We start from the raw sequence: 57,671 nt of genomic DNA on the forward strand, positions 1-57,671 counted from the left end.
GCAGGAAAGCGCTGCGGCTCGATCCCGCAATGCACCACCTTGATGCGCCCGCGATCATCGAACCGCGCCCACCGCCACAGCTGGCTGCGCCCGAAGCTTGATACCGCGACGGTAAAGGCAGCCCGCGCGATCTTGGAGCCGAGCGAGAGGGCGCGCGGGGCATCAAATTCCTCGGGGCCATGCACGGTGAAGGACCAGCGCGGCCCGCCGAGCGCATGACACAGGCAGGCGACTGTGGCCGAATTGGTGCCGAAATGCGCGTGGACATGGCGAATTTCCAGCTCGCGGCAGCGGCGGGCCAGCCAGGCCGCTTCGGCCAGATAGATCAGATGCTTGTTCGTGGTGCGCGCCCGCCGCCCCATCTGCAGCGCCAGACGCAGCGCGCGCAGCGCCCGCAGCGGATGGGTAAGATACCAGAGCATCGCGTGCAGGATCAGCACCACCCGGCCCCGTTCCAGCACATGTTCGGTGCGCTCATCCTCGGCCTTGTCCTCGGGGTCGCGCAGGCTGCGCCGATCCGACCGCATGGCAAAGCGATGCACGGAAAATCCGATCCGCTCCAACGCGTGGATCTCGCGCCGGATGAAGGTATGCGACGCACGGGGATAGGTGTTGACGAGATAAGCGATTTTCACGGGCGGGTCCGGCGCGGGTTCAGGGAATGGTAGCTTGTCCACAGCCCTGACGGAAGCTTGTGGCGAGAGAATGGCGCGATTGACCCTTTGCCATGGCGGCCCTACGGTCGCGCGGATGAAGGATGGTCGCTCTCCGGTATTTGCGCGGGTTTTGCGCGGGTCTGCCCTGACGGCGGGGTCTTATGCCATTTCGCAGGCGCTGCGTCTGGTGTCGAACCTGATCCTCACGCGGCTTCTGTTCCCCGAGGCCTTTGGTCTGATGGCGTTGGTGTCGGTCTTTCTGGTCGGGCTGGCGATGTTTTCCGATGTCGGGCTCGGCCCTGCCATCGTGCGCAGCCCGCGCGGCGACGACCGTGACTTTCTGGATACCGCCTGGACGGTGCAGGTGCTGCGGGGGGCGCTTCTCTGGGCGCTGACCTGTGCGCTGGCCTGGCCGGTGGCGCAGGTCTATGACGCACCCGACCTTGCCCTTCTGCTGCCTGCGGCGGGGATGACGCTGTTCATCGCGGGGTTCAACCCCACGCGGATCGAGACGGCGAACCGCCATCTGATGCTGGGACGGCTGACGGCGCTGGACCTTGCGGCGCAGATCATCGGGATTGTCGCAATCGTCATCCTGTCCTTCGCGCTGCGGTCGGTCTGGGCACTGGTGATCGGGGCGATCATCGGGGCGTTGGCCAAGCTGGTGCTGACCGATCTGGGCCTGCCCGGGGCGCGCAACCGGCTGCGCTGGGATACGGCGGCGGGGGGCGAGCTGATCCATTTCGGCAAATGGATTTTCCTGTCCACGGCCTGCAACTTTCTGCTGTCGCAGGGCGACAAGGCGATTCTGGGCGCCTATCTGCGGCTGGATGAGCTTGGCATTTACAATGTCGGCTATTTTCTGGCGTCTTTCCCGGTGCTGCTGGGCGGTTCGGTCGTGGGGCGGGTCTTGATGCCCATCTACCGCGACCATCCGCCCGCCGCCGACCAGGCCAACTTTGCCCGCCTGCGCAAGTTGCGGGTGGCGATGACGGGTGGGATGCTGGCGATGCTGGCAGTCATGGGGGGGCTGGGGCATCCGCTGGTGGGGCTGCTCTATGACCCGCGCTATGCCCATGCGGGGGCGATTGTCGTGGCCATTGCCTGCGTGCAGATCCCGGTGGTGCTGGGCATGACCTATGATCAATCGGCGCTGGCCGCCGGGGATTCGCGCAATTTCTTTGTCGTCATGGCCCTGCGCGCGGGCGCGCTGAGCGGGGCCTTCTGGGTCGGGGCCGCGCTGGACGGGCTGCGCGGCGCGCTGATCGGGCAGTTTATCGCGGCCACCGTGATGCATCTGCCGATCATCTGGCTTGCCCGGCGTCACGGCGCCTGGGATCCGCGGCATGATCTGGCCTTTGGTGCCCTGGGGGCCATGCTGATCGCCGGCATCCTGTGGTGGAATGCGGCAATTTTGGGGCAAATCTGACGGGTAAAAACCGTGCATCTGCGCAGTATTTGCCCCTTTTTGGCCATGTTCGCAGCCTAGCGTTCATCCTGCAGATGTGACGCCCCAAGGAGGAGGCAAGGCAACATGGCGATCGGCGTGGTGTTTTCTGGCGTTCTGTCGGGTTTGGCCGGGGTGATCTGGTCGGCTTGGGCGGGTCATGCGCTATGGGTGACGCTGTTGGCCTATCCCGTTGTCGGTATCCTCGGCGCTTTGGTCTTCCTGCTTTGCGCCCTGACGCTGATGTCTTTGCCGCCCGTGCGGATGGCGCTGCGCACCCAGCCGACGCGTGCATCGCAAATCCACTAAGCACAGCCCCCATTTCCCATTGGTTTGGAAACAGTCGTCGCAGGTCGACGGGGCTGTTTCTTTCGCTCTTGCGGCATGCCGTCCGACCTAGGACTGACCTCTGGCGGGGGTCCGGGCACCGAATCACCTGAAATGATTGAAATGCAGTCACTTGGTGTTTGCATCTTTGGGTTGTGCCCTGTGTGAATGTGGCATCATTTTGGCGAAGATGCGGCAAAATTTCCCCGCTCTTTCTGCATCGCATACATCCAAAGGTCGCGGTTTGCTGTCGCCAAGGGAATGGTCGTCACGATAAAATGGATATGAGGACAGCCAAACCCCGAGTGTGAGTCATGTTCAGCACGTCCATCCGCCCGCAGCCGGTTGCAAACCGGGTTCCATGCTCCGGTCAGGTCGTGTCGCAGGTTTTGGTGTTTCCGATTGTTTTTGGGTGACTGACAATGGCTGCACCGCATTTGCATATCCACTGTGCCACCTCGGTTCTTGCCGATGCGGCGGATCTGGCGCCGCGCACGGCGGCCAATGCACAGGCGCGCCCTGCGAAGGGCGGGCTTTACCGTCGGATGTTCAAGCGCGCCTTTGACGTATCCGCGGTGATCCTGTCTGCGCCCATCGTTGTACCGATCGTCGCGGCCCTTGCGGTGGCGGTATCGCGCGACGGGGGCAAGGCGTTCTATACGCAGCAGCGTGTCGGGCAGAAGGGCCGTATTTTCCGCATGTGGAAACTGCGGTCGATGGTGCCAGATGCCGATGCCCGGATGCTGCAATATCTTGCGGAGAATCCGACCGCACGGGCGGAATGGGATGTAACGCAGAAGCTGCGAAATGATCCGCGGGTGACGCCTTTGGGTCGGTTCCTGCGCAAAAGCTCGCTCGATGAACTGCCGCAACTCTGGAATGTGCTGATCGGCGACATGAGCCTTGTCGGCCCCCGGCCGATGATGCCGAACCAGCAGGCGCATTATCCCGGCGTGGCATATTATGCCGTGCGGCCGGGGATCACCGGCTACTGGCAAACGGCCGGGCGAAACCGCACCACCTTTGCGGCGCGCGCCGATTATGATGCGGCTTACGAACAGGACCTGTCGCTTGCCACCGACCTGAAGCTTTTGGCGCAGACGGTCGGGGTGGTTTTCAACGGCACCGGTTACTGAGAGTGATTTGAGCGTGTCCCCCGCCGTCGGCCAAGCTGACGGCGGGTTATTTCTTTCGGGCGGTCATCCCTGCCGCATCCGCCCGGGAAACAGACGCTGCCAGATGGATTTGCGTGGCGCGACCAGCCCCAGATCAGGGATCGAAATCACCGGACGGATGTCCAGCTCGCGCTGCATCTGCGCGGCACTGCGTAGCACGGGGTGCATCAAATCCAGCGCGAAGGCCAGGCCCAGCCCCGCGATCAGGCTTGCGAGGGCCCCGGCCATCGCAATCTTCTTGCGCCCCCCGCCAGCGGGATATTCCGGCACGATGGCACGTTCCAGCAAGGTGAAATGCTCGCTGTGGTTTTCCTCTTCGAGACGCAGGCTGGTTTCGGCCTCGGCCTTGCGGGCGGTTGCGGCCTCATACTGGCTTTGCAACTGCTGCAATTGCCGGTCATAGGCGCCCAATTGACGCTCCACCTCGGGGGACTGGGCTTCTTGGGCAAGCAGCGCGTCCCGCTGGGCTTCAAGCCCGGCAAGCTGCTGATTCAAGACACCTTCCTGAACGCTCAGGTCTTCGATCCGACGGCGGTCGGTTTCGCGCAGCCGTTCTTTCGCCTGCAGCGCGGCGCGTTCCGCCTGCACCGCCAAGACCTGCTGGGAGACGCGGCGCAGATCGGTTTCCAAGGCGGCTCGGTCGGTCGTGCTGCCCCGTGTCAACGCCCCCACATTGGCATTCTTGTAGGCGGTGACCTCGGTCTCCAACGTGGCGATCTGACTGGCGAGGCGCGTCGCCTCGGCGGTGAAAAAGGTCAGGGAATCCCGCGCCCGGCTGGCCTGTTGCGCCACGGACATGTCCAGCACCCCCTGCGCAAAATCATTGGCCACGCGCGCCGCCTGTTCGGCCGTGCCCAGCCGCGCGGTGATCAGCAAGGCCGAAACCGAAGTGGGCTGGCCAAAGGTCTGCTGGCTGGCCGAGGCAATGCTTTGGAACGTCACGGCACTGCGCAGCGCAAAGAGCTTTTGCTCCACGCTCATTCCGGGGGCATCGGTGAAAAGACCGTGCCGATCCATCACGGCCAAAAGCGCATCGCGCGTGGTCAACCGTTGCTCGATGGTCTGCAACAACCGTGCGATTTCTGTCGTGGCCGCATCTCCGGCGCCGATCACGGGGGTTTCCACTTGGATCACCGCGACGCTTTCATACACCTGCGGTTTGGACAGTGCGACCAACACCGACAGGACAGCGCCGACCACACAGACCAGCGCAATCAGCGGCCAGCGGCGGACGAGCAAGCTCAGGAATTCATCGAACGACTGGATCGGCCCCATGGATCAGCCTTCCGACCGGCGAAACAGCTTGCCATAGCGGTAGCGCCGCAAGCTGCGTTCCTCGGCGCGGTTCAGCACCACGCCCATCAGTTGGGTCCGCCCTTCGAACAGGCGTTCGCAGGCGCGCACGTCCTCGGCCGTGGTCTTGGTGGCATCTGCAACAAGCAGGACGGCATCGACATGCGGCAGGATCGAAATCACATCATCCGAGCCGAGGGCATGCGGCAGGTCCAGCACCACGACCGTGGGGTCCAGATGGTCAACCACGGCCTTCAACGTGGCGGTGGTGCGCGGGTCAAGCAGTGTCTCGGCCGCCCGCGGCACCGGGTCGCTGTTCAGGGCCAGCGCGAAATTCCCGCCGACGCGCCGCAAGTGGGATTCCAGCGGCTGATCCCCGGACAGCACATCGGGCAGTGATCCGGGGGCAAGCCCGAACAGCCGGGCAAGATCCGGGTGGCGCAGTTCCAGATCCACCAGCACGGTCTTCGCCCAGCTGAGCCGCGCGAGCGATAGGGCCAGATTGGCTGCGACCATGCTTTTGCCACAGCCATGTGTGGGTGAGGTCACGGCGATCCGTTTCCAGCCACGTTCCTGCATGGCATGCACCAGCCGCGTCCGCAGAATATCGAATTGCGCGGTGATGGCATGATCCGCCGTATCTGGAAACAGACCGTTTCGCAGCAGATTTTCGCGGTCAAGCGTGACCGCATTCAGCGTCTCCCAGACCCGTTCGGGCCGATGGCGAACCGGGGGCGGATTGAAAATCTCGATGGTGCCGGCGTGGCTTTGTGGCCGCGCTGCCGGAGCGGTGCGTCCGCGGAACAGCGAGATCCCGGTTGCACGCTGCCCCGCCCCTTGGGCCAGTCGATCAGCAAAGTCATCGTCACCCTGCATGAAATCCACCATATCTAGGACGGGAGGGGCGCCACCCTGCAAGATTTTGTAGTGCGTCATCGGCCGGTCCGGGCTCCAACACAGCGACACGGGGGCCGCGGGGGTCACATTGAACACCCGCCTTGCGGCGGAAAATGTTGTCGGAATAACCCAAGGTTCACCCGAAGGTGACGCTGCGCTGGATTCGTCCGGGCCCCCGCCCAGTTACCGACCTTTATCAGAAACGCCTTCAAAATGGAAGAGCGGCCGCCCTTCGGATGCGCGGCGCGATGGCGCGACAACCCTTCGCACCCATCGGCGAATTCCCTGCCTTTTTCTTGCCTTGCGGGACGCTGCCGCGCGCTTAGGATGGCTGCACGTCACCAGGAGTTGGGTGCAATGACGATTGTTGATGCGGTTGTGATCGGGCGCAATGAAGGCGCCCGCCTTGTTGCTTGTCTTGATAGTTTGCGCGGACGCGTCCGCAGATTGATTTACGTAGACAGCGGTTCCACTGACGACAGTCTGATCACCGCTGCAGCCCATGGTGCCGAGGTCGTGGCGCTGGACCCGCGTTTGCCGTTTACGGCGGCGCGGGCACGGAATGCCGGTCTGATTTGGTTGACCGCCGATCCGCCTGATTTCGTGCAGTTGGTCGATGGGGACTGCATTGTCCAGTCCGGCTGGCTGACCAAGGCTGCCCGCTTTCTGGAGGAGCATCCCGATGTCGTCGTGGTCTGCGGGCGGCGGCGTGAACGCTATCCGGAACGTTCGGTCTACAATCGGCTTTGCGATCAGGAATGGAACACGCCGCTTGGTGAGACGCTCGCCTGCGGCGGGGATGCGCTGATGCGATATGCGGCGGTGGCGGCGGTCGGCGGGTTTGATGCCACGCTGATTGCGGGCGAAGAGCCCGAACTTTGCCTGCGTCTGCGCCGGGCCGGGGGGCGGATCTGGCGGCTGGATCTGGAAATGACGCTGCATGATGCCGCGATGCTGCGCTTTGGCCAGTGGTGGCGCCGGGCCCGGCGGGCAGGCTATGCCTTTGCCGAAGGGGCCTATCGCTATGGGCGGGCACCCGAGCGGCACTGGTTGCGTGAAACCCGCCGCGCGTTGGTTTGGGGGTTGGGGGTGCCGATTGTGGCGGCCTTGGGCAGCGTGCTGAGCCCGGCAGCGCTGCTGATCCTGACGGTCTGGCCAGCGCAGGTGTTGCGGCTGACCCCGCGGCTCGGGGTGGAGGCCGCGGTTTTCACTGTGCTCGCCAAACTGCCCGAGGCGCAGGGCGTGATCAGTTTTCATCTGGTCCGGTGGATGGGACGGCAGCCGGAACTGATCGAATACAAATAGGCCCTAGCGCATCCGCAGGGCGCGCAGGGCCTCAAGCGGCAAAAGCTTGAGGCATGCCCAATAGCGCGGGATCAGCCGCTTGGGATTGGTCATCATCCGCCAGGCCCATTCCATGGCAATCTGCTGCACCCAGACCGGCGCGCGTCTTTGCGTGCCGGCCAGAAAATCCAGCCCGGCGCCGATGCTGGCAAAGCCGACCTGCGGCGCCAAGGCGCGGCCCCGCGCCGCCAGCCGTTCCTGTTTGGGCGCGCCAAGGGCAAGCAGGGCAAGGCCGATCCCGGCCTCATCCAGCTGGCGCAGGATATCGGCGGCTTCGGGGCCATCCGGGTCAAAGCCCATCGCCGGGGCCAGGGTCAGCGGAATTTGCAGCCCTGGAACTTCGGCCTGCAATGTGACCGCGGCGCTGGAAAGGGCTGCGGCCGTCGATCCGACCAGCGCCACCGGCACGCCCGCCTGCGCGGCAAGCCTTGCAAGTGGCAGCACCATGTCCGACCCGGCCACGCGCTGAACCGGCCGGCGCGCCATGCGCGACAACCAGACGATCGGGTTCCCGTCGGCCACGACCAGATCCTGCGCGGCATAGGCCCGTCGAAAGCTTGCGTCGCCGCGCAGCTTCACCAGATGATCAAGGTTGATGGTTGCAAGGGCGAAACCCTGCCGCTGCGCTAGCCTGTCGCGCACCGTCGCAAGCAAAGCGGCAGCGTGGGGCTGGCTGACGGTCAGGGTGACGTCCGGATAAACAAACTGCATGTCGATACCTGTTACTTCCTTTCGCTTTAGCATGGCTGCCGGTGTTTTTCAGTATGCAGGAGCAGGAAAAACACTTTGTTTCCCGGCTTGCCACGGTCCCGCATGGGGTGATGATGGACAGCGGGGGGCGCGCTCGCGTAGCCAAGGGGGATGACCGACCCACGATCCCCTTCGGGCCATCCGCACCGGCAGGCCATCGACCTCGCGCGCTTTTTGGCGGCGTTCGGGATTGTCGTGGCACATGCGACCGTTTCTCCGCGGGATTGGGTGGGGCATCTGGCCCTTGCGCTGTTCCTGATCCTGACGGCTTTTCTGGCGGTGCAGTCCGTGGCGCGGGCTGGCGGGCGCTATGGCTGGCTGCGGCGGGCGCGTCGGTTGTTCCTGCCGTGGGTGTTCTGGTCGGTGCTCTATCGTCTGCTGGATCTGGCGATTTCGGATGATCCTGACCGGTTCATCCCCCTGCGTGAGCCCTTTTCCCTGCTGGTCGGCCCGGCGGTTCATTTGTGGTTCTTGCCCTTTGTCATTCTGGCCATGATCCTGGTGCAGCCCGTCGCCCTTTGGGTGACCGACGCGCAGAGGTTGGCCCGGGCGCTTGGTCTGCTTTTGCTGGGGGGAGTTGGTCTGTTCTGGGTGCATGGCGCGTTCATCCTGCCTGAGCCGTTTCCCCAATGGGCCTTCGCACTGCCGCTTTATGCCTATGGCCTGTTGCTGGCCCCTGCCCATCGGCTGGGCCGGGTCGGATGGCTTTTGGGGGGGATGGCGGTGCTTTCGGGGCTGATGTGGTGGGTCGATCCGCAGCCCTGGCCGCTGACGGCGCTGGGTGCGGCGCTGTTGTTCGAACTGTTCTGGCGCCTGCCGCTGCGCCACCCGATCCTGCCGTGGCTGGGCAGCGTGGCCTTCGGCATCTATCTGATGCATCCGTTCTTCATGCTCTTTGCCTACAAGGCCTTCGGTGAGGATGTCGGCTGGCCGCTCAAGACGGCAGTGGCCTTCGGTCTGTCCTGGGCGGCGACCTTGGGCATACAGCGGCTGCCCGTGCTGCGGACCATGGTTTGACGGGCACCCCAATGCTAGACTGCGTCCCACCCGCTACAGGAGGTCGCCCCTGATCACGCCGAACCCCATTGCCTGGCTTGCACTGCTTGGCTGGCCGTTTGTCGTGCTGGTGCTCTATCGGCGCCTGCCGCCGGATCGGGCGCTGATCTGGACGATTCTGGGCGCCTATCTGGCCCTGCCTCCTGTGATTGCGCTGAATTTCCCGGTGATCCCGGACCTGAGCAAGGAAAGCCTGCCGAACCTGATGGCCTTGTCCATGGCCCTGTTCGTGCTGAAGGATCGCATCAGCCTGCTGCCCGACAGTCTGGTCGGGCGGGTGCTGATCGCCATTTTCGTGCTGTCGCCTTTTGCCACGGTGCTGACCAATGCCGAACCCGTGGCCAAGGGACCGGCGCTGATTCAGGGAATGCGGCTTTACGACAGTGTCGCCGCCGTCGCCAATCAGGCGATTGCGGTGCTGCCCTTCTTTCTGGCGCGGCGCTACCTTGCCACGCCCGAGGCGATGCGGGCCATTCTGGTGGCGCTGGTCGGGGCCGGGCTGGTCTATTCGATCCCGATGCTGATCGAAATGCGCCTCTCGCCGCAGATGAACGTCTGGATCTATGGCTATTTCCAGCATGATTTCTTTCAGACCATCCGCGCGGGCGGCTATCGGCCGGTGGTCTTTCTGCCCCACGGGCTTTGGGTGGCGTTCTTCGCCCTCATGGCGGCGCTGAGCGCGCTGATCCTCTTGCGCGCAAGTCCGGTAGAGCGGCGGGCGCGCATGGCGTTGGCGACGCTCTGGCTCATGCTGCTTCTGGTCTTGTGCAAAAGCATGGGGGTTCTGGTCTATGCGGCGGGTCTGGTGCCGCTGCTGATGCTGGCCCCCCGCCGGGTGCAGGTCCTGCTGGCGGCGGCCGCGGCGGCGCTGGTGCTGTCCTATCCCTTGTTGCGGGGGGCGCATCTGCTGCCCATGTCGGAGATCACCGCCTTTGCCGAACGGTTTTCGCCGGAACGTGCGGGCTCGTTCCAGTTCCGCGTGGATAATGAGGAAAACCTGCTTGCGAGGGCCGAGCTGAAACCCTGGTTCGGTTGGGGCGGATATGGACGCAACCTGATCTATGATCCGATCACCGGGGCGGGGCAGTCCATCGCAGATGGGGCCTGGATCATTACGCTGGGGATCTATGGCTGGTTGGGCTATCTGGCGCAATTCGGTCTGCTGGTGCTGCCGCTGCTGCTGCTGGCGCGGGAAACCCTGCGCCAGAAGGTCGAGGTGTCGCCTTGGGTCGCCGGGGTCAGCCTGATCCTTGCGGCCAATCTGGTCGATCTTCTGCCCAATGCGACAATCATTCCCTTCACCTGGCTGATGGCCGGGGCCATTTTGGGGCGGGCCGAGGCGCTGGCCCGTAGCCGCCGCACCGCCCCGGTTGAAGCGCGTCGCGCTGCGCGGGCGCGACCCTCGAAAACGGTGATCTGATGCGCGTCGATCTGGGCATCTTCGCGCATGATGAAGGGGCGACCATCGGCCGGATGGTGGCCGGGGTTCTGGCGCAGGACAGGGGCGGGCTTGATCTGCGGGTGTTGGTGCTGGCCAATGGTTGCACCGATGACACCGCCGCCCGCGCCCGCGCCGCCGGGGCCGAGGTGGCGGATCTGCCCGAGGGCGGGAAAAGCCGCACCTGGAACCGCTTCGTCCATGATCTCTCGCGCTCTGATGCCGAGGTGCTGATCTTTGCCGATGCAGATATTGAGCTGCCCACGCCCGACACGCTTTTGCAGCTGGTGGCGCTGTTGCAGGCGCGCCCGGGGCTGCATGTCGCAAATTCTCGCCCGGTGAAAGATATTGTTGCGCGCCCCGAGGGGCTTGGCCTGCAAGATCGGCTGATCGCCATGGCCGGGGGCACGCTGGATGATTGGCGCACGGCGATCTGTGGGCAGCTTTACGCCATGCCAGCCGCGCGGGCGAGGGCGCATCACCTTCCCATCGGTCTGCCGGTTGAGGACGGGTTTCTGCGCGCCATGGTCCTGACCGATGGTCTGACCGCGCCCGAGGATCTGTCGCGTCTGGACGGGGCTGGGGCCTGGCATGTCTATGCCTCTGAACGCAGCATCGGCGCGCTGATCCGGCATCAGGTGCGGATCGTTATCGGATCGGCCATCAATAGCGCCATTTTCGAAACAATCGTTGCCCTGCCGCCGGATCAGCGGGTGGGGGTGCTGCGGTCCGCGGCCGAGCAGGAGGGGTGGTTGCCCCACCTGCTGCACCGCCGTTTGCCGCGCTGGCCGCAGGGCTGGGTGCCGGTGCATTTCCTGCTGAAGCGCAGCCAGAATCTGTTGCGCGACCGCCGCAGATTGTGGGCGCCAAAGGGGCTGATCCTGCTTGTCGCGGGGTTTGGCTTTGATCTGATTGTTTACCTGCGCGCACAAATCCAGATGGCAAGAGGCACCGGTGCCGGGTATTGGTAGGCCAAAAGTGATGAAAACCCCATCCGTTTAGCATGAAATGCGGCGGAATCGTGGCATTGTCCGAAGCTGGGGGATGATCGGTTCCGCCGGTCGCCTCGGGTATCGCCGCGCCGCAGCTTGCGCTAGATTATAGCTTGGGTGGGGCCAAATTTTTTGGCATTTCGGCGGCAAGGCGCATGGGGCTGCGCCCTGCATCCGGCATGTGGTGAGACGTGATGACCGGTGCGGATTTCACCCCCGACGGGGTGGCAGAGACAGATATTGCGATTGTCGGCATGGCAGCCCATCTGCCCGGCGCGCCGTCGATTGTTGAATATTGGGAAAACCTGCGAAACGGGATCGAAAGCATCCGCCACCTGTCGGAAGCCGAGCTGCTGGCCAATGGCGAAAGCCCCGCCCGCCTGCGCCAGCGCAACTATGTGCCCGCCGCCGCCATTCTGGACCAGTTCGAACATTTCGATGCCGAGTTCTTTGGCTTCAGCCCGAAAGAGGCCGCGATCCTTGATCCGCAGCACCGCCATTTTCTTGAGGTCGCATGGGAGGCGCTTGAAAACGCAGGCCATGTGCCGGACCGGTTCAAAGGCTCCATCGGGGTTTATGCGGGCTGCGGGATGGGCAGCTATTTCTATTTCAACCTGTGTTCCAACCGCGATCTGGTGGATGGCACGGGGATGTTCCTGCTGCGCCATACCGGGAACGACAAGGATTTCCTCTCGACCCGGGTCAGCCATGTCTTTGACCTTCGGGGGCCGTCGATCAATATCCAGACCGCCTGTTCCACCAGCCTTGTGGCGGTGCATTATGCGACGCAGGCCCTGCTGAACGGCGAATGTGACATGGCGCTGGCCGGGGGCGTGACCATCGAATTGCCCCATGGCCGCGGCTACCTGTTCCAGGAGGGTGAGATCCTTTCCCCCGACGGGCATTGCCACGCCTTCGACCATCGCGCGCAAGGGACGGTCTTCGGGTCGGGGGCGGGCTGTGTGGTGCTGCGCCGTGCGGTCGATGCACTGCGCGACGGGGATCACATCTGGGCGATCCTCAAGGGCAGCGCGGTCAACAATGACGGGGCGGCCAAGGCCGGCTATCTGGCGCCCTCGGTCGAGGGGCAGGCCGCCTGCATCGCTGAGGCGCAGGCCATCGCCCGGATTTCCGCCGATACGGTGGATTATGTCGAATGTCATGGCACTGGCACCTATCTGGGCGACCCGATTGAGGTGGCGGCCCTGACGCAGGGCTTTGCCCAATCGGCCCAGACGGTCGGCACCTGCCGCATAGGCAGCGTGAAGACCAATATCGGCCATCTGGATACCGCGGCGGGGGTGGCGAGCCTCATCAAGGTCGCCCTTGCCCTGCATCATCGGCAGATCCCGCCGACCCTCGGGTATGAGGCCCCAAACCCCGCGATTGATTTCGAAACCTCGCCCTTCCGGGTGAATGACCGGCTGACCGACTGGCCCGCGGGCGCCCATCCGCGTCGGGCGGGGGTCAACAGTCTGGGCGTGGGCGGCACCAATGCCCATGCCGTGGTGCAAGAGGCCCCGGCCCGCGCGCCGTCCGACGACAGCATGTGGCCCTTCCAGCCCATCGTCGTGTCTGCCCGGTCCAAGGCTGCGCTGGATGCGGCCTGCGGGCGGCTTGCAGCACATCTGCGCGCGCATCCCGAACAGCCGCTGGCCGATGTCGCCTTCACCCTGAAAGAGGGGCGGCGCGCCTTTGAAAAGCGCCGGGTGCTGGTGGCGGAAAGCCATGCCCAGGCTGCTGACCTGCTGGAAGGCAAAGACCCCCGCCGTATCTTCAGCCATGACCATCTGGGTGACGACCCCGAGGTCGTGTTCATGTTCCCCGGTGGCGGCGCGCAATATGCCGGCATGGCCCGCGACCTTTATGAAACCGAGCCTGAATTCCGCGATTGGATGGACCGTGGCCTTGCCGTGCTGCAACCGCGGCTGGATTACGATCTCCGCGCGCTCTGGCTGCCTGAGGTCGATGCGATGGCCGCGGCGAATGAGCGGCTCAAGCGCCCCTCGGTCCAGCTGCCGCTGATCATGATCACCGAATATGCGCTGGCCAAGCTTTACGAAAGCTGGGGCGTCAGCCCTGCCGCGCTGATCGGGCACAGCATGGGGGAGAACACCGCCGCCTGTCTGGCGGGGGTGATGTCGTTTGAGGATTGCATCGGCCTTGTCCACCTGCGCGGGCAGCTGTTCGACACCGTGCCGCCGGGGGGGATGCTCTCGGTCCCGATGGAGGAGGCCGAGCTGCGCCCGCTGCTGACCGGCGATCTGGATATGGCCAGCGTGAATGCGCCGGGCCTTTGCGTGATTTCCGGCCCGGATGCGGCGCTGGCCGATCTGGCGGCACGGCTGGCCGCCGCGGGTGTCGAAACCCAGCGCATCGCCATCGACATCGCCGCACATAGTCGCATGCTGGACCCGATCCTTTCGCGGTTTGAGGCTTATCTGCGGTCCATCCCGCTGCAGGCGCCGCGCCTGCCGGTGATTTCCAACCGCACGGGCCTGCCGCTGACAGCGGAACAGGCGACCAGCCCGGAATACTGGGTGCAGCATCTGCGGAATACGGTTCTGTTCCAGCCCGGCATGGCGCATCTCATGTCCACCCCCGGGCGGGTCTATATGGAGATGGGGCCGGGCCGGGCGCTGTCGTCGCTGGCGCAGGCGAATGGTGTGGCGGCAGGGCAGGTGATCCCGGCGTTGCGGCATCCGGAACAGGCGATCCCCGATGACCAATGGCATATGGCCAGCCTGCTGCGTCTTTGGGCCTGCGGCGTGGCGGTGGATTGGGAGCCGATCTGGGGGGGCGCCCGCCGCTGCAAGTTGCCGCTGCCGGGCTATGCCTTCCAGCGTAAACCCTATTTCATCGCTCCCGCGCAGCCCGCGCTGGTCGAGGCTGATCCCCTTCCGATGAAGCTGCCCGATCCGGCCGATTGGGGCTGGACCCCGGCCTGGCGCGCCAAGGCGGTGGTTGAAGAGGATGAGGCCGCGCCCCGGACCTGGCTCGTCTTTGTCGATGATACCGGGCTGGGGGATCGTGTGCTGGCGCGGTTGCAGGCGGCGGGGCATCAGGTGGTGCCGGTGCGCCCCGGTGATGCCTTTGCCCGCGATGGCAAGGGGGGCTATGTCCTCAACCCCGAACGGGGGCGCGACGGCTATGAGGCGCTGCTGCGCGACCTTTCGGCCCATGGTCGTGTGCCGGATCGCATCGCGCATCTGTGGTTGGTTACCGCCGAGGAACGCTTCCGCCCGGGATCAAGCTTCCTGCACCGCAATTTGGAACAGGGCTTTCAGGCGCTGCTGTCGCTGGCGCAGGCGATTGCGGGCGAAGACCTGCCCCGCCCGCTGCACCTGACCGTGCTGACGACAGGCGCCGCGCAGCACAAGGACGAAGGGCTTCCCTATCCGGAAAAGGCGACCATCGCCGGGCCGGTGCGGGTGATCCCGCGCGAATTGCCGGGTGTGACCTGCGCCACGCTGGATGTGGTATTGCCTGCCACGGCGCGGGGGTGGCGCGCGCGTCCCGATCCTGCCGCGCTGGACCATCTGGCCGATCAGGTAGCCGAGGATCTGCTGGGCGCGCCCGGCAATCACATGGCACTGCTGCGGGGAGAGCGGCGCTATGAACGCGGGCTGAAAAAACTGGCCCTGCCGCTCGCCGCCCTCGATCTGCCGCAGGGGGCGGCGGTGATGATCACCGGTGGGTTCGGCGGTATCGGTCTGACGCTGGCGGAACGTCTGGCGGCGGAGTGCAAGGCGCGCATCCTGCTGGTGGCCCGGCGCGATCTGCCACCGCGTGAGGCCTGGGCTGCGCATCTGGCCCGCTTCGGTCAGGCCGAGGCGGTGTCGCGCCGGATTCTTGCCGTGCAGCGGCTGGAAAGCCTCGGCGCGCAGGTCATGGTCGCGCAGGCCGATGTCTGCAACGCCGAAGAGATGCGCGCCGCCGTGGCCTCGGCCACAGCGGCCTTCGGGCCGCTGCGCGTGGTGATCCATGCCGCCGGGGTGGTGGATGATGGCCCGCTGCTGACCAAGACGCCCGCCGCGGTGGAACAGGTGATGGCGCCCAAGCTTTTGGGGACACAGGTTCTCGACCAGCTTTTCCCCGATGGCAGCCTTGACCTGCTGGTCCTTTTTGCCTCGTCCTCGACCGTGACAGGCCCGGCGGGGCAGGTCGATTATGTGGCGGCGAATGAATATCTGAACGCCTATGCCCAATCCCGTCAGGGTGGAAAAACCCGCGTTCTGGCGCTGAACTGGGGCATCTGGGCCGATGTCGGCATGGCGGCCGAGGCGATGGCCGACCGCAGCCCCGGCACCCCCGACCCGGCGCCCGTGCAGCACCGCCCGCTGCTGGACGCCGTCTGGCAGGATCGGAGCGGCACCCGCATCTTCACCACCGAACTGACGACGGACCGTTGGATCCTTGATGGCCACCGCACCCGCGCCGGGCAGGCGCTGATCCCCGGCACCGGCTATCTGGAACTGGCCGCCGAAGCGGCCGCCGAGGCAGGCCTGCCCGCGTTTGAGCTGCGCGATCTGACCTTCCTACGTGCGCTTGAGGTGCCGGATGGCGCCCGCCGCAGCCTGCGCCTGAAGCTTGATCCCACCAATGAGGGCTATGGGTTCGAGGTCCGGTCGAGCCATGACTGGAAGGGGCGTATCGGGTTTGCCCTGAACGCGCAGGCGCGGCTCTTGCCGCTGCGCGCGGCACCGGGGCAGATCGACCCTGCTGCCATCGCCGCGCGCTGTGGTGCTGTCACGGAAGACCCGCGCGGTCTGCGGTCACCGCAGGAGGATCACCTTACCTTTGGCCCACGCTGGCGGGTGCTGCACCGCATGGCGCTGGGCGCCGGGGAGGGGCTGGCCACGCTGACCCTGCCGCTGGCCGCTCAGGTGGACCTGAAAGAGGGGTGGCTGATGCACCCCGCGCTGATGGATCTGGCGACGGGCTGGGCCATGGGGCTGATCGCGGGCTATCGGCCCGATCACCTTTGGGTGCCGGTGTCCTATGGCCGGGTGCGGGTCTGGGGGCCGATCCCGGCGCGCATCCTCAGCTGGGTCCGCAATGCTGCCCCCAATGCGGCGGCGGGGCCGGTGGCGGTTTTCGACGTGACGCTGGCGGATGACACGGGCCGCGTTCTGGCCGAGATTTCGGGCTTTACCATCCGCAAGCTGGAAGGTGGCCTTGCCCCCGCCCCGCTGGCTGAACGCGATCTCGAATTCGACACCCCCGACCCGGCCAAGCCCCCTTCGCCGCAAGAGGAACGGCTGCTTCACAACCTGTCGCAGGGGATCTCTGCTGCTGAAGGGGCGGATGCCTTTGCCCGCGCGCTTGCGGCGGGTGGGGCGCAGATCGTTGTCTCCTCGCTTGATCTGCCGACTTTGGTGCGACAGGCCGAGCGGGTTGAAGCCCCGCGGGCCGAGGGCCAAAGCTTTGCCCGCCCGGATCTTGAGAGCGATTATGTCGAACCCCGCACGCTGGTCGAACGCACGCTGGTCGGGTTTTGGCAGGATCTGCTGGGCGTCGGGCAGGTGGGGGTCGAGGATGATTTCTTCGCCCTCGGCGGCCATTCGCTGATTGCCGTGCGGCTCTTTGCCATGGTGAAAAAGGCCTTCCGGGTGGATTTCCCGATTTCCATCCTGTTCGAGGCGCCCACCATCGCCGCCTGCGCCCAGCTGATCGAAAATCGCATTGGCCCGCAAGAGGCGGAAGAAGACCGCCCCGAACCCGCCATGCGACGGCAGTTCACCCATCTGGTGCCGATGCACGAAGGCAGTGGCGGCGCGGGGACGCCGTTCTTCCTGGTGGCGGGGATGTTCGGCAATGTGCTGAACCTGCGGCATCTGGCGCAGATCCTGGGCCGGGATCGGCCCTTCTACGGCTTGCAGGCGCGGGGGCTGTTTGGCGATGCCCCGCCCCACACCACCCTGCCCGAGGCCGCGCGCGACTACATCGCCGAGCTGCGTCAGGTGCAGCCGCATGGCCCCTATCTGCTCGGCGGTTTTTCGGGCGGTGGCCTGACCGCCTGGGAAATGGCGCGCCAGCTGGAAGAAGCGGGCGAGGTTGTGGCGGCTCTGGTCCTGCTGGACACGCCGCTGCCGATGCGCCCGGCGCTGTCGCGCGTCGACAAGGCCCTGATCAAGCTTGCGGAACTGCGTGAAAAGGGGCCGCGCTATCTGATCGACTGGGCCAAGGCCCGCTATGCCTGGGAACGCGAAAAACGCCGCCCCAAGGCGCCGACCGACGCGCTGCACCAGTTCCACAATGCCGAGATCGAAGCCGCCTTCCGCGCGGCCCTGCCGGTTTATGATCTGCAACCGCGGCAGGGCGTCACGGCGCTTTATCGCCCGCCGCTGGATCGCAAATGGCAGGTTTCGGGTGGCAACTGGGTCAGCACGGCCAAGGAATATGTCTTTGCCGACAATGACCTGACACGCTTTGCCCCGCGCCTTACGGTGCATGAGGTTCCGGGCGACCATGACAGCATGGTCCTTGATCCGCATGTGCGGGTGCTTGCGGCGCGTCTGCGTGAGCTCTTTGCCGCGGCCGAACCCCGTGTGGCGGATCTGCAAGAGGCGGCCGAGTGATGCCCACGGTCCTGACGGTGATCCTCAACTGGCGCACCCCCGACATGACCCTGCAAGCCGCCGAGGCAGCCCTGCGGGCGATGGAGGGGGTCGAAGGCGCGATCACCATCGTCGACAATGATTCCGGCGACGGGTCCTATGAGACGATGCTGGCCGAGGTTGCCGCGCGCGGCTGGGACAGGGGCGCCGTGCCGGTGCGGGTGCTGCAATCGGGGTGGAACGGTGGCTTTGGCGCCGGGAATAACTACGGTATCCGCGCGGGGCTGCCGGGCGGGCAGCGGCCCGATTTTGTCTATATCCTGAATTCCGACGCCTTCCCCGCGCCCGATGCCATCCGCGCGCTGCGGGATCACCTGATCGCCCATCCTGCAACCGGCTTCGCGGGCAGTTTCATCCATGGCGATGACGGGGCGCCGCATCAGACGGCCTTCACCTTCCCCTCGGTCTGGTCCGAGCTTGAGGGCGCGGCCCGGCTTGGCCCGATCTCGCGCCTGTTGCGGCGGCATGTCGTGGCGCGCCCGGTGCCTGCGGCAACCTGCCGGGTCGATTGGCTGGCCGGGGCAAGCCTGATGATGCGGCAGGATGTGCTGGACCGGATCGGCCTGTTTGACGAAACCTTCTTTCTGTATTTCGAGGAAACCGACCTCTGCCTGCGCGCGGCGCGGGCGGGGTGGCCCACCGATTACGTCCCCGCCTCGCGCGTGATGCATATCGGCTCGGTTTCGACCGGGATGGGGCGCTGGACGCGCATCCCGAAATTCTGGCTGGACAGCCGCCGCCACTATTTCACCAAGAACCATGGCCGCATTGGCGCGCATCTGGCGACGCTGGCGCATGTGTCGGGGGGCGCGCTGTGGCGGCTGCGGCTTTTGGTGCAACGGAAAGAGCGGGGCGATCCGCCGCATTTCCTGCGTGATCTGATCCGGCATCATCTGCGGGGGGCTGGTGCCTGCAAGACCAAGGCCCGCCCTGCGGAATAGCGGTATGGCCGCCATCGGGCGGAAGGAGTGTGTGATGACCCCGTTTTCCTGTTTCCTGATCGGGAATGAAACCCTGACCCGCGAATGCGGTGACATGCTGCTGGCCCGTGGCCATCAGATTGCTGCGCTGGTAACCCGCGCGGCAGAGCTGCGGGCCTGGGGGCAGGGGCGGGGGCTGGTGGTCATTGATCAGCGCCCGGGGTGGGAGGCGGATCTGCCGGGACCGGCCGATTGGCTGCTCTCGGTGGCGAACCTGTCGCTGGTGCCGCCTGCGGCGCTGGCACAGGCCACGCGGGGCGGGGTCAATTTTCACGATGGCCCCCTGCCGCGCCATGCCGGGCTGAATGCCCCGGTCTGGGCGCTGCTGGAAGGCGAAGTGGAGCATGGCATCACCTGGCATTTGATCACCCCCGGCGTGGATGAAGGCGACATTCTGCTGCAACGCCGCTTTGCCATTCTGCCCGGTGATACGGCGCTGACGCTGAACACGCGCTGCTTTGAAACCGCGCTGGACAGCTTCCCCGACCTGCTGACCGCGCTGGAAAGCGGCGTGCCCGCACGGCAGGCGCAGGATTTCACGGCCCGCAGCCTGCATCTCCGGGCGGATCGGCCCGCCGGAGCCGGGCGGCTCGATTTCACGCAGGCGGCTGCGGATCTGGAGCGTCTGGTTCGTGCGCTGGATCATGGCACCTATTGGAACCCGCTGACCACCGCCAAGATCTGGGATGGCGCGCGGCATATCGTGGTGGGTGGGGCCGAGGTGGTGGCAGGCAGCGGCGTGCCGGGTCAGATCCTTGCCGCAACCGCCGAGGAAGTGACCGTGGCCTGCGGGCAGGGCGCGCTGCGTCTGACGCGGCTGACCTGCCAAAAGGGCTTTCCGGTGGATGCGACGCGCCTGCCCAACCCGCTGCCCAACCCCACGCCTGCCGAGGCGCTGGCCCTGACCGCGGCGCTGGCCGGTGTGGCCCCGACCGAGGGCGCCATGCGCAAAGCGCTGCTCGCGCTGAACCCTGCCGAGGTTCCGGGCGCCAGCGCCGCCACGGTGCCGGCCTTCTGGCAACAGGTGCCGGTCGCTTTGCCGTCGCTGGCGCTGGCTGCGTTGGCGGCGGTGCGGCTGTCGGGCAAGCCCGAGGCCGATCTGGCCTATGGCGCCGCCCATGCGACCGAGGGCATCCTGTCGGATTGGGTGCCGCTGACGGTGGAGGCCCAAGGACCCCTGCCCGAGGCGCTGGCCCGGACCGAGGCCGCGCTGCAGCGGGCCGAGGCCGCGCCGGCCTTTGCGCTTGATCTGCTGGCGCGGGATCGACGTCTGTTCGGGCTGCAACCGCCCGCCTTTGGCCTTGGTCTAGCGCCAGTGCCGGGCACGGTGGTCACGCTGACGCCGACTGCGCTGCACTTTGATGCAAGTCGTCTTACTGCCGATCAGGCGCAGGCGCTGGCGGCGCGGCTGATGGCCTTTGTCGCCGCCGCAACCGGCGATGCGCCGGTTGAAACCCTGCCCATCCTGACCGAGGCAGAGCGGATCGCGGCGCTGGAAGCGCCCAATCGCACCGCCAAAGCCTATGACGCCACGCTTTGCGTGCATCAGGCCTTTGAGGCGCAGGTCGCCCGCACGCCCGAGGCCACGGCCGTGGTGTTCGAGGGCCAGTCGCTGACCTATGCCCAGCTGAACGCCCGCGCCAATCAGGTGGCCCATGTGTTGATCGGCCTAGGGGTGCAGCCCGGAACGCTGGTGGGGCTGCATATGCGCCGCTCGCTCGACCTTCTGGTGGGGGCCCTGGCCATTCAGAAGGCCGGGGGCGCCTATGTGCCGATGGACCCGGCCTATCCTGCCGACCGCACCGCGCTTTATCTGGAAGACAGCGCCTGCCCGGTGGTGGTGACCGACAGCAGGCTTGCCGCGCAGCTGCCGCCGCATGGCGCGGCGGTGATCTGCCTTGATACCGACCCTCGCCTTGCGGGCGCCGGGGTTGAAAACCCGCAATCCGGCGTCAGTTCCGCGGATCTGGCCTATATGATCTATACCTCGGGCTCGACCGGGCGGCCCAAGGGCGTGATGGTCGAACATCGCAACGTGGCCAATTTCTTTGCGGGCATGGATGACCGTATCGACCATGCCGAAGGTGCGGTCTGGCTGGCGGTCACCTCGCTCTCCTTCGACATTTCGGTGCTGGAGCTGTTCTGGACGCTGGCCCGCGGCTTCAAGCTGGTGCTGACCAGCGACGAAAACCGGGCGCTGGTGTCGAACGGGCGCATCACCTCGGCCAAGGGGATGGAGTTCTCGCTTTACTACTGGGGCAATGATGACGGGGCGGGGCCGAAGAAATACGAATTGCTGCTGGAAGGTGCCAAATTCGCCGACCGTCACGGGTTCTGCGCGGTCTGGACGCCGGAACGTCACTTCCACGCCTTTGGCGGCCCCTATCCGAACCCCGGCGTGACCGGGGCGGCCGTCGCGGCGGTGACGAAACGCATTGGGGTGCGGGCCGGGTCGGTCGTGCTGCCGCTGCATCACCCGGCGCGCGTGGCCGAAGATTGGGCGGTGATCGACAACCTGACCAACGGGCGCGCGGGCCTTGCGGTGGCCAGCGGCTGGCAGCCCGATGATTTCGTGTTGCGCCCCGAGAATACCCCGCCCGACAACCGCGCCGCCATGTTCGCCGGGATTGATCAGGTCCGCCGTCTGTGGCGGGGCGAGAGGGTCGATTTCCCGACCCGGACCGGCAGCTTCGGTGTGGTGACACAGCCGCGCCCTGTTTCGCCGGAGCTCGAGGTCTGGATCACCACGGCGGGCAACCCGGCCACCTGGCGCGAGGCGGGCGAGATTGGCGCCCATGTCCTGACCCACCTTCTGGGTCAGAGCATTGAGGAGGTCGCTGAAAAGATCCGCATCTATCATGCGGCGCTGCGCGGTGCGGGGCATGATCCGGCGCGCTTCAAGGTGACGCTGATGCTGCACACCTATGTCTGCCGCGACCGCGAACAGGCCCGGCGCGTGGCCGAAGGGCCGATGAAGGCCTATCTCGGCGCGGCGGTGGGGTTGGTCAAGCAATACGCCTGGGCCTTCCCCGCCTTCAAGAAGCCGCAAGGCATTGAAAAGCCGGAAGACATCGACCTGCGGACGCTGTCGGGGGAAGAAAGCGACGCGATCCTCGACTTCGCCTTCCAGCGGTATTTTGAGGATTCGGGCCTGTTTGGCACGGTGGATGATGCGCTGGCGCGGGTCGAAACGCTCAAACGCATCGGTGTGACCGAGGTCGCCTGCCTGATCGATTATGGCATCGCCCCCGAGGTGGTGATGGAAGGGCTTTATCCCCTGGCCGAGGTGCTGCGTCGCGCCAATGCCGGGGCTGGCCCGGCCGAAGATGATTTCTCGATCGCCGCGCAGATCATCCGCCATGGGGTGACGCATCTGCAATGCACCCCCTCGATGGCGCGGATGATCCTGATGAATGACGAGGCGCAGATGGCGCTGGGGGAGGTGAAGACCCTGCTTCTGGGCGGTGAGGCGCTGCCCGGCGCCTTTGTCCGCGAGCTGCGTCGGGTGACGCAGGCGCGCATCCTGAACATGTATGGACCGACGGAAACGACGATCTGGTCCACGGTCGAAGAGGCCGGGGGGGATGAGGGCGTCTGCAATATCGGCACCCCTATCGCCAATACGCAGGTCTATGTGCTGGACGACCAGCAGCAACCCGTGCCGCCCGGTGTGGCGGGCGAGCTGTGGATCGGCGGCGATGGCGTGACGCGCGGCTATTGGCAGCGCCCCGACCTGACGGCCGATCGCTTCCGCCCCGATCCCTTCACCGGGGCAGGGCGCGGGCGGATGTATCGCACCGGCGATCTGGTGCGGCTGCGGGGGGATGGCAAGCTCGATTACCTCGGGCGAAGCGACCATCAGGTCAAGCTGCGCGGCTATCGGATCGAGCTGGGCGAGATTGAAAGCACGCTGGAAACCCTGCCGGGCGTGACGCAGGCGGTGGTCTTGGCGCGCGAGGATCAGCCTGGCGATCTGCGGCTGGTGGCTTACCTGACCGGGCCTGCGCGCGAAGCGACGCTGCGCCCTGCACTGGCCGCGCTGTTGCCCGAACATATGGTGCCTGCGCATTTCGTGACGCTGCCGTCTTTCCCGCTGACACCGAACCGCAAGGTGGACCGCAAGGCCCTGCCACCGCCGCAGGTGCAATCGGTGGAGGAGGTGACACCCGACCCCGCCCCGGCCGAGGGCGATCTGCTGGCCCGGATCGCGGCCGTCTGGCAAAAGGTGCTGGGTGTGCCGAAGGTCGGGCCGCGCGACAATTTCTTTGCGCTGGGGGGCCATTCGCTGTTGGCGGTGCAGGCGCATCGGGAATTGCGCGACGGGTTGGGCCTGACGCGGCTGTCGATCACCGATATCTTCCGCTTCCCGGTCTTGTCGGCGCTGGCGGCCCATCTGGGCGATGCCCCGCGCCCCGCGCCGGCGCCCCCCGCTGCCCCGCGCGCGCCGGTGGTGGTGGCGCCGGTCGCACCGCCGCCGCTCGCCCCGGCGAATGACCGGGCCGATGCGCGGGCCGAGGCGATGGCCCGCCGTCGGGCGTTGAGGGCTGGCCGCGATGGATGATCTGGCCGCCCTTGCCCGCGCTGCGCGGGATCTTCTGCCGCAGGGGCATGGCCTGGGCGTTACCGATCCGCGTGCGGCCCACCCCGCCTTTCCGGGCGAAACGGTCGCGGGGGTGGCCAAGCGGCAATCGGAATTCCGTGCAGGGCGCCATGCCGCGCGGGCGGCGCTGGCCGAACTGGGCCTGCCTGACCGCCCCATCCCCGCCGGGGCGGATCGCGCACCGATCTGGCCGCTGGGTCTGATCGGGTCGATCAGCCATAGCGACCGCCTTTGTCTGGCTGCCGTAGGTCGTGGGCGGGGCATCGGCGTTGATCTGGAACCCGCCGAACCACTGGAGCCGCAGATCCATCGCATGATCCTGTCGCCCGAGGATCGCGGGTCCGAGGGCGCGGTGATCTCGGGCCTGGAGACCCGGCTGATCTTTTCCGCCAAGGAAGCCGCCTATAAGGCGCAATATCCGCTGTCGCGGCAGCTGTTTGATTTTCAGACGCTGGCCGTCACGGTGCAGGGGGATCGCTTCGAAGCGCGCTTCCGCCGTGACATTGCCCCATTTACCCCGCAGTCTGTGCTGCAAGGCCGCTGGGCGCAGGTGGCGGGGCATTTCCTCTGTGTCGTGGCGCTCTGACCTTTTCGAGAGCGGCCGGTCACGGTATACAAAGGCATGCGACAGACCCTGATCGAGATCTATGAGGCCCGCGTGGCCGAAGGCCGCCTGCGGCCCGACCCGGCACAACATGCCGTGCTTCCCCTGCTGGAAAGCTTGCGCGGCTGGCTGGAACAGAACGCCGGGCGCAAGATCGGCCTGTTTGCGGGGCTTTTCGCCAAGCCGGTGGCACCCCCCAAGGGGCTTTACCTCTGGGGGGGCGTGGGGCGCGGCAAATCGATGGTCATGGACCTCTTTGTCGAACATCTGGACATGCCGCAAAAGCGGCGCGTGCATTTCCATGCCTTCATGCAGGAAATCCACAAGGGGATGCACGCCGCCCGGCAGCGGGGTGTGGATGATGCGCTGCGGCCCGTCGCCGATGCCGTGGCCAAGGAAATCCGCCTGCTTGCCTTTGATGAAATGCAGATCACCGACATCACCGATGCGATGATCGTGGGGCGGCTGTTTCAGATGCTGATGGATCAGGGGGTGGTCATCGTCACCACCTCGAACCGCCCGCCCGAGGATCTGTACAAGAACGGCCTCAACCGCGCGCTGTTTCTGCCCTTCATCGATTTCCTGCGCGACAAGCTGATCGTGCATGAGCTGGAAAGCCCGAATGACTATCGCCAGCACCGGCTGCAGGGGGCGCAGGTCTATTTCCATCCGGCGGGCAAGGTGGGGCGGGCGATCAACGACATCTGGGCCGATCTGTCCGGCGGCACCGTGGGCGAGGTTCTGCGCCTGCCGGTGAATGGGCGCGAGGTCGAGCTGCCGCATTTCGCCAATGGCGTGGCCCGCGCGACCTTCTGGGATCTCTGCGCCCGGCCTTTGGGCGCTGCGGATTACCTGGCCATCGCACAGGCGGTCAAAGTCTTGATCCTTGAGGATATTCCGCAACTTTCAGCCTCAAACTACAATGAGGCCAAGCGGTTTGTGACGCTGATTGATGCGCTGTACGAAGGCAAGGTCCGGCTCATCTGTTCGGCGGCCGATGTGCCGGAACGGCTTTACACCGAAGGCACCGGCGCGTTTGAGTTTGAGCGCACAGCCAGCCGCCTTCGGGAAATGCAGGATGCCGCCTGGGGTCAGGACCGGGCCTGACCCGCCGTGCCTCGCCCCCCGGACCGGGGGCCATCGTGTCAGACCCCGACGAAGCCTTTGCTGGCGCCGTCGTATTGTTCCAGCACGCCTTCGCCGATGTTGTTCCACAGCCCGTGCAGCGTCAGGTCTTCGGCCTCGACTGCCGCGCGCACGAAGGGGAAGGTCATCAGGTTCTCAAGGCTGACCATGACCGCCTCTTTCTCCAACGCGGCAGCGCGGTCGGCGTCGGGCAGATGGGCGATGCGCTCATAGCCGGGGCGCAGGATATCCATCCAGCGGCCCACGAAGCTGGTTTTTTCCAGCAGGTGCGGGGCATTGCCGGAACACATGTCGTCGCAGCCCTTGACGCCCCCGCAGTTGGAATGGCCGATCACGATGAGATGTGCGACCTTGAGCGCCGTGACCGCATATTCCACCGCGGCCGAGGTGCCGTGATTGCCGCCATCGGGGCTATAGGGTGGCACGAGTCCTGCAATATTGCGGTGAATGAAGAACTCGCCCTCATCGGCCCCGAAGATCGAGGTGACATGAACCCGGGAATCGCAGCACGAAATGATCATGGCGCGCGGGTGCTGACCCAGCTCTGCCAGTCGCCGATACCAGGCCTTATTGTCATGGTAGGTGGTGGCGCGGAAACCGTTGTAGCGGCTGACCAGATAGTTGGGCAGCGGTCTGGCGTGGTCCATCGAGTCCTCCGTCAGGCAGATTGCGCCCGTGATAGGGTGCAATCGCAGAAAATTCGAGCGGTTTCTTCGCCCGGCGGCAACGAATTCTTCAGCCTGCCGTTTCAGCATGGCGGACGGGTGAATCCAGTGGGTTGGGTGTGACAATGATGAAAAGGGTAACGGTCTTGCGACCGAAGGATCAGCTGCGCCAGAACGCCGAACCGGTCGCGGCGCTTTACCGGGATCTCGGCACCGCGCAGGCGGAACAGATCATCATGCGGGTTCTGGGGGAACTCGCACTGACCATGTCGGGGCTTGCAGCACAGGTCCGCGCACATGAAATGCAGGATCTGGCACGACCGCTGCGGCGTCTGCAGCGCATGTCGGATCAGTTGGGGTTGATCAGCCTCGCGCAGGTTGCGGGGGATTTGCGGCTCTGTCTTGATCGGCGTGACGACACGGCCTTTGCCGCAATCTGGGCGCGGCTGCTGCGGGTGGCGGAACGGTCCCTGGTGATTGATCGCAATTTGCTGGACCAGTCGGTTTGACGCGGCGGGCCTTGCGGGTGGCAGTGAATGGGCTAGGCTCTGCCCATTCCGAAGGAGACCCGTGATGACCCCCAGCTTCGCCGACCCCGCCAGCCCCTCGCGCCCGCTTTATGTTGTGCCGCAAGACGGGCTTGAGGGCTGGTTGGACAGCCTTCCGGTCGAAACCGCCGTTTGGCTGCGCGACAGCGCCTTTGCCGCCGCCCTGGGCGAGGTGGCGCTGCTGCCGGGGGCCGGGGGCACCGTGGAGGGCGCCGTCATCGGCCACGGCACCGCCAAGGCCCGCGCCCGCACGCGGTTCGGCCTGTCCAAGGCGGTTGCGGCCCTGCCGGCGGGTGATTGGCATTTTGTGGGCCTTCCGGCCGAAACGGCGACCGAGGCCGCCTTGGGCTGGCTGCTCGCCCAATACCGATTTGACCGCTACAAACCCGCGGCCAAGGTGCTGCCCGGCCTGAAATGCCCGGATGGCGTGGATGAGGCGCGTGTTCTGGCCATGGCCGCGGGGGAATATCTGACCCGTGATCTGATCAACACCCCCGCGCAAGACCTCGGCCCGGCAGAGTTGGAGGCGGCGTTCCTCTCGCAGGCCGAACGCTTTGGCGCCGCGACGCAGGTCATCTCCGGCCCTGATCTGGAACACGATTTCCCGATGATCCATGCCGTGGGCAAGGGATCGGACCGCGCGCCGCGCCTGTTGTCTCTGCGCTGGGGTAGCCATGGGCCAAGCCTGACACTGGTGGGCAAGGGGGTCTGCTTCGACACGGGCGGGCTGAACCTCAAGCCCTCCTCCGGCATGCAGCTGATGAAAAAGGACATGGGCGGGGCCGCCACGGTGATGGGGCTGGCGCAGATGATCATGGCGCTGAACCTGCCCCTGCGGCTGCGTGTCATCGTGCCGGCGGTGGAAAACAGTGTCTCGGGCCGGTCGATGCGCCCGAAAGACATCCTCCGCTCGCGCAAGGGGCTGACGGTTGAGGTCAATGATACCGATGCCGAGGGGCGGCTTGTGCTGGGCGATGCGCTGGCCTGGGCGGCCGAGGAATGCCCCGAGGTGCTGATCTCCATGGCCACCCTGACGGGGGCGGCGCGCGTGGCGGTGGGGCCCGATCTTGCGCCCTATTATACCGATGATGCCGCCATGGCCCACGCGTTGGAGGCCGGGGCCGCGGCGGGCGCCGATCCGGTCTGGCGCCTGCCCTTCCATGACGCCTATGAACCCGTGATCGAACCGGGAATTGCCGATCTCGACAATGCGCCGGGCTATGGCTTTGCCGGGTCGATCACAGCCGCGCTCTTCCTGCGCCGCTTTGCCGATCATCCGCGCTACATGCATTTCGATATCTATGGCCATACGCCGTCGGATGCCCCTGCCCGTCCCAAGGGGGGCGTGGGGCAGGGCGCCCGGGCGCTGCTTCTGGCCTTGCCCGAGATGCTGGGCCTCTGATGGACCGCCGCCTCACCCCCGCCAATGGCCGCGCCGCCCTGCGTCACCTGCACGGCAAGGTCGAGGCCGCAAGCTTCACCGATGGCGAAGCCGCCCGCGTCGCCGTACCGGTGGCCGATCTGCTGAAAGCCCCCGAAGGCGCCCGCGACCGCCAGCTTCTGTGGGGCGAGGCCGTCACCCTCATCGACCGCCACCAGGGCTGGTGCTTCCTGCAGGCGGCAAAGGACGGGTTCTGCGGCTATCTGCGCGCCGATCAGATCGCAGCCCCACGCCCCGCCACCCATTGGGTCGCAACCCCCGGCACCCACTTGCTGACCGGCCCCAAGGTGCAATGCGCCACCGTCGCACCGCTCTTCATGGGCGCGCAGCTCCAGGTCATCGGCCAGAGCGGCAGCTGGTCGGAAACGCTCGACGGCTTTGTCCCCTCCAGCCACCTGAAGCCGCTGGGCAGCCACCACAGCGACCCGGCCAGCGTGGCGCAAAGCTTCCTGCACAGCCCCTATCTCTGGGGTGGCAACAGCCGCGCTGGCATCGATTGCTCCGGCCTTGCCCAGATCGCTTTTGGCGCCTGCGGTTTCCAGATTCCCGGTGACAGCGACCTTCAGGCGGCCTGCGGCAGCGAAATCCCCGCCGAAGCCCCGCTCCAGCGCAATGATCTGCTGTTCTGGAAGGGCCATGTCGCCATCGCCCTCTCGGCCGACCGCATGATCCACGCCACCGGCGCCGCCATGGCGGTGATCGAAGAGGACATCCCCGCCGCCATTGCCCGCATCCTTGCCGCAGGCGATGGACCGGTGACAGCGCGCCGCCGCCTGCCCTTTCATCTTGGCTGAAATATCCCGGGGGTCCGGGGGCAGAGCCCCCGGCCTGTCCTGACCTGCCCTAGTCGATCGGCCGGATCATCTTGCGCTCGAACACGCGCAGCACGATGTCAAGCTCATGCCCGCGGCGCAGCACCTGCCCGCCTTCGCCCAGAACCGCATAGATGCCCTGCCGTGCCCTCAGCTTGGGGCGCTTTTCGATGCGATAGATCGGCACCTCGGCCGTGCGGCGAAAGATCGAGAACACTGCCACATCCTTCATCGCGGCGATCCCGTAATCGCGCCATTCCCCGGCGGCGACCATCCGGCCATAAACCGACAGGATCAGCCCCAGTTCCTGCCGCTGGAAACTGACCACCTCATCGGGTGAGGGGAAGGGAATGGGGGTCGGTGGCACGATGGTCATAATTCAATGCTGACACCAACCTGCGGCCAAATCAACACCATGCCCGCCACGATGCAGCCGCCCAAAGACCTGCGAAATACCGAATCCGCGGCGCAATTTTGCCACCTTGCCGCAGCATCCTGAAAAGGTAGCGAGTGACCCCGGCGGTGCGGATCTTTGCCCCCACCCAGCCTGTGCTGCTGGGGCGCTCTGCTCGCCGGACGGCCCCCGTCGCAAGACGGGGGCCGGTTCTCTTTGCGGCGTCACAAAAAGCCGGGTGCCAGTTTCACGATGCCCGTCTCCATCCCGCGCCAGTTGCGCTGCACTGCATTCAGCCGTTTGCGCGCAGCCGGATGATCCGGGTCCAGTACCCCCAGATGCACCAGCAGCCCGACAATCGCCGCCTCTGACGCGCGGGTGCTGCCGTCCTCGATCTTCAGCGCGATCCCCAGATCCTGCTCGGGCAGGATGGCGACAAACACGGCCTCCGCCCCGGTCTTGAGCGCGACGCGCCCCTCCATCGCCCGCATCAGCTCGGTGCAGGCGCGGCCCTCGCCGGCGACGAAATCTGGGAATTGCGCCATGGCGCGGGTCAGGCGATGCGCCGCCCTTGCCCGCGCGTCGCCCGTTTCGCGCGCTGCGGCGAACCAGCCCATTGCCCGCGCGAGGCCCGCCACGGTGGTAGCGAAATTCGGGGCAGAACAGCCGTCGATGCCGAAGCCGGGGCTGGTTTCGCCCGTCACCTCCTCAAAGGCCGCGCGGATGGCCCGCTGCAGCGGGTGATCGGGATCGACATATTCGGGACCGGCCTTGATATGGCGGCTATAGGTCAGAAAGCCCGCATGTTTGCCCGAACAATTGTTGTGATACTGGCAGGGGCCTTCTTCGGCCCGGATCAGGCGATCCCGTTCGGCGCGGTCATAGGGTTCATGGCTGCCGCAGCGCAGATCGCTTTCGGCCAACCCCAGGCCCGTCAGCCAGTCGCGCACCGCCCCCACATGCAGCGCCGCGCCCTGATGGCTGGCGCAAGACAGCGCCAGCTGCGCGGGTGTCAGCCCCACGGCATCGGCCGCCCCGCTTTCCACCAGCGGCAGCGCCTGCAGCATCTTGCAGGACGACCGCGGAAAGATCACCCGCCCGGGATCACCCCAGGCGGCCGTGATCTCACCCTGCCCGTTGCAGATCACCGCATGGCCCTGATGCGTGCTTTCCAGCAGCTCTCCACGCCACAACTCCACCATCGGCACAGCATTTGCCATTCCAGACCCCGTCACAGTTGCGCGATTCTCTGCCCACGTGGCTTTCGCGGCTTGCCATTTTCCTGATATGCAGGGATATCGGGTTGAATTCCGTCCTGCCACAGAAAAGCCGGGTCCACCGGCGCCGTGCAGGGCAGACAGAGGCATCTTCAGCTGGAGGCTGACGCATATGACATCCCTTCTCGCACGCACCCTCGGCGGGGCCGCGCTCGCCCTTGTGGCCGCGACCGGAGCGATGGCGCAGGAATCCACCAATCAGGTTGCGGTGATGACCGATTGGTCCGTCTTCACCGAACCCAAGGATGGAACCCCCAAGGAATGCTGGGGCGTGTCCAGCCCGAAGCAGACGGTGAACACCAAGGACGGTCAGCCGGTTTCGGTGCGCCGTGGCGACATCCTGCTGTTCATCACCTTCCGCGCCGGGGCTGGCGGGACGGGTGAGGTCAGCTTCACCGGCGGTTATCCCTTCGCCAGCGGCTCGACCGTGAACGTCAATGTCGATGGCACCTCGTTCGAGCTGTTCACCGAAGGCGAATTTGCCTGGTCGGGCAGCGCCGAGGATGACGCCAAGATCATGGCCGCGCTGAAGAAGGGCTCCACCGCCGTTCTGACTGCCCGTTCGGGCAAGGGCACGCAGACGGCCGACACCTTCTCGCTGCGGGGCTTCACTGCGGCGATGGAAGACGCGGCCAAGCGCTGCAAGTGACCTGACGGTCCGCATGGATCAAAGGCCGCCTTTTCGGGGCGGCCTTTTGCTTTGGGTCAGCCCAGCGTGATGGGCAGGATCAGCGTCGTCCCCTTGCCATCTGGCGGGGCGGCCACCGACCCCCGCGCCTGGGCATGGGCGGCGATTCTGGCATCAAGCCCCGCATCGCCGCTGGATTGGCGGACCGAGACTGCCATCATCCGCCCCGCACCATCGATCTGCACCGATAGCACCAGCTTGGCCTTCGCCCCCGCGCGGGTGCGTTTCACATGGCTGGCCATCTGCCCCTGCACCTTGCGCTTCCATTTCGCCATGGCGCTGGCCTGGGCCGATCCTTGCACCGGGGCCGCCGCCACCCTGGCGGCCGGGGCTTCGGCTTTGCGGGTCGGTTTGCGATCCGGCTTCTTTTCGGCCTTCGGTTTCGGGTCCGGCTTTGGTTTGGGCTTGGGCGCGGGTTCGGGGTCCGGCTTGGGTTTGGGCTTCGGTTCGGACTGGGGCTGGGCGTCCGGTTTCAGGACGGGTTTGACCACAGGCTTGGGTGCGGGTTCAGGATCTGGCGCGGGGGGCTTTGGCTGAACTTCGGGTTCCGGCTCGGGCGGGACCGGGTCGGGCAGGGGGGCGGGCGGTGGCTCGGCCGCCACCATCTCGACCGGGGGCAGGGTTGTCAGGTCGATGACGACGACCCGGCTTTCGGCATCCTTCTGCCCGAATTCGGGGTCGAGCCAGAGCGCGAGCGCCGCGCTTGCCGCAGCCAGCATTGCCACCGTCGCTGCGGCCAGAACCCAGAACAGCGGTTCCAGAGAGCGGCGGCTGCGGCTCAGGTGGTCGGACCAGTCGGTCATGGCGCGGCCTCCAGCCCGACAAGCGCGACCTGCGTGAACCCTGCATCGCGCATCAGGCCCATGACCTCCATCAGCGCGCCATAGGGCACCGCCGCGTCGGCCCGCAGGAACAGCCGCGTATCGGGCTTGCCGCCCGTCGCCTGCTGCAGCCGCGCCGCCAGATCGCCCCGCGCCACCGCATCATTCCCGACCGAGAGCGTCAGATCCGGCTGCAAGGTGACATAGACCGGCGCCTCTGGCCGGTCCGTCGCGGCGCCCCCGGCTTGCGGCAGGTTGACCGGCACATCGACCGTCGACAGCGGCGCGGCCACCATGAAGATGATCAGCAGCACCAGCATTACATCGATAAAGGGGGTGACGTTGATCTCATGCGCTTCGGGCAGATCGTCATCTGCGGCCTCGGCGTGCAATCCTCCGGCCATGGGTCACGCCCCCCTGAGCTTGCGAAAGTCGATGTCGCGCGACAAGAGGCGCAGCACCGCGGCCCCGGCATCCTGCAGATGCATCCGGTAGCCGCCAATGGCGCGCGTGAAATGATTGTAGATCACGACCGCCGGGATCGCCGCGACAAGGCCGATTGCGGTGGCAAACAGCGCCTCGGCAATGCCGGGGGCGACAACGGCAAGATTTGTGGTCTTGGTTTCGGCAATGCCGATGAAGGCGTTCATGATGCCCCAGACCGTGCCGAACAGACCCACGAACGGCGCCACCGCCCCCACCGTCGCCAAAATACCCGTGCCGCGGCGCAGCCGGGCCAGCGCCTGCCCCTCGATCCGCGCCACGAGTGAGGCCGCGCGCTCCTTCACCCCTTCGGCCCCGGCTTGGGGCAGGGCGGCGTCGGACCGGCTGTATTCCTCCAATACCGCGCGGGCCATGAAGGTTGCGGGGTCAGCCCGGCGTGGCAGGCCCTGCGCGGCGGCGGCCAGCGTTTCGGCCCCGCGCAACGCCCGGCCCGCGCGGCGCACCCGCCATCGCGCCAGCGCAAGTTCGACCGTTTTGAACAGCCAGACCGTCCAGGTCAGGAAAGAGGCGACGAGCAGCGTGATCATCACCGATTTCACCACCCAATCGGCCTTGCGATACATGCCCAGCGGCGAAAGGTCATGCGCCTCGGGCAAGGGTGCGGCCTGCACCACCGGGTCCGGGGGGGCAGGAGCCACAGGCGCGGTGATTGCAGGCGTCTGGGCCGGTGCGGGCGGTGCGGGTTGCGCCAATGCGCTGCCGCAGATCATCACCGCGGCTAGGACGAGGAGGAAGGGGGTCCGCATGGCGATCCTCTATTTCCGACAGTTTTACTTTGATTCACGGGATGTATACTGAAATTGTCGGAAATGCACAGCCCCAAAATCCTTCACGGCGAATTTCCCTTTCCCCCTTTGGCAAATCCCTTGTTTTGCTGTATGGACCCCCTTCACCCGAAGGAATCCGTGCCATGACCGCCCCCAACGCCCCGATCACCCAGGACGTGCTGACCATTCCGCGCAAGCTGCCGGAAGGCGGCAAGACGAACCTCGTCGGCCTGACGCGCGACCAGCTGCGCGAGGCGCTGATGGCGGCTGGAACGGCGGAAAAGCAGGCCAAGATGCGGGTGGGGCAGATCTGGCAATGGATCTACCATTGGGGCGTGCGCGACTTTGCCCAGATGACCAATCTGGCCAAGGATTACCGCGCCCTTCTGGCCGAAAACTTCGTGATCGAAGTGCCTGAAATCGTGTCGAAACAAGTGTCGATGGATGGCACCCGCAAATATCTGCTGCGCATCGCGGGCGGGCATGAGGTCGAGGCCGTCTATATCCCGGAAGAGACGCGCGGCACGCTTTGCATCAGCTCGCAGGTGGGCTGCACGCTGACCTGTTCCTTCTGCCATACCGGCACGCAAAAGCTTGTCCGCAACCTCACCGCGGGCGAGATCGTGGGGCAGGTGATGGTCGCGCGCGACGATCTGGACGAATGGCCGGTGCCGGGCGCCCCCAAGGATGAAACCCGGCTGGTCTCCAACGTCGTGCTGATGGGCATGGGCGAGCCGCTCTATAACTTCGACAATGTCCGCGACGCCATGAAGGTGGTGATGGACGGCGAAGGCATCAGCCTGTCGCGCCGCCGCATCACCCTGTCCACCAGCGGCGTGGTCCCTGAAATCGCCCGCTGCGCCGAGGAAATCGGCTGTCTCATGGCGGTGTCGTTCCATGCCACCACCGATGAGGTCCGCGACCGTCTGGTGCCGGTGAACAAGAAGTGGAACATCGAAACGCTGCTGAACGCGCTGCGCGAATACCCGCGCCTGTCGAACAGCGAACGCATCACCTTTGAATATGTGATGCTGAAGGATGTGAACGACAGCGATGCCGACGCGCGCCGTCTGGTCAAGCTGATCGCGGGCATCCCGGCCAAAATCAACCTGATCCCCTTCAATGAATGGCCCGGTGCGCCTTATGTGCGGTCGGACTGGGAGCGGATCGAGGCCTTTGCCGACATCATCTACAAGGCGGGCTATGCCTCGCCCATCCGCACCCCGCGCGGCGAGGATATCATGGCTGCCTGCGGTCAGCTGAAATCTGCCACCGAACGTGCCCGCAAGTCGCGCGCCGAGATTGAGGCGGAAGCCGGGCTCTGATCCGCTTTGCACGGGGCGCTGCGGCTGTTACCCAGCGGGGATGACCGCAGTTCCCGTTCTGACCAATGACATCGCCCGGCGGATCTTTCTGGACCGCCACGCCCTGGCCGAGCCGCCGACCGGCCCGGCCAAGGGCGCTGATCTGGCCGCGCTGATCGACCGCATCGGCTTTGTCCAGGTGGACAGCATCAACACCGTCGCGCGGGCGCATCACATGATCCTGTGGTCGCGGCGGCAAAGCTATCAGCCGCAGGATCTGGCCCGGCTGCTGGAACATGACCGCGCCCTGTTCGAACATTGGACGCATGATGCCAGCATCCTGCCCGTCGCGCTGTTTCCGTATTGGCAGCATCGCTTCGCGCGGGATCGGGCGCGCTTGGTGCAACGCTGGACGGGCTGGCAGCGCGCCGGATTCCACGAAAAATTCGATGAGGTTCTGGCCCGCGTCGCCGATCATGGCCCCGTCACCTCGGCCGAGGTGGGCGAGGGCGAGGCGCGCGGGTCCGGTGGCTGGTGGGATTGGCATCCGTCCAAGGCCGCGCTCGAATACCTTTGGCGGGTGGGCGAGCTGTCCGTTACGCGGCGCGAGGGGTTCCGCAAGGTCTATGACCTGACCGAACGGGTGATCCCCGCGGCCTGGCGCGGCCCTGCCCCCGATGCGGCCGCGACCCTCGATTGGGCCTGCACTACGGCGCTGGACCGGCTGGGCTTTGCCACCACGGGCGAGATTGCTGCCTATTGGAACGCCGTCACCCCCGATGAGGCCCGCGCCTGGGCCGAGGCCGCGCAGGCGCGGGGCGAGGTTTGCCCGGTGATGGTGGAAAATGCCGATGGCAGCCTGCGCCGCCATCTGGCCCGGCCCGGCCTCTGGGAGAACCCGCCGCCTGAACCCCCGGCGCGGCTTCGGGTGCTGTCGCCCTTTGACCCGGCGCTGCGCGACCGCAAGCGGGCCGAGCGCCTGTTCGGCTTTCACTACCGGATCGAGGTCTTCGTGCCCGAACGGCTGCGGACCTATGGCTATTACGTCTTTCCGCTGCTGGAAGGGGCCGCGCTGATCGGGCGGATCGACGCCAAGGCCCATCGGGATCAAAACTGCCTGCGTGTCCGCGCGCTCTGGCCGGAACGGGGCATCCGCTTTGGCCGCCAGCGTCAGGCGCGGCTCGAGGCGGAACTGGCCCGCCTCGCCCGGTTGGCGGGGGTGGACCGGGTCGAATTCGCGCCCGACTGGCTGTGCGACCCGGTCTGATCCGATCAGCAGGGGGTGACGAAAGCGTCGATCGCGGCCACGGCCTCTTCGGCGGTTTCGACATATTGGAACAGGTTCAGGTCGTCGGCGCTGATGGTGCCCGCTTCGGCCAGGGCCTGCCAGTTGATGATCCGGTCCCAGAAATCGCGGCCGAACAGCAGGAACGGCACGCGCTTCATGCGACGGGTCTGGATCAGGGTCAGGCTTTCGAACATCTCATCCAGCGTGCCGAAGCCGCCGGGGAAGATGCAGATTGCCTTGGCCCGCATCAGGAAATGCATCTTGCGGATGGCGAAATAGTGGAAGTTGAAGGACAGGTCGGGCGTCACATAGGCGTTGGGCGCCTGTTCATGCGGCAGCACGATGTTCAGCCCGATGGACTGGCCGCCCGCCTCATGCGCGCCGAGGTTCCCGGCCTCCATCACGCCGGGGCCGCCGCCCGTCACGATGACATTGTCGCGGCCATAGCTTTCCATGCTGCGCTCGGTCATGATCCGGGCAAAGCGGCGGGCCTCTTCGTAGTATTTCGACAGCTCGGCCAGCATCGGGGTCTTGGCGGTTTCGGCGCGGTCCGGCGCGGGGATGCGCGCGCCACCAAAGAGCACGATGGTCGAGCGGATGCCGCGTTCATCTAGAATCATCTGCGGCTTGAGAAGTTCAAGCTGCAGGCGCACCGGGCGCAATTCCTCGCGCATCAGGAAATCGCTGTCGGTGAAGGCCAGCCGATAGGCCGGGGCGCGGGTTTGCGGCGTATCGGGGATCCGGTGGGTGGCGGCCACGTCCTGCACACTGTCGCGGAAGGGATGGCTGCGGCTGTCGTCGTTCATCAGGGTATCCTCTGGCGATTGCGCGGACCGGGTCTCCCGTCTATACCTCCGCGCGATCCGTCGCCACAGGAAAGGACGTGCCATGTCGAACGCCGCACTGGAAGCCGCCATTGAAGCCGCGTGGGAAGCCCGCGATGGCATCACCCCTGCGACAAAGGGCGAAACCCGCGATGCGGTGGAAGCCACGCTGGAAGCGCTTGGCGCCGGCACCCTGCGCGTGGCGGAAAAGCGCGGCAATGACTGGCATGTGAACCAGTGGGCCAAGAAGGCCGTGCTGCTCGGCTTCCGTCTGAAGGACATGGAGCTGCAGTCGGGCGGCCCGCAGGGCAGCAGCTGGTGGGACAAGGTTGACAGCAAATTCGCCGGTTGGGGCGAGGCTGAGTTCAAGGGGGCGGGCTTCCGCGCCGTGCCGAACTGCATCGTCCGCAAATCGGCCTTCATCGCCAAGGGCGTGGTGCTGATGCCCAGCTTCGTGAACCTTGGCGCCTATGTCGATGAAGGCACCATGGTCGACACCTGGGCCACCGTCGGGTCCTGCGCGCAGATCGGCAAGAACGTCCACCTTTCGGGCGGCGTTGGCATCGGCGGCGTGCTGGAGCCCATGCAGGCTGGCCCGACCATCATCGAGGACAACTGCTTCATCGGTGCGCGCTCCGAAGTGGTTGAGGGCTGCATCGTGCGTGAAGGCTCGGTCCTTGGCATGGGCGTGTTCATCGGCAAATCGACCAAGATCGTCGATCGGGAAACCGGCGCCGTGATGTATGGCGAAGTTCCGGCCGGGTCGGTCGTGGTGGCAGGCTCGATGCCGTCGAAGAACGGGATCAACCTTTACTGCGCGGTGATCGTGAAGAAGGTTGACGCCCAGACCCGGTCGAAAACCTCGATCAACGAGCTGCTGCGCGATTGATCAGTCCTCTGGCAGGGCCTGCGGGTAATCCTGCGCGGCCGCGGCCGGTGTGATGCGACCAAGGCGGAGGTCCTCTGTGATGGCCTCCGCCTTTCGCATGTCCGGGGGGCCATATCCGCCCCCGCCCGGCGTGCGGACGCGGATCCGGTCACCGGGGGCCAGCGGAATGTCCTGCGCCTTCGACAGATGCGGCGGCACCCAAACCGCGCCCTCGCGCCAGACCTCGACCCGGTTCGGGGCGCCGGGCCGCCCGCCGAGCGCCCCTGGTGGCCCGGCGCGGCCGTGATCCATCACAAAGCTTGCCCGTGCGGTGCCACGCAGAAGCTCGATTTCATAATCCAGCCCGAAGCCGCCCCGATGCCGCCCCGCCCCGCCCGATCCTTCATGCAGGGCATAGCGGCGATAGAGGACGGGATAGGTCTGTTCCATGATCTCGACCGGGGGGGCTTTGGAAATGCCGATGGTCGAGCAGCCATTGGTCAGACCGTCGTGATCGGCATTGCCGCCGTACCCCCCGCCCGAGATCTGATACATGACATAATCGCGGTTCCGTTCCGGGTCATGCCCGCCCAACGACAGGTTGCCCGAGGTTCCGGCCGGGGCGGCGGTCACACGGTCGGGGATGGCCTGCACAAGCGCGGCAAAGACCGCCTCGGCGATGCGCTGGCTGACCTCGGCCGCGCAGCCCGAAACCGGGCGCGGATATTGGGCATCCAGAAAGGTGCCCTCGATCCCCGTGATCTGCAGCGGATCAAAGGCCCCTGCGCTGATCGGCACATCGGGAAAGATATGTCGCATCGCCAGATAGACCGATGACAGCGTTGTCGCCCGGACAGAATTCATCGGACCCAGACAGGGGGGCGACGAGCCGGCGAAATCGAAGGTCAGGCCCGTTCCGTCACAGGTGACGGTCAGCGCAATGGTCAGCGGCTGGTTCACCACGCCGTCGCTGTCGATCTGCGCCTCGGCCCGGTAGCAGCCCGGCGGGATCAGCGCGATCTGGCTGCGTATCTGCCGGGCGGCAAGGGCGCGGATTTCGGCAATCGCCATGGTGACGGTTTCATCCCCGTAGCGATCCAGCAGGGCGGCCAACCGTTCGGCCCCCACCAGAAGGGCCGCCGCCTGCGCCGTCACATCGCCGATCCGCTGTTCCGACACGCGGATGTTCGAACAGATGATCTGCCAGATTTCGCGGTCCATCGTGCCGCGTTTGAACAACTTGACCGGTGGCAGGCGCAGCCCCTCCTGTTCCGCCGCCGTGGCCGAGGCGCTGAACCCCCCCGGCACCGCCCCGCCGGTGTCAGGCCAATGTCCGGTGTTCGACAACCAGCACCACAGCTTCCCCGCCCGGTAAAACGGCATGGCAAAGCGCACATCCATCAGATGGGTGCCGCCCAGATAGGGGTCGTTGACGATGTAGATGTCGCCCTCTTCAGGGGGGGCGGTTTCCCCGCGTGCGATGCGGTCGACCAGATGGCGGGTCGAAAACTGCATCGTGCCCACAAAGACCGGCAGGCCCCGTGCGCCCTGCGCAATCAGGCTGCCGTCCTGCGCGGCATAGATGCCGTCAGACCGGTCGTCGGCCTCGGCAATGACGGGGGAAAAGGCGGCGCGCGAAAAGGTCAGGTCCATCTCATCGCAGACCTGCTGAAGGCCCGCCTGCAGAACCGCCAGGGTCACGGGGTCAAGCGTCATGCTGCACCTCCGATGGTCAGAACGAGATTGCCGATGGCATCGCCTTGCAGCAGGTCGCCGGGGGGCAGAAGCGTCGTGGTGTCCATCTGTTCGATCACTGCGGGGCCAGCCAGACGGGCGTCCAGCGGCAGGGCCTCTCGTCGGTAGACGGGGGTGATATGCGGGCGCCCCTCGAACCGGACGGCACGCTCTCCGATGCGGGCGGCGGACAGGGGGCCGCGCCCCGCCGGGTCGATCAGTAAGGAAAGGTCCAGTTCGGGCCGCGTGCCGATCACGGAACAGCCGATATTCACCAGATTGGCCCGGATCGACGGAAGATCGACGCGGAACCGCGCGTGATAGGCGGCCTCGAACCTTTGTTGCAGATCTTCCCGGCTGGGCCGACCGTGGGGCAGCGGTACGCGCAGCAGATGGGTCTGGCCGATGAACTGCATCTCGGCGGTGAATTCGGCGCGCGTCCCGGTCAGGGCGACACGCTCTGCTGCGATCAGGGCCCGGCCGCGCGCCTCTTGTTCGGCCCAAAGTTGGTGCACCTGATCCAGATCGACCTGATCCAGCGGTCGGTTGATGGTGCGGACGAAATCATGCCGAAGGTCGGCGACGGTGCACCCCAGCGCATTGGTGATACCCGGCCGGGCCGGAATCAGCACGCGGGGGATGGCCAGTTCGCGCGCCAGATCTGCGGCATGAAGCGGCCCGGCCCCGCCAAAGGCAAAAAGCGCAAAATCCCGTGGGTCCGCCCCCATCGAGATCGACACCATCCGGATTGCCCCGGCCATATGGGTGTTGGCGATGCGCAGCACCGCCTCGGCGGCGGCCTCGATCGTCAGGCCAAGGGGGGTGGCGATCTGATCCTGCATGGCTTGACGCGCGGCGGCTGCGGCGCGGCCGAAACGGTCGGCAGGCAATCGGCCGAGGATCAGGTTGGCGTCCGAAATGGTCACTCGCTGCCCGCCGCGCCCATAGCAGACCGGCCCCGGGTCTGACCCGGCGCTCTCTGGCCCGACCCGCAGCAAGCCCGCCGCATCGACCCGCGCGATCGACCCGCCCCCCGCGCCCACGGTGCGGACATCCACCATGGGCACATGGACCGGCATGGCATATTCCACCTCGATCTCGTGCGAGACGGGGGGCCGCGCGCCGCGGATCAGCGCCACATCGGTCGAGGTGCCGCCCATGTCATAGGTGATCAGGTTTTCAATTCCCGCCCGGCGGCCGGTATGGCAGGCCGCGATCACGCCCGAGGCCGGGCCTGACATCACCGTCTTCACCGCCTCTTCGGCCACATGCGCTGCGCTGACCATGCCGCCATTGCCGTTCATCACCAGCAGATCAGCACCATAGCCCCGCCGGACCAGATCCTGCGACAAACGGCTGAGATAGCGCCCGAGCAGCGGCTGCACCGCCGCATTCAGCGCTGCGGTCACGCCGCGTTCGTATTCGCGGGACTCCGACAACAGCCGATGCCCCGCCGTCACATGCGGATTGGGCCAGATCGTCTGCGCGATTTCCAGTGCGCGAAGCTCATGCGCGGGGTTGGCGTAGCTGTGCAGAAAATGGATCACCAGCGATTCACAGCCCTGCGCCAGCAACGCCTGCAGGGCCGTGTGCAGTGCGGCCTCATCCAGCGGGGTCACGACGCGGCCTTGGGCATCCATCCGTTCGGGCACCTCAAGGCGCAGGTCCCGCGGGATGACGGGGGTGAAGCGGCCGGTCATGCCATAGGGCTGCGGTCGGGTGCGGCGGCCCAGTTCCAGCACATCGCGGAAGCCTGCCGTTGTCACCAGCCCTGTGCGGCACAAATTGCGTTCCAGCACCGCATTGGTCGTTGTTGTCGTGCCATGCACGATCAGCCCCACCCCGGCCAGATCCGTTTCGGCGGTATCAAAGGCGTTCAGCACCCCGATGGCCTGATTGTCAGGCGTGGTCGGCGTCTTGGCCAGCGTCACACGACCTGAGACCGGATCAAAGATCACGAGATCGGTGAAAGTGCCCCCCACATCGACGCCCGCGACCAGACCTGCCATCTAGACCCCCACGTATCGCTGAAAGATGGCCCCGTCCGGGACAAGGCCCTGCGCCGGGGTGATTTCGGCCATTCGGCCATGTTCCATGAAGGCCACGCGGTCGGCGATGTTCAGCACCGCCTCGACCCGTTGTTCCACCAGCAGGATTGCGACCCCCTGATCCCGCAGTGTCGTCACCGTGTCGCGGATCAACTGGATCATCGAGGGCTGCAGGCCTTCGGTCGGTTCATCCAGCAACAGCACCGCAGGGTCGAGACACAGCGCCCGGGCCAGCGCCAGCATCTGCTGTTCGCCCCCCGACAATGTGCCTGCGGCCTGATCCAGCCGTTCGCGCAGGCGCGGGAACAGGGCCAGCACCGTTTCGCGTGTCTGGGCGCCCTTGCCGCGGGTCATCAACCCGATTTCCAGGTTTTCGGCCACCGTCATCGCGCCGAAGAGGCGCCGCCCCTGCGGGACATAGCCGATGCCTTGCCGCGGCACCTCATACGCGGGCAGGCTTTGCAGGGGCTGGCCCTGCAAGCTGATCTGCCCGGCGCTGCGGGTGATTTGTCCCATGATCGCGCGCATCAGCGTGGTCTTGCCCGCGCCGTTGCGGCCCATGACGCAAGTCACCTCGCCCTCAGGCACCTCCAGCGTCACATCGCGCAGCACCTGGGTCGGGCCATATCCGCCGCTCAGCCTCTCAATCCGCAGCATGATGGCCCCCCAGATAGGCATCCTGCACGGCGCGGTTTGCGCGGATCTCGGCCGGGGCGCCGCTGGCCAGGACCTTGCCAAAGTTCAGCACGGTAATCCGGTCGGCAAGCGCCATCACCACATCCATATTGTGTTCGATCAGCAGCACCGTCGTTTCGGGCAAAAGGCTGCGGATCAGCGCAGTGAAGCCCTCGATTTCCTTATTGGCAAGGCCCTGCGTCGGTTCATCCAGGATCAGCAGCCGTGGCCGCAGCGCCAGCCCCATGCCGATTTCCAGCAGGCGCTGGTGGCCATAGGACAAAAGCCCCGCGACCTGTCCCAGATGATCGCCCAGTCCCACGCGCGCCGCAGCCCGCGCGGTTTCCCCTGCCAGATCGCGGGTGGGGTGGCGCTGCACCGCCAGCGCCAGATTGTCGGCCACTGTCAGCCCGGCATAGATCGAGGTGATCTGGAACGTATAGGCAATCCCCTGCGCCACCCGCGCATGGGCAGGCAGCCGTGTGACATCCGCCCCGTCAAAGCGGATCTGCCCGGCATCGGGCTGAAGGCGCCCCGACAGCAGGCTGACAAAGGTGGTCTTGCCCGCGCCATTCGGCCCGATCAGCGCATGGATTTCACCACTGTTCAGCGTGAAATCGACATGATCCACCGCCCGCAGCCCACCAAAGCTGCGCGTCAGGCCGCGGGCTTCCAGCAGGGTTACGGCAGCCATCTGATCCCCCGGTCGCGCAGGGTGCCGAGTATCCCCTTGGGGGCAAAGAGCACCAGAAACAGCAGCGCCGCCCCGATCACCGCCAGGCTCAGCTCGGTCAGGCTGGAGGCCGTGTCGATCAGGTAGAACATCAGCACCGCCCCCAGAAGCGGCCCGAGCGTCGTGCCAGCCCCACCCAGAAGGACATAAAGCATCGGCAGGATCGAATATTGGATGGTGGCAAAGCTGGCCCCGACATAGCCGAACAGCAGCCCGTAGCCCGCCCCCGCCACCCCCGAAAACAGGCCCGAAATCGCCAGCGCCGCCAGCTTGGTGGTGAAGGGGTTGTAGCCCAGCATGCGGCTGCGTTCCTCATTCTCGCGCATGGCGACAAGGGTTCGGCCAAAGCGCGACCGGACCAGCGCCAGCTGCACCAGCAGCGCCACGGCAAAGATCGCCAGTGCCACGGCATAACGCGGCCCGTCCTGCGACAGGTCCAACCCCATGAGCTGCCGCCCCGCGGCGGGCAGGGGGAACCCTTCATCCCCGCCGGTGATAGCGCCGAAATAGAGAAGCGTCAGGTAAAAGGCCTGCGCAAACATCAGCGTGACGATCATGAAGCTGACCCCCGCCGTCCGCAGCGCCAGCACCCCGGTCAGCGTAGCCGCCCCCAGACCCGCCAGAGCGCCCAGCCCCAGCGCGGCGGCGGCACTGCCGCCCTGCTGAACCCAAAGCCCCGCGGCCATCATGCCCGCGCCAAGGAACATGGCGTGCCCGAGGCTGAGCAGACCCGTATAGCCGAAGGCGATGTTGTAGCCGATCGCATAGACCGCCAGCATCAGGATGCGGGCCATCATGCCGTGGTGATAGGCGGGCAGCACCGCGCCAAGGGCGGCAAGCCCCGCCAGCACCGCCAGATGCAAGACCAGAACCCGCGTCATGGCCGCGCCCCGAACAGGCCCTGCGGGCGAAAGACCAGCACCAGCGCAACGGCCAGTGTGGCAAAGATCTTGGCCAGTGTCGGGGGGTAGAGCATCGACAGGATGCCATCGGCCAGCCCGATTACCAGCGCCGCGATCAGCGTGCCGCGGATGCTGCCCAACCCGCCGATGATGACGACGATAAAGCTCAGAAGCAGGGGGTCATGTCCCATCAGATAATGCGCCTGCTGGATCGGTACGATCAGCACGGCCGCCACCGCCGCAAGCCCCGCCCCCAGCGCGAAGGTGCCGGCATAGACCCGGTCCACGTTGATGCCGAAGGCGCGGGCCGTGGCGCGGTCGATCTGGGTGGCGCGCATCACCAGACCCGCGCGGCTGCGCGTCATCACCCACCAGACCGCCAGCAGCACCAGCGCCGCGGCGACCACCACGAACAGCTTGTAGCCCGAATAGCCGAACCAGGGCAGTTGCAGCCGCAGGGTAAAGGGCGCCTCGACCGGGCGGGCATCGGGGCCGAACAGGCTCAGCGCGCCCTGTTGCAGAATGTAGGACAGGCCGATGGTGGCGACGATGGTCGCCTCGGGGTCATGTTTCAGTCGCCGCAGCAGGCCCGCGTCAATGGCATAGGCCAGTGCCCCCACCAGAACCGGGCAGATCACCAGTGCCGCGACAAAGCCCAGCGGCGCCGAAGGCACCGCCTGCGCCACGGCCCAGGCCAAGACCGCCCCCAGCATGAAGAATTCGCCATGCGCCACGTTCACGACGCGCATCACCCCGAAACTGAGGCTGAGCCCGACCGCCGCAAGCGCCAGTACCGCCGCCATGACGGTGCCTTCCAGCGTGGCCAAAAGAAGAAGGGGTCCGGTTCCCATGGTGCAATGGCGGGGGCATTATCGCCCCCGCCGATCCCGTCAGAAGGATTGGGCGGTGTAATCCACCGCATCGGGGTATTGGCCATCCGCGATCGAGGTCTGATGCACGCGCATCAGCTTGCCCCCCTCGACCTTCGAGATGAATTGCGACCCGAAGACCTGATGGGTCTTGCCGTTGAAGACCTTGGCGCCCTGCACATGATCAAGGCCCGCATCGAAGGTGGTCATCGCCTCCAGCGCCTCGACGAATTTCTGCCGGTCGGCGGGCGATTGGTAGCCCGCGGCCTCCATCCCCTTTTTGATGGTAAAGAGCGTCTCCCACACGGAAAACATATGGCTGTAGGTCGCCACATCCCGCGCGTCGCTGACCGAGGCGCCGTTGTCATCCACGCCCACAGCCGCGCGATAGGTGGCCTCCCATTCCGGGGCATCGGCCTGTTTCACGCGGTTGTGGGCCTCCCAGAAATAGGTGCCTTCCAGGAATTCCAGACCCGGCGCCGCCAGATCGACAGCTTCGAGGCTGTCGATGAAGCCAAAGATCTGCGGGCGGTCGCCGCTGCCGTAGAATTCGCCCAGCTCCTTGACGAAGGTCAGGACGGCGGGGCCGACCATGACGTGATAGAGCACCTCGGTTTCGGCCGGGATCTGCGGGAAATAACGGGTAAAGCTGGTTTCCGTCGGCGGCACCGCAATCTGGGCGATCACCTCGCCCCCCTGGGCCTTGACGGCTTCGGTAAAGAAATCACGGTGGTCATGGCCGAAGGCGTAGTCCGGGAAGACCATCGTCACCCTCTTGCCGAGCGTTTGCGTGACCCAGGGCGCCATCGAGCTGACCTGCGCGCGCACATCGGTGATGCCGGGTTGCAGCGTCCAGCGGTTCAACATCCCCGAGGCGACGTGATAGCCTTCGGAGCAGACCAGATAGGGCACCTTCAGTTCACCCGCGCGCGGGGCCGACCCGATCACCACATGGCTGAAGAGCGGCCCGAAGATCAGGTCGCAGCCGTGCTGCGTGGTCAGCTTCTCCACCACTTCGGCGCCGCGCTTGGGGTCGGTGCCGTCATCTTCGAACAGGATCTCGACCGGGCGGCCGTTGATCCCGCCCTGTGCGTTCACAAGGGCCAGCGCAGCCTGCGCGGTGCGTTCATACCAGCGGCCATAGGCGGCGCCGATGCCGGTGCGGTGCAGCTGGAACCCCAGCTTGATCGGCGCGGCGCTTTGCGCCTGCACGAAACGCGGCAAGCCCCCAAGGGCCAGGGCGGAACCGGCGGCAAGCCCGGTCAGGACAGAGCGGCGGGGCAGGGTCTTCATGGTCGTCTCCTCTGTTGGCAGGCGGCGGGGAACCGAGGGGCCAATTGTTGGTGCACACATGAAATATTCAATGTTTGCTATAGGTTATTTCACGCTCCTCGGGGGGAAGACAAGATCCAGAGCCCGAGAACCGTGTAACCGATCATCAGAACGGTCATCGGCAGATGGGCCATGGGGCGGGCGGAAACGGGCGCGTCTTGGGCCGAAAGGCGCAGCGCCAGCAGCAGGGCAAGAAGATGCGCGCCCAGGATCAGCGCGAATTGCGTATTCCAGAGCGCGGTCATGAAGCCCCGATCGGTCAGGAACCCCATCGAGATGTAGAAGGGTTCCAATCCCAGCAGGGCATCGCCGCGAAAGAAGGGATCGTTCAGCGCGGCCAGCGCATATTGGCCGGCCGTCAGCAGCGTCATCAGGTAATGGGCGGCGTGATAGCCCGCGGCAATCGCCAGAAAGGCCAGCATCGCCGGCCCGGCAAGGGTCCAGAACGGACCCGCGACCCGGCCCATCCGTTTCCCCAGCGCCAGCGCACCCAGAATGCTGCCAGCCGTCAGCGCCCAGGCCGCCAGAAGGCCCAGCGTGTTCACCCCCTGCACGGCGGAGCGTCCGGTGAATTCCAGCGGGTTTTCCCCGATCAGCGACATCCAGAAAAACGTCTCGATCAGCCCGTCGAAGGTCAGCGCCGCAAGGGCCAGCGTCAGAAAGGCGATGGCCGAAGGGGGCAGGGGCGGCATCGCCACGATCTGCGCCCCCGGCAGCCCCGCGCACAGTGTAACCCGCCCGCCCTGATCGCGGCGCCAGATTGGCGCAATGCGCGACAGGAAGGTCAGATAGACCGTCAGGAATTCGCCCTGCCGCACCCAATCTTCACCTTCCGCCACGCCCAACAGGAAGATCACCAGCCAATAGGCGCTGATCACCTGCGCCAGCGTCAGCGGATCATCGGGGTGCAGTGACACAAGCTGAAACCAGGTGAAGGCGAACAGACCCAGGACGGCGGGCCAATAGCCTGATCGGGCAAGGCCGATCTGTCCTTGCCATCCCAGCACGTGCCGCACCAGCCGCACCGCTGCCGTCCAGGGGTTCAGCCCCCGCCACAGATCCCCCAGCAGGATCGAGGCCAGCGGCAGCACCACCCAGACCCCGGTCCAGAACACCAGTGTGAGCAGGTTGTGCATGGGATCGCGCGCGCCGTGGAACCCCAGAAACAAAAGCCCGATCATCAGTACCAGCCCCAGGTATGAGGTCAGCATCCCCGGCAGCCATTGCCGCCCCCTCCACAGCACATGGGTGCGGAAGGCGGGCAGACGATGCGATGCGGCAGCAAAAACCGCCGTCAGGGCGACCGTGGCCCCCGCACCCGCGAGGTAATGCCCCGTCGGCAGCGTCAGGATGATCGAGGGCGGCAGCGCGCAGGCCAGCACGCCCCCCGGCTGCGCCGCTGCCAAGGCCGCCAGCGCCATGCGGCGCGGCAGGGCGCCCCCCGGTCTCATCGCAGGCCGTCCTCGCCCTTGACCTGATGCAGCTCCAGACCACCCATCCGCGAATGGACGCGCGCCCCCCGCGCCATGGCGAGGATGAAGACGATCTCGTCGGGGCGGGGGCCATCCGGGACGCCCACCTCCATCGCGTCGAAATGGCCGCGGACATAGGCCGCGTTGATATGGCCCAGCGGAATGTCGATCCTTGCGCCCATGGGGCCGACCTTCTTGGTCGAGGGCACGATGGCCCGGCTTTCACCCAGTCTTTCGCGCATCCCATACCCCCCCGGCGCATGCCAGAGCGCGCCGTGTTCCAGTTCCCCGGCGCTGCCGACGATCGCACCCTTGCCATAGGCATCAATGCCCTCGCGCCCGCCAAGCGCGGCAATCAGACGGTCCGCAAGCTGAAGGCCAAGGGGCTTCAGATCTTCCATCGCGGGTTGAAGGTCGGGTTCATGGCGATGGGCAAAGGGATTTCGCACCACGGCCAGAATCGCACCCCGCAGACGGGGAAGCGCCGCAGGCGGACCGCCATCATGGTGGATCTCTTCGATCTGCAGGGTGATCTTGCGCAGGGGAAAGTCAGCCATGGGCAGGCTCCTCTTCGGGCGTCAGGGCAATCTGGCCGATGTATCGGGCCTGAGGGTGCAGGAAAAGCGCGGCCCCGACAATCACCTCGGTTGAGGCAAGGGTCCGGGCATGGCGGACCCCGGTTTCCAGGGCCTGGGCGATTTCCTGGGCAGTCAGCGGACCAAGCCCCGTGGTCACAGGGCGCGCGCCCAGGTCGGTGTCGGCCTGCAGGTCGCAAGCCGGGTGGCGCCGGACCGCGGGATGACCCGGCAGGTCCACCCTATTGGCGATCATGGTGGCTGCTGCATCGGCCTCGGCTGCCGTTCGGGCCAGCACGGTGACGGCATCGGCAATCCCGAAGGACCAGCTTCGCCCGCGCCAGCCCGACGTGGCCACCCCGCGCACCGGGTCTTCATGGCGCAGCGTGATGTGCACGCCATGCCCGGCGATGGCCAGTGTCGTTGCGGTGCCCGGTGTCAGGTGCAGGGCAATATCGCCGCCGTTGTTCACATAGGCCCGCGTAAGGCCGGGCCGGGGCATCACCGCCAGCACGGTTTCCGCCACCGCCCCCGCCACCGCCGCCATGGGGGTGATGAAGGCGGGCCGGTGCGCTGCGACGGCGGCGGCCATCCGCCGGGCGCACAGCCCTGTCAGCGGCACGGGGTCTGCCGCGCGCAAGGCAGGCAGTTCGGCCACCAGCTCGTCCAGCAGGGGGGCAAAACGGAGGGTAGCTGCATCCAGTGCCGCAGCTATGGCGCCGGGCGTGCCATCCGCCCCGATGACAAGGTCGATCGGCCCATGATGCAGATGCAGTCGCCCGTCGGGCAGGGTCCGTGCTTCAGCTGCCATTGCCGCGCCCCTTGGGGTGCAGCTGTATCCCGCAGGGGTATTCGCCCCCATGGTCCAGCACATCGGGCAGGCTGCGGATCGCGCCTTCGTGACCGCCGAGCGCCAGATAGGTCGCCCGCGGCAAGGTAAACTCCAGCGGCGCCACCAGCGCCGGGGTCGGCACCGCACCGAAGGCATTCTCGGGCAGATCCAGCACATCGACCATGAAGGTGATCCCGCCCCCCGGCCACACATAGCAGGACGCCCCCCCGCAACTGAGCCGCGTTTCCCCCGCCTGCACCGATCGTGTCAGCTGCACCGGGTTTTCCGTCACCCCCGCGCGCAGGCTGCCGCCCGCGCCCGCCATGAACAGCACCGTGCAGCGTGAGGGTTCGCAATTTTCGGCGATGATGCCGATGCTTGGCCGCAGCGCCGTGGGCAGGGGGGCAGGGCGCGGGATCAGATCGGCGTCGAGGATGTAATAGCCCCAATCCTCGCCCGTGGTGGAGATCATCAAAAGCCGCAGACCGGGACGCGCGCCCTTTTCGGGGTTCCAGGCGCCGAGGATCGCCAGCGGATCGGTCAGGCTTGTCCCACCCCAGCCCAGACCGGGCGATGAGACGCGGAAATAACGGCCCGGTGTGGATCGGTGCCCCTTGATGCGGATGCCGGTCGCGGGCCAGCCGATCACCTTGCCCGCCTGATGTTCCGAAACGACACCGGTGATATGGTCATCGACGACCACGACTTCATCCAGCAGGCCCTGCTGCTGGAGGTCGCGCCATTGCGCGGCGAACATGCCGATGGTGGCCGAGCCGCAGCCGACGCGCATCCGGTCTTCCCGCCGGCCATCGACGACGGGGGCGGCGCCGGCCTGCACCACGATCTCGGACCCGCCATCGATGGTAAGGGTCACGGCCTCGCGGTTGCAGAGCGCGAGCAATGTGGCGCAGGTCAGCCGCCCTTCGGCCTTGCCGCCCCCGGTCAGGTGATGCACCCCCCCAAGCGCCAGCATCTGCGACCCGTATTCGGCCGTAGTGACATGGCCGACGATTTCGCCCCCGGCGCGCACCGGCGCCCCTTCGGGGCCAAGATGGCGGTCGGTGTCGATCTTCACCTTGACGCCGCAATAGGAAAAGATCGCCTCCGTGACGACGGTGATCATGTCGGCGTCCGCGACGCGGGACGAGACGATGAAGGGCGCGGCCTTGAAATCAGGGTAGGTCGTGCCGGCACCGATGGCCGTCAGCTCGATATCCGCGGGCGGGGCCAGCGTGCCGCTCCAGCTGCCTGCGGCGAAGGGGATGACGCCGGTGCCTTCGGTAAGGGCCTGCGACAGAATCAGCAGCGGATCGGTTCGGAGGATGCGGCCCTGATGGTTGGCATAACGGTCGCAGGCACCGGTCTGGCCGGGGGCGATGTAGCACATGACGGGGCAGGCATCGCAGCGGATCTTGTCGGACGGGGCGCGCGGGCTGGTCATGGCGGCCCCCGATCCTTCAGGGCTGCCAGCAGCCGATGGGGCAGCACAGGCAGGCGGTCCGGGATCACCCCGGTGGCATGGCGGATCGCGTTCAGAATGGCGGGCGTGGTCGGGATCAGCGTATGTTCCCCCAGTCCCTTGGCGCCAAAGGGGCCTTCGGGGTCCGGCACCTCGATCAGCAGGCAGTCGATCGGCGGTACGTCGGAGGTGGTCGGAATCAGGTAATCATGCAGGTTGTCGGTGCGGCCGGGGATATATTCCTCCATCAGCGCCATGCCGATGCCCTGTGCGATGCCGCCCTCGATCTGCCCGCGGGCCAGCGTGGGGTTGATCGCCCGGCCCAGATCATGCGCCGCCGTGACGCGCAGCAGATGCGTGGTACCAAGCGCAAGATCCACCTCAAGCTCGACCATCTGGGCGCCAAACCCATAGACCGCATAGGGCGTGCCTTGCCCGTCGGGGTCGAGCGGTTGCGTCGGGGGATCGTAGGTTTCCTCCGCCATCAGCGCATAGCCGAGCGGATTGACGGGCAGCGCCGCCAGATCGAGCTGTGCCTGCCGCCCGCCCGCGATGGCCTGCACGGTGGGGCCGCGCAGCGTCAGACTGGCGCTGTCATCCATGTTCATCCGGCGCAGCAGATCGGCCCGCAGCGCCGCCGCCGCAGCCTGTGCCGCCCGGCCCGAGACATAGGTCTGCCGACTGGCCGAGGTCTTGCCCGCATCCGGCGTCAGGCCGGTATCCGGCCCGATCAGGTGCAGCGCCCCGAGCGGCAGGCCCAGCGTTTCCGCTACGATCTGCGCGATGACGGTGTTTGACCCCTGCCCGATGTCGGTGGCCCCCTGATGCAGCACCAGCGCGCCATCGGGGCGCAGCCCGATCCGGATGGTCGAGGGGTTGGGAAGCGAGGTATTGCCGCAGCCATACCAGCCACAGGCCAGCCCCACCCCGCGCGCGCGGCCCTTCGCGGCGGCGGTCGCGGCCCGGGCGCGCTGCCAATGCGGGCGCAGCGCCAGCAGACATTCGCGGATGCCCGGGGCAGTCAGTTTTTGCCCGCAGGTTGTGGCATCGCCGGGCGCCAGCGCGTTTCGCAGGCGGAACTCCAGCGGGTCAAACCCGGCCTGTTCTGCCAGCTGGTCGATCAGCGTTTCCTGAAGCGCGGTTGCCTGCGGCACGCCAAAGCCGCGGAAGGCCCCCGAAACCGGGCCGTTGGTGTGCAGCGCCCGCGCCGTCGCAGTGATCGCAGGCAGACGATAGGGCCCCGAGGCATGGACCGGCACGCGGTTTGCCACCGTCGGCCCCCAGCTGGCATAGGCGCCGGTGTCAAAGCGGCCCTCGAACAGCATTCCGGTCAGTCGGCCTTCCGCATCGCAGCCCAGCGTCGCCCGCAGGTCGGCCGGGTGGCGTTTCGTGGTGGCGATCATGCTTTCCGCCCGAGTGAAGACCATGCGGCAGGGCCGCCCTGTCCGCAGCGTGACCAGCCCGATCAGCGGTTGCAGGCTGAGATCAAGCTTCGATCCGAACCCGCCCCCGACGGCCGAAGGCAGGATGTGCAGCCGATCGGGCGGCAGGTTCAGAATGGCGGCAGTGTCATCGCGGTCGAGCATCGGCGCCTGGGTGCAGGCGCGGATGCATAGGGTTTCACCCTCCCACCAGGCGGCACCGGCTTCGGGTTCGATATAGGCATGTTCGACATGGGCGGTCGTCAGCTGCCCGCTGATGTGATGGGTCGAGGCCGCGAGCGCCGCCGCCGGATCGCCGCGATGGACGCGCCCCTCGATCAGCAGGTTGCCGGGGCGGTGATCATGCAGAGGGGCCGCTGTTTCTGCGGTATCGAAGGTGACGGCGGGCAGTGCGTGCCAAGTGACCGGGAAATCCGTCAGGTCGGGGTCGGGCTGGTCGTCTGGCGTGGCGACAAGTGCCACGGCTTCGCCCCGGAAGCGCACATGTCCTTCGGCCAGCGCCGGCTGATCGGCATGGGCCGGGATGACGCCGAAACGATTGCGCCCGGGAATATCGGCGGCCGTAAAGACGGCCGCCCCCCGCGCTTGGGCCCAAGCCGCCAGATCGCCCAGATCGAACCGTGCCGGAGCCATCGGCGCGCGGATCGCCCGCACCAGCAGCCCGCCGCGGCACCACAGATCGGCGCCGAACAGATCGCCCTGCACCTTGGCCTGTCCATCGATCCGGGGGATGGATGTCCCGATGATCCCATCAGCCTCCGGCTGCGGAGAATGCGGATCCAGCGCCGTGCAGACCGCCGTCAGGATCGCGCCATAGCCGGTGCAGCGGCACAGCACGCCGCCCAGGGCGACCTCGGCCTCGGCCCGGCTGGGATGGGGATTGCGGTGCAGAAGCGCCGTTGCCGTCAGAAGCATCGCTGGGGTGCAGATGCCACATTGCGCGGCGCCATGGCGCAGAAAGCTGTCGCGCAGCGCGGTCAGCATCGGGTCGTCGCCTTCGATGGTCAGCACATTGCGGCCTGCCACACGGGCCACCGGGGTCAGGCAGGCGCAGGTCGGCGCTCCCTCCACCAGGACCGTGCAGGCCCCGCAATCACCTGCGTCGCAGCCGATCTTGGTGCCGGTCAGCCCGGCCTCTTCGCGGAGCGCATCCGACAAGCGGCGGGTGGCGCCGTGCAGGGTGGCGGGCTGGCCGTTCAGGCGCAGGGGGATGGGGGCGCCGCTCATCCCGCGGCCTCGACCAGCGCGCGGCGCAGGATCTCGGCCCCTGCCTCGACGCGGTAGGCGGCGCTGGCTCGGATATCGTCCAGCGGTGCGACATGCGGCGCCAACGCAGGGGGGGTGATCTGCCGCGCGGCCTCGGTCGGCGTCAGGCCGATCAACCGCGTTTCGATGGCGCGCAGCCGCCGCGCGGTGGGGGCACAGGCGCCGATTGCGAGCACCACCTCGGCCAGCCGCCCGGCGGCCACCCGCACCCGGGCCGCCGCCATCGCGATCGAGATCACCAGATGTGCCCGCGCGCCGAGCTTGACGAAGGCACTATCGCCTGCGCGGGGGGGCAGGTGAACCGCGGTCAGGATTTCATCTGGCGCAAGGGCCGTCTGCCGTGGACCGGTCAGGAACTGTTCCACCGGCAGACGCCGCTGCCCGCGCGGGCCGGTCAGCTCGACCTCGGCCTCCAGCACCAGAAGCGGCGGCACCCCATCCGCGGCGGGCGAGGCATTGCAGAGGTTGCCGCCCAGGGTGCCCGCGGTCTGCACCTGCCATCCGCCGACCTGCCGGGCGGCCTGCATCAGCGCCCGCGGCAGATCGGCCTGCAGGTCGGACCAGGGCGTTGCTGCCCCGATCCGAAGTCCTGCGGCAGTGCGGGTGATTCCGGTCACACCGGGCAGATCCGAGATATCCAGTGCCGCGAAAGGAAGGGATCGGGCCGATGTCGCGGGGTAAAGGTCGGTCCCGCCGGCCAGCAGGCGCCATTCGCCCGCCGCCATCAGATCGAAGGCATGTGCAAAGCTGTGAGGGCGCGCATAATCGGTCATCGGCGGCACCTTGGGCCTGTCAGGAAAAGGGGACCGGGGCAGCGAGAGTGGAATTTGTATGTGTGCAAACACTGTGTCGCCATGGGGGGCTTTCTGTCAATTGTCTTGCGTCATGGGCGATGCGCGGCTATCGCCTGAGCTGTGATGGATGACGCAAACCCCTATGTTCTGGATGATCAGGTCGGCTATCTGCTGCGGCGGGTGACGCAACGGCATCTTGCCATCTTTTCCGAGCATATTCCTGAACTTACCACGATGCAATTCGCGGTTCTGGTGCGGCTTCACCAAGGCGGCCCCATGAGCCAGAACCACCTCGGACGTGCGGCCTCGATGGATGCGGCGACGGTGAAAGGGGTGGTCGGGCGCCTCGAAGTGCTGGGTCATGTGCGGCGCGAAGCGGACCCCGGTGATCGTCGCCGACTGACCGTGGCCATCACGCCGCAGGGCTGTGATCTTGTGGCCCGGTGCTACGAGACGGCGGTCAAAGTCACGGATGCAACGCTGCATCCGCTGAATGACAAGGAACGCCAACAGCTTATGGCGCTATTGGCGCGGCTGACCTGACGGCAATCTGCCGCAAAGACGGGCACAGAGGTTGCGGGAACGCCCATCTGGATCGGTGAGATTACCCAAACGATAGTCTTTACCTGCGGAATATGGCCCAGTAGGGCCAGTGTTGTAGGTGCCATCAGGGCGAGGTCTGGGATGCGAGCGATTTGGGGGGCGGCTGTTGCGCGGGTGCTGGGTGCGCTGTGCGTGCTGATCGCCCTTGGGGCCGTGCCGGCTCAGGCCGTGGATGCCGAAATCCTGCTGCGGCTGCGCGGGCCGGATGGCAAGGAAGTTGTCCAGACCCGGGAAATGCTTGATGCTTTGCCCGAAGTGCGGATCCGCACCTCGACCATCTGGACTGAGGGCGAGATCGAATTCAGCGGCCCGGCGCTACTGACGGTGCTGAAGGAGGTGGGGATCACCTCGGGGCGCGTCCGGCTGGCCGCGCTCAATGATTATGTCATCGAGCTGAATGTGGCCGACATGACGGATGATTACCCGATCCTGGCCATTCGCCGTGACGGAAAATCCTTCGGGGTGCGGGACAACGGACCGATCTGGGTCATTTACCCTTATGATGCCGGGGCGATGTTCGCCACCGAGCGCATCTATGCTTCGAGCGTCTGGCAGTTGGTCCGGATCGAGGCGGTCGCGCCGTGATCGACCCCGATTGGGTCGAGCGCCAGCTTCAGCGGATCGTCACCCGCGGGTGGCCCGTCTTGGTGATTGCGGTGATCGGGCTCGGGGTGCTGGGGATCGTCGGCTATCATTTCACCGCGCGGCTGGAAGACATCCGTATCGCCCAATCCGACAATACCACCTGGCTGATCGCGCAATCCGAAGTCGAGGCCTTGAAACTGGCCGAGAAGGTCATCGTTGCCCGGCAGGGGCCGATGGGGGCGGCGCAGGTCGCTGATCTGCGGCAGGCCTTCGATCTGTTTTACAGCCGCATCAACGTCATCAACACCCATGTGAACCAGTCGCCCATCCTGACCCCCATGGCGGGGGATCCGGCCTGGCGCGCCGTGGTCCAGCGGACCGAGCGCTTGCGCGCCCTGATCGATGTGCCGAACCGCGATCTTACCGCCGATCTGCCCGACATTCGCGCCGAATTGGTCCTGCTGCGCGGCCCATTGCGGGAATTCGCGCTTGAGGCGCTGTCGCGCCTGGTGGATGCCGCCACGGCGCGGCGCGAAACGCTGGCCCGCCTGTGGCTGCGCAGCGCCACTTTGGCTGTGACGCTGATCGTCATGCTTCTGGTGCTGAGCTGGGGGATGCTGCACCTTGCGCGGCGCCTGCGCCAGCGCCACCATGAGGTGGAGCGCGCGCAGTCGAACTTGGAGCAGACTCTGGCCTCGTCGCTGGACGGGGTGATCGTGGTGCGGCAGGACGGCACGGTCCTGCGTGTCAATCCGGCGGCCGAAGCGATCCTCGGCTACACGCTGGAAGAACTGCAGCAGTCGAGGGATCTGCTCTCGCTCTTGCTGCCGGAAGGGACGGGCGATCCGGCCACCCATGCCCTGCGCAGCATGATCCTGTCCGGCGCGGATTCGCGCAAAGAGGGGCGGATCTACCTTTCGGCGCAGCGCCGCGACGGGAGCAGCATTCCCGTCGAACTGGCACTGGCCAGCGACCGGGACGCCGATGGCCGGCTGATCTATTTTGCCTTCCTGCGCGATATTTCCGACAGGGTAAGCTATGAGGCGACGCTGCGCGAGGCCCGGGATTCCGCGCTTCAGGCCGCCGAAGCGAAGGCCCGTTTCCTTGCGGTCATGAGCCACGAAATGCGCACCCCCCTGAACGGGCTGATTGCCGCGCTTGATCTGTTGCGTGAAACGACGCGGCTTTCGGCGCGGCAGGCGCGATTTTTGGCGGTTGCCGAAGCTTCGGCCGCATTGGCGCTGGACCAGATCAACGATGTGTTGGAGCTGACGCGGCTGGAAGGCGATGCCGCGCTTGAGGACCTGAGCGATTTCAACCTGTGCGCCACCGTCCGCGAAATGGCCGAACAGGTCAGCCCGCTGGCCGCTCGGCAAAAGAACAAGATCTCGCTGGATCTGCCACCCGAGGCCAACTGCTGGCTGCAGGGCCACCGGCGCAGCTTTCTGCGCGTCCTGCTGAACCTTTTGGGGAATGCGGCCAAATTCACCACAGGCGGGACCATCACGCTCAGCGTTCATGTGCTGGATCAGCCCGATGGGCTGTCTCTGGTCCGGGTTGAAATCAGTGATACCGGGATCGGGATCGCCAGCGAAAAGTTGTCGACCATTTTCGAACCCTTCGAAACGCTGGATAACGGCTATGATCGGGTGGCCGAGGGCACCGGGCTGGGCCTTGGCATCGCGCGGCGCACGGTCGAACGCATGGGGGGCGCGATCGGTGTGGACAGCCGCCTGGGTGAAGGCAGCACCTTCTGGTTCACCGCGCCCATGGCGCGCGTGGCCCCGCCGGGGGCAAAGCCGGACGACGCCCCCGACACCGAGGCCGCCGCTGCGCCTACGCCTCAGCCGCCTGTTCAGGAAATTCTGATCGTCGAGGATAATCCGACCAATCGCATTGTTCTGCGCGAGATGCTGCGCCATCTGGGCCAGACGGTCGTTGAGGCCTCAAACGGGTCCGAGGCGGTCGAGCTTGCGCGCCACCGTCGCTTTGACCTGATCTTCATGGATGTTTCGATGCCGGAGATCGACGGGGTCACGGCCTCGCGCCAGATCCGCGCGGGGGGGCAATCGGCCCAGGCTTGGATCGTGGCGCTGACAGCGCATGGTCTGCCCGAGGATCTGGAGCGTTTCCGCCGCGGTGGCCTGACTGAAATCCTGCAAAAACCCGTGACCATCGCCCAGCTGGTGCCCTACCTGACCGCGCAGACCCCTGAACCTGCCGGGGACGATCGGGCTATGCCGGCCGACTTTGACGTGGTTGTGGTGGGCGAGTTGCGGGCGCTGCTGCCAGCCGCCCAGATGCGCCAGTTGCTGGACGGCATTCTGGCCGAGGGGGACGGCTTCATTGCCGCCCTCGAGGCTGGCGAATCCGGCCCTGCCCTGGCCGATCGCGCGCACCGTCTGCGCGGCGCGGCCAGCATCGCCGGCGCTGCCGGATTGGCCGCCTTGCTGGAAAAGGTGGAATCAGAGTTGCAGGAAAAAGGTGTAGTTCCCTCCTTGGTTGAATGGCGCGAGATCTGGGGGAAAGCGCGTGAAGTTTTGCCCTTGCGGTTGCTGCCAGAAGGCGAGAACACGACCAAAGCGTGATCGCGTTCAGCTTCCGATTAGTACTATGCACCGTAGGTTGCATATGGTTAGGGTAAAGACATGAGTGAACCCGAAACTGAAATCCGGCTCTTGCTGGCGGATGATCATCAGCTGGTGCGGGACCTGGTCGCAGCGCATCTTTCGGCGCAAGGTGGTTTTGAGGTGATCGTGGCAGATTCACTGACCGACACCATGACCCACCTGCAAAAAGATGGCCCTTTCGACGTGGTGCTGCT

At 66.3% G+C, this 57,671-nt stretch carries 47 protein-coding genes (2 of these 47 running past the window's edge); 23 read left to right on the forward strand and 24 right to left on the reverse strand.

The window, feature by feature from the left end:
* On the reverse strand, positions 1-635 hold the 5' portion of the coding sequence (locus IE101_RS06755) for a glycosyltransferase (RefSeq protein ID WP_189633050.1). 559 nt of this gene lie to the left of the window's left edge; only the first 635 of its 1,194 coding nucleotides appear in the window; it begins with the start codon at positions 633-635; the stop codon falls past the left edge of the window.
* A gap of 70 nt (positions 636-705) precedes the next feature.
* On the opposite strand from IE101_RS06755, the gene IE101_RS06760 reads away from it, so the two are divergent.
* The 3 genes from IE101_RS06760 to IE101_RS06770 all read left to right on the forward strand — a co-directional run bounded on the left by IE101_RS06760 (position 706) and on the right by IE101_RS06770 (position 3,566).
* Positions 706-2,085 carry an oligosaccharide flippase family protein gene (locus tag IE101_RS06760; protein WP_229804046.1) on the forward strand — a complete coding sequence of 460 codons (1,380 nt, stop codon included), beginning with the start codon at positions 706-708 and terminating at the stop codon, positions 2,083-2,085.
* A 105-nt stretch (positions 2,086-2,190) separates the two neighbouring features.
* Positions 2,191-2,412 carry a hypothetical protein gene (locus tag IE101_RS06765; RefSeq protein WP_189633051.1) on the forward strand — a complete coding sequence of 74 codons (222 nt, stop codon included), beginning with the start codon at positions 2,191-2,193 and terminating at the stop codon, positions 2,410-2,412.
* A 440-nt stretch (positions 2,413-2,852) separates the two neighbouring features.
* Positions 2,853-3,566 carry a sugar transferase gene (locus tag IE101_RS06770; protein ID WP_189633052.1) on the forward strand — a complete coding sequence of 238 codons (714 nt, stop codon included), beginning with the start codon at positions 2,853-2,855 and terminating at the stop codon, positions 3,564-3,566.
* 63 nt (positions 3,567-3,629) lie between these two features.
* Here IE101_RS06770 and IE101_RS06775 read toward each other — a convergent pair whose 3' ends face one another.
* Both IE101_RS06775 and IE101_RS06780 read right to left on the reverse strand, forming a co-directional pair.
* A complete protein-coding gene (locus IE101_RS06775) occupies positions 3,630-4,880 on the reverse strand; it encodes a GumC family protein (RefSeq protein WP_189633053.1) in 1,251 nt (416 codons plus the stop codon).
* A gap of 3 nt (positions 4,881-4,883) precedes the next feature.
* Entirely contained in the window at positions 4,884-5,834 is a 951-nt protein-coding gene (locus IE101_RS06780) for a CpsD/CapB family tyrosine-protein kinase (protein WP_189633054.1), read from the reverse strand.
* Positions 5,835-6,152: 318 nt separating this feature from the next.
* Between IE101_RS06780 and IE101_RS06785 the strand changes: the two genes are divergently transcribed.
* Positions 6,153-7,100 carry a glycosyltransferase family 2 protein gene (locus IE101_RS06785; protein ID WP_229804047.1) on the forward strand — a complete coding sequence of 316 codons (948 nt, stop codon included), beginning with the start codon at positions 6,153-6,155 and terminating at the stop codon, positions 7,098-7,100.
* A 3-nt stretch (positions 7,101-7,103) separates the two neighbouring features.
* On the opposite strand, the gene IE101_RS06790 is transcribed toward IE101_RS06785, so the two are convergent.
* Positions 7,104-7,850 carry a WecB/TagA/CpsF family glycosyltransferase gene (locus IE101_RS06790; protein WP_189633056.1) on the reverse strand — a complete coding sequence of 249 codons (747 nt, stop codon included), beginning with the start codon at positions 7,848-7,850 and terminating at the stop codon, positions 7,104-7,106.
* A gap of 150 nt (positions 7,851-8,000) precedes the next feature.
* Here IE101_RS06790 and IE101_RS06795 point away from each other — a divergent pair, with 150 nt between their 5' ends.
* From IE101_RS06795 to zapE, 8 genes are all read left to right on the forward strand, one after another.
* Positions 8,001-8,906 carry an acyltransferase family protein gene (locus IE101_RS06795; protein WP_189633057.1) on the forward strand — a complete coding sequence of 302 codons (906 nt, stop codon included), beginning with the start codon at positions 8,001-8,003 and terminating at the stop codon, positions 8,904-8,906.
* A gap of 103 nt (positions 8,907-9,009) precedes the next feature.
* Positions 9,010-10,365 carry a hypothetical protein gene (locus IE101_RS06800; protein WP_229804048.1) on the forward strand — a complete coding sequence of 452 codons (1,356 nt, stop codon included), beginning with the start codon at positions 9,010-9,012 and terminating at the stop codon, positions 10,363-10,365.
* Positions 10,365-11,354 (forward strand): glycosyltransferase family 2 protein, encoded by a 990-nt coding sequence (locus tag IE101_RS06805; protein ID WP_189633058.1) that lies wholly within the window; start codon positions 10,365-10,367, stop codon positions 11,352-11,354. Before IE101_RS06800 ends, IE101_RS06805 begins: the two co-directional genes overlap by 1 nt.
* 215 nt (positions 11,355-11,569) lie before the next feature.
* Positions 11,570-17,956, forward strand: a complete 6,387-nt coding sequence (locus tag IE101_RS06810; RefSeq protein ID WP_189633059.1) for a type I polyketide synthase — start codon at positions 11,570-11,572, stop codon at positions 17,954-17,956.
* Positions 17,956-18,936 carry a glycosyltransferase family 2 protein gene (locus IE101_RS06815; protein ID WP_189633060.1) on the forward strand — a complete coding sequence of 327 codons (981 nt, stop codon included), beginning with the start codon at positions 17,956-17,958 and terminating at the stop codon, positions 18,934-18,936. The genes IE101_RS06810 and IE101_RS06815 overlap by 1 nt, the downstream gene beginning before the upstream one ends.
* Before the next feature lie 34 nt (positions 18,937-18,970).
* On the forward strand, positions 18,971-23,536 hold the full coding sequence (locus IE101_RS06820) for a MupA/Atu3671 family FMN-dependent luciferase-like monooxygenase (RefSeq protein ID WP_189633061.1): 4,566 nt from the start codon (positions 18,971-18,973) through the stop codon (positions 23,534-23,536).
* A complete protein-coding gene (locus IE101_RS06825; protein WP_189633062.1) occupies positions 23,529-24,161 on the forward strand; it encodes a 4'-phosphopantetheinyl transferase family protein in 633 nt (210 codons plus the stop codon). Before IE101_RS06820 ends, IE101_RS06825 begins: the two co-directional genes overlap by 8 nt.
* A gap of 36 nt (positions 24,162-24,197) precedes the next feature.
* On the forward strand, positions 24,198-25,286 hold the full coding sequence (gene zapE, locus IE101_RS06830; RefSeq protein ID WP_189633063.1) for a cell division protein ZapE: 1,089 nt from the start codon (positions 24,198-24,200) through the stop codon (positions 25,284-25,286).
* Between the two features lie 38 nt (positions 25,287-25,324).
* Here the strand turns inward: zapE and IE101_RS06835 are convergent, their stop codons facing one another.
* Positions 25,325-25,972, reverse strand: coding sequence for a carbonic anhydrase (locus IE101_RS06835; protein WP_189633064.1), 648 nt, complete (start codon positions 25,970-25,972; stop codon positions 25,325-25,327).
* A gap of 143 nt (positions 25,973-26,115) precedes the next feature.
* Here IE101_RS06835 and IE101_RS06840 point away from each other — a divergent pair, with 143 nt between their 5' ends.
* The 3 genes from IE101_RS06840 (at position 26,116) to IE101_RS06850 (ending at position 28,773) form a co-directional block, all read left to right on the forward strand.
* Positions 26,116-26,499: a hypothetical protein gene (locus IE101_RS06840; protein ID WP_189633065.1), complete on the forward strand. Its 384-nt coding sequence runs from the start codon at positions 26,116-26,118 to the stop codon at positions 26,497-26,499.
* Positions 26,500-26,563: 64 nt separating this feature from the next.
* Complete coding sequence (locus tag IE101_RS06845; protein ID WP_189633066.1) at positions 26,564-27,940, forward strand: leucyl aminopeptidase family protein; 1,377 nt, start codon at positions 26,564-26,566, stop codon at positions 27,938-27,940.
* Positions 27,940-28,773, forward strand: coding sequence for a C40 family peptidase (locus IE101_RS06850; RefSeq protein WP_189633067.1), 834 nt, complete (start codon positions 27,940-27,942; stop codon positions 28,771-28,773). The genes IE101_RS06845 and IE101_RS06850 overlap by 1 nt, the downstream gene beginning before the upstream one ends.
* 49 nt (positions 28,774-28,822) lie before the next feature.
* On the opposite strand, the gene IE101_RS06855 is transcribed toward IE101_RS06850, so the two are convergent.
* The gene (locus tag IE101_RS06855; RefSeq protein WP_189633068.1) at positions 28,823-29,167 is read right to left on the reverse strand and encodes a DUF2794 domain-containing protein; all 345 of its coding nucleotides are present in this window, start codon (positions 29,165-29,167) and stop codon (positions 28,823-28,825) included.
* A gap of 242 nt (positions 29,168-29,409) precedes the next feature.
* Positions 29,410-30,405, reverse strand: coding sequence for an asparaginase (locus IE101_RS06860; RefSeq protein ID WP_189633069.1), 996 nt, complete (start codon positions 30,403-30,405; stop codon positions 29,410-29,412).
* A 169-nt stretch (positions 30,406-30,574) separates the two neighbouring features.
* Here IE101_RS06860 and IE101_RS06865 point away from each other — a divergent pair, with 169 nt between their 5' ends.
* Entirely contained in the window at positions 30,575-31,111 is a 537-nt protein-coding gene (locus IE101_RS06865) for an invasion associated locus B family protein (RefSeq protein WP_189633070.1), read from the forward strand.
* 56 nt (positions 31,112-31,167) lie between these two features.
* On the opposite strand, the gene IE101_RS06870 is transcribed toward IE101_RS06865, so the two are convergent.
* Genes IE101_RS06870 through exbB form a run of 3 tightly spaced genes read right to left on the reverse strand, consistent with a single transcriptional unit; the run spans position 31,168 to position 33,221 of the window.
* Positions 31,168-31,953 carry a TonB C-terminal domain-containing protein gene (locus IE101_RS06870; RefSeq protein WP_189633071.1) on the reverse strand — a complete coding sequence of 262 codons (786 nt, stop codon included), beginning with the start codon at positions 31,951-31,953 and terminating at the stop codon, positions 31,168-31,170.
* Positions 31,950-32,375 (reverse strand): TonB system transport protein ExbD, encoded by a 426-nt coding sequence (gene exbD, locus IE101_RS06875; RefSeq protein ID WP_189633072.1) that lies wholly within the window; start codon positions 32,373-32,375, stop codon positions 31,950-31,952. The genes IE101_RS06870 and exbD overlap by 4 nt, the downstream gene beginning before the upstream one ends.
* A 3-nt stretch (positions 32,376-32,378) precedes the next feature.
* Positions 32,379-33,221, reverse strand: a complete 843-nt coding sequence (gene exbB / locus IE101_RS06880; protein WP_189633073.1) for a tonB-system energizer ExbB — start codon at positions 33,219-33,221, stop codon at positions 32,379-32,381.
* 164 nt (positions 33,222-33,385) lie between these two features.
* Between exbB and rlmN the strand changes: the two genes are divergently transcribed.
* Together rlmN and IE101_RS06890 are read left to right on the forward strand one after the other, a co-directional pair.
* The gene (rlmN, locus tag IE101_RS06885; RefSeq protein ID WP_189633074.1) at positions 33,386-34,567 is read left to right on the forward strand and encodes a dual-specificity RNA methyltransferase RlmN; all 1,182 of its coding nucleotides are present in this window, start codon (positions 33,386-33,388) and stop codon (positions 34,565-34,567) included.
* Positions 34,568-34,607: 40 nt separating this feature from the next.
* Complete coding sequence (locus tag IE101_RS06890) at positions 34,608-35,813, forward strand: winged helix-turn-helix domain-containing protein (protein ID WP_189633075.1); 1,206 nt, start codon at positions 34,608-34,610, stop codon at positions 35,811-35,813.
* 5 nt (positions 35,814-35,818) lie between these two features.
* On the opposite strand, the gene IE101_RS06895 is transcribed toward IE101_RS06890, so the two are convergent.
* Positions 35,819-36,640 carry an LOG family protein gene (locus tag IE101_RS06895; RefSeq protein ID WP_189633076.1) on the reverse strand — a complete coding sequence of 274 codons (822 nt, stop codon included), beginning with the start codon at positions 36,638-36,640 and terminating at the stop codon, positions 35,819-35,821.
* A gap of 82 nt (positions 36,641-36,722) precedes the next feature.
* Here IE101_RS06895 and dapD point away from each other — a divergent pair, with 82 nt between their 5' ends.
* Positions 36,723-37,547 carry a 2,3,4,5-tetrahydropyridine-2,6-dicarboxylate N-succinyltransferase gene (gene dapD, locus IE101_RS06900; protein WP_189633077.1) on the forward strand — a complete coding sequence of 275 codons (825 nt, stop codon included), beginning with the start codon at positions 36,723-36,725 and terminating at the stop codon, positions 37,545-37,547.
* On the opposite strand, the gene IE101_RS06905 is transcribed toward dapD, so the two are convergent.
* From IE101_RS06905 to IE101_RS06965, 13 genes are all read right to left on the reverse strand, one after another.
* Complete coding sequence (locus IE101_RS06905) at positions 37,548-39,242, reverse strand: hydantoinase B/oxoprolinase family protein (protein WP_189633078.1); 1,695 nt, start codon at positions 39,240-39,242, stop codon at positions 37,548-37,550. It abuts the gene before it with no gap.
* On the reverse strand, positions 39,239-41,269 hold the full coding sequence (locus tag IE101_RS06910; RefSeq protein ID WP_189633079.1) for a hydantoinase/oxoprolinase family protein: 2,031 nt from the start codon (positions 41,267-41,269) through the stop codon (positions 39,239-39,241). Before IE101_RS06910 ends, IE101_RS06905 begins: the two co-directional genes overlap by 4 nt.
* Positions 41,270-41,965: an ABC transporter ATP-binding protein gene (locus IE101_RS06915; protein WP_189633080.1), complete on the reverse strand. Its 696-nt coding sequence runs from the start codon at positions 41,963-41,965 to the stop codon at positions 41,270-41,272.
* The gene (locus IE101_RS06920) at positions 41,952-42,677 is read right to left on the reverse strand and encodes an ABC transporter ATP-binding protein (protein ID WP_189633081.1); all 726 of its coding nucleotides are present in this window, start codon (positions 42,675-42,677) and stop codon (positions 41,952-41,954) included. The genes IE101_RS06915 and IE101_RS06920 overlap by 14 nt, the downstream gene beginning before the upstream one ends.
* A complete protein-coding gene (locus IE101_RS06925; RefSeq protein WP_189633082.1) occupies positions 42,665-43,597 on the reverse strand; it encodes a branched-chain amino acid ABC transporter permease in 933 nt (310 codons plus the stop codon). The genes IE101_RS06920 and IE101_RS06925 overlap by 13 nt, the downstream gene beginning before the upstream one ends.
* The gene (locus IE101_RS06930) at positions 43,594-44,469 is read right to left on the reverse strand and encodes a branched-chain amino acid ABC transporter permease (protein WP_189633083.1); all 876 of its coding nucleotides are present in this window, start codon (positions 44,467-44,469) and stop codon (positions 43,594-43,596) included. Before IE101_RS06930 ends, IE101_RS06925 begins: the two co-directional genes overlap by 4 nt.
* A gap of 39 nt (positions 44,470-44,508) precedes the next feature.
* On the reverse strand, positions 44,509-45,780 hold the full coding sequence (locus IE101_RS06935; protein WP_189633084.1) for an ABC transporter substrate-binding protein: 1,272 nt from the start codon (positions 45,778-45,780) through the stop codon (positions 44,509-44,511).
* Between the two features lie 89 nt (positions 45,781-45,869).
* On the reverse strand, positions 45,870-47,270 hold the full coding sequence (locus IE101_RS06940) for a hypothetical protein (RefSeq protein ID WP_189633085.1): 1,401 nt from the start codon (positions 47,268-47,270) through the stop codon (positions 45,870-45,872).
* Positions 47,267-47,848, reverse strand: a complete 582-nt coding sequence (locus IE101_RS06945; protein ID WP_189633086.1) for an amino acid synthesis family protein — start codon at positions 47,846-47,848, stop codon at positions 47,267-47,269. The genes IE101_RS06940 and IE101_RS06945 overlap by 4 nt, the downstream gene beginning before the upstream one ends.
* A complete protein-coding gene (locus IE101_RS06950) occupies positions 47,841-48,677 on the reverse strand; it encodes a UPF0280 family protein (protein WP_189633087.1) in 837 nt (278 codons plus the stop codon). Before IE101_RS06950 ends, IE101_RS06945 begins: the two co-directional genes overlap by 8 nt.
* A complete protein-coding gene (locus tag IE101_RS06955; protein ID WP_189633088.1) occupies positions 48,667-50,139 on the reverse strand; it encodes an aminomethyltransferase family protein in 1,473 nt (490 codons plus the stop codon). The genes IE101_RS06950 and IE101_RS06955 overlap by 11 nt, the downstream gene beginning before the upstream one ends.
* Entirely contained in the window at positions 50,136-52,826 is a 2,691-nt protein-coding gene (locus IE101_RS06960) for a molybdopterin-dependent oxidoreductase (protein ID WP_189633089.1), read from the reverse strand. Before IE101_RS06960 ends, IE101_RS06955 begins: the two co-directional genes overlap by 4 nt.
* Positions 52,823-53,638, reverse strand: coding sequence for an FAD binding domain-containing protein (locus tag IE101_RS06965; RefSeq protein ID WP_189633090.1), 816 nt, complete (start codon positions 53,636-53,638; stop codon positions 52,823-52,825). Before IE101_RS06965 ends, IE101_RS06960 begins: the two co-directional genes overlap by 4 nt.
* A 144-nt stretch (positions 53,639-53,782) precedes the next feature.
* On the opposite strand from IE101_RS06965, the gene IE101_RS06970 reads away from it, so the two are divergent.
* The 4 genes from IE101_RS06970 to IE101_RS06985 form a co-directional block, all read left to right on the forward strand.
* Entirely contained in the window at positions 53,783-54,202 is a 420-nt protein-coding gene (locus IE101_RS06970) for a MarR family winged helix-turn-helix transcriptional regulator (RefSeq protein WP_189633091.1), read from the forward strand.
* A 141-nt stretch (positions 54,203-54,343) separates the two neighbouring features.
* The gene (locus IE101_RS06975) at positions 54,344-54,847 is read left to right on the forward strand and encodes a putative pterin-binding protein (RefSeq protein ID WP_189633092.1); all 504 of its coding nucleotides are present in this window, start codon (positions 54,344-54,346) and stop codon (positions 54,845-54,847) included.
* The gene (locus IE101_RS06980; RefSeq protein WP_189633093.1) at positions 54,844-57,435 is read left to right on the forward strand and encodes a hybrid sensor histidine kinase/response regulator; all 2,592 of its coding nucleotides are present in this window, start codon (positions 54,844-54,846) and stop codon (positions 57,433-57,435) included. Before IE101_RS06975 ends, IE101_RS06980 begins: the two co-directional genes overlap by 4 nt.
* Before the next feature lie 60 nt (positions 57,436-57,495).
* On the forward strand, positions 57,496-57,671 hold the 5' end (the start) of the coding sequence (locus IE101_RS06985) for a response regulator transcription factor (RefSeq protein WP_189633094.1). 448 nt of this gene lie beyond the right edge of the window; the window shows 176 of its 624 coding nt (coding positions 1-176); it begins with the start codon at positions 57,496-57,498; its stop codon lies beyond the right edge, outside the window.

Origin of the sequence: Gemmobacter lanyuensis, assembly GCF_014652355.1 — a bacterium.
Classification (GTDB): Bacteria; Pseudomonadota; Alphaproteobacteria; order Rhodobacterales; family Rhodobacteraceae; genus Gemmobacter; species Gemmobacter lanyuensis.

Bases quoted from the DNA above. Each gene is read 5' to 3' on its own strand.
- IE101_RS06970 (WP_189633091.1), top strand. From the start codon at position 53,783: ATGGATGACGCAAACCCCTATGTTCTGGATGATCAGGTCGGCTATCTG.
- IE101_RS06925 (WP_189633082.1), bottom strand. From the start codon at position 43,597: ATGACGCGGGTTCTGGTCTTGCATCTGGCGGTGCTGGCGGGGCTTGCC.
- IE101_RS06960 (WP_189633089.1), bottom strand. From the start codon at position 52,826: ATGAGCGGCGCCCCCATCCCCCTGCGCCTGAACGGCCAGCCCGCCACC.
- exbB (WP_189633073.1), bottom strand. From the start codon at position 33,221: ATGCGGACCCCCTTCCTCCTCGTCCTAGCCGCGGTGATGATCTGCGGC.
- IE101_RS06795 (WP_189633057.1), top strand. From the start codon at position 8,001: ATGACCGACCCACGATCCCCTTCGGGCCATCCGCACCGGCAGGCCATC.
- IE101_RS06775 (WP_189633053.1), bottom strand. From the start codon at position 4,880: ATGGGGCCGATCCAGTCGTTCGATGAATTCCTGAGCTTGCTCGTCCGC.
- IE101_RS06835 (WP_189633064.1), bottom strand. From the start codon at position 25,972: ATGGACCACGCCAGACCGCTGCCCAACTATCTGGTCAGCCGCTACAAC.
- IE101_RS06890 (WP_189633075.1), top strand. From the start codon at position 34,608: ATGACCGCAGTTCCCGTTCTGACCAATGACATCGCCCGGCGGATCTTT.
- IE101_RS06810 (WP_189633059.1), top strand. From the start codon at position 11,570: ATGACCGGTGCGGATTTCACCCCCGACGGGGTGGCAGAGACAGATATT.
- IE101_RS06865 (WP_189633070.1), top strand. From the start codon at position 30,575: ATGACATCCCTTCTCGCACGCACCCTCGGCGGGGCCGCGCTCGCCCTT.
- dapD (WP_189633077.1), top strand. From the start codon at position 36,723: ATGTCGAACGCCGCACTGGAAGCCGCCATTGAAGCCGCGTGGGAAGCC.
- IE101_RS06965 (WP_189633090.1), bottom strand. From the start codon at position 53,638: ATGACCGATTATGCGCGCCCTCACAGCTTTGCACATGCCTTCGATCTG.
- IE101_RS06905 (WP_189633078.1), bottom strand. From the start codon at position 39,242: ATGACGCTTGACCCCGTGACCCTGGCGGTTCTGCAGGCGGGCCTTCAG.
- IE101_RS06940 (WP_189633085.1), bottom strand. From the start codon at position 47,270: ATGAGACCGGGGGGCGCCCTGCCGCGCCGCATGGCGCTGGCGGCCTTG.
- IE101_RS06910 (WP_189633079.1), bottom strand. From the start codon at position 41,269: ATGGCAGGTCTGGTCGCGGGCGTCGATGTGGGGGGCACTTTCACCGAT.
- IE101_RS06860 (WP_189633069.1), bottom strand. From the start codon at position 30,405: ATGGCAAATGCTGTGCCGATGGTGGAGTTGTGGCGTGGAGAGCTGCTG.
- exbD (WP_189633072.1), bottom strand. From the start codon at position 32,375: ATGGCCGGAGGATTGCACGCCGAGGCCGCAGATGACGATCTGCCCGAA.
- IE101_RS06780 (WP_189633054.1), bottom strand. From the start codon at position 5,834: ATGACGCACTACAAAATCTTGCAGGGTGGCGCCCCTCCCGTCCTAGAT.
- IE101_RS06955 (WP_189633088.1), bottom strand. From the start codon at position 50,139: ATGACCAGCCCGCGCGCCCCGTCCGACAAGATCCGCTGCGATGCCTGC.
- IE101_RS06945 (WP_189633086.1), bottom strand. From the start codon at position 47,848: ATGGCTGACTTTCCCCTGCGCAAGATCACCCTGCAGATCGAAGAGATC.
- IE101_RS06895 (WP_189633076.1), bottom strand. From the start codon at position 36,640: ATGAACGACGACAGCCGCAGCCATCCCTTCCGCGACAGTGTGCAGGAC.
- IE101_RS06765 (WP_189633051.1), top strand. From the start codon at position 2,191: ATGGCGATCGGCGTGGTGTTTTCTGGCGTTCTGTCGGGTTTGGCCGGG.
- rlmN (WP_189633074.1), top strand. From the start codon at position 33,386: ATGACCGCCCCCAACGCCCCGATCACCCAGGACGTGCTGACCATTCCG.
- IE101_RS06870 (WP_189633071.1), bottom strand. From the start codon at position 31,953: ATGACCGACTGGTCCGACCACCTGAGCCGCAGCCGCCGCTCTCTGGAA.
- IE101_RS06805 (WP_189633058.1), top strand. From the start codon at position 10,365: ATGCGCGTCGATCTGGGCATCTTCGCGCATGATGAAGGGGCGACCATC.
- IE101_RS06975 (WP_189633092.1), top strand. From the start codon at position 54,344: ATGCGAGCGATTTGGGGGGCGGCTGTTGCGCGGGTGCTGGGTGCGCTG.
- IE101_RS06840 (WP_189633065.1), top strand. From the start codon at position 26,116: ATGATGAAAAGGGTAACGGTCTTGCGACCGAAGGATCAGCTGCGCCAG.
- IE101_RS06770 (WP_189633052.1), top strand. From the start codon at position 2,853: ATGGCTGCACCGCATTTGCATATCCACTGTGCCACCTCGGTTCTTGCC.
- IE101_RS06825 (WP_189633062.1), top strand. From the start codon at position 23,529: ATGGATGATCTGGCCGCCCTTGCCCGCGCTGCGCGGGATCTTCTGCCG.
- IE101_RS06790 (WP_189633056.1), bottom strand. From the start codon at position 7,850: ATGCAGTTTGTTTATCCGGACGTCACCCTGACCGTCAGCCAGCCCCAC.
- IE101_RS06785 (WP_229804047.1), top strand. From the start codon at position 6,153: ATGACGATTGTTGATGCGGTTGTGATCGGGCGCAATGAAGGCGCCCGC.
- IE101_RS06815 (WP_189633060.1), top strand. From the start codon at position 17,956: ATGCCCACGGTCCTGACGGTGATCCTCAACTGGCGCACCCCCGACATG.
- IE101_RS06820 (WP_189633061.1), top strand. From the start codon at position 18,971: ATGACCCCGTTTTCCTGTTTCCTGATCGGGAATGAAACCCTGACCCGC.
- IE101_RS06855 (WP_189633068.1), bottom strand. From the start codon at position 29,167: ATGACCATCGTGCCACCGACCCCCATTCCCTTCCCCTCACCCGATGAG.
- IE101_RS06920 (WP_189633081.1), bottom strand. From the start codon at position 42,677: ATGGCTGCCGTAACCCTGCTGGAAGCCCGCGGCCTGACGCGCAGCTTT.
- zapE (WP_189633063.1), top strand. From the start codon at position 24,198: ATGCGACAGACCCTGATCGAGATCTATGAGGCCCGCGTGGCCGAAGGC.
- IE101_RS06915 (WP_189633080.1), bottom strand. From the start codon at position 41,965: ATGCTGCGGATTGAGAGGCTGAGCGGCGGATATGGCCCGACCCAGGTG.
- IE101_RS06930 (WP_189633083.1), bottom strand. From the start codon at position 44,469: ATGGGAACCGGACCCCTTCTTCTTTTGGCCACGCTGGAAGGCACCGTC.
- IE101_RS06850 (WP_189633067.1), top strand. From the start codon at position 27,940: ATGGACCGCCGCCTCACCCCCGCCAATGGCCGCGCCGCCCTGCGTCAC.
- IE101_RS06760 (WP_229804046.1), top strand. From the start codon at position 706: ATGGCGCGATTGACCCTTTGCCATGGCGGCCCTACGGTCGCGCGGATG.
- IE101_RS06935 (WP_189633084.1), bottom strand. From the start codon at position 45,780: ATGAAGACCCTGCCCCGCCGCTCTGTCCTGACCGGGCTTGCCGCCGGT.
- IE101_RS06950 (WP_189633087.1), bottom strand. From the start codon at position 48,677: ATGGCAGCTGAAGCACGGACCCTGCCCGACGGGCGACTGCATCTGCAT.
- IE101_RS06845 (WP_189633066.1), top strand. From the start codon at position 26,564: ATGACCCCCAGCTTCGCCGACCCCGCCAGCCCCTCGCGCCCGCTTTAT.